General features: G+C 61.5%; 46 protein-coding genes and 8 pseudogenes (2 of these 54 running past the window's edge). 27 read left to right on the forward strand and 27 right to left on the reverse strand.

Annotation, left to right across the window (positions count from 1 at the left end; translation table 11 throughout):
* The 5 genes from VUN82_09850 to VUN82_09870 form a co-directional block, all read left to right on the forward strand.
* A protein-coding gene (locus tag VUN82_09850) for a thiolase family protein (GenBank protein XAS74104.1) crosses the window boundary here: on the forward strand, positions 1-1,056 show its 3' portion. Its footprint begins 159 nt before the window's first position; only the last 1,056 of its 1,215 coding nucleotides appear in the window; its start codon lies beyond the left edge, outside the window; it ends in the stop codon at positions 1,054-1,056.
* A gap of 4 nt (positions 1,057-1,060) precedes the next feature.
* Positions 1,061-1,759: a 3-oxoacid CoA-transferase subunit A gene (locus VUN82_09855; protein ID XAS74105.1), complete on the forward strand. Its 699-nt coding sequence runs from the start codon at positions 1,061-1,063 to the stop codon at positions 1,757-1,759.
* A gap of 1 nt (position 1,760) precedes the next feature.
* A complete protein-coding gene (locus tag VUN82_09860) occupies positions 1,761-2,441 on the forward strand; it encodes a 3-oxoacid CoA-transferase subunit B (GenBank protein XAS74106.1) in 681 nt (226 codons plus the stop codon).
* Positions 2,442-2,955: 514 nt separating this feature from the next.
* The gene (locus tag VUN82_09865; protein ID XAS74107.1) at positions 2,956-4,347 is read left to right on the forward strand and encodes an AMP-binding protein; all 1,392 of its coding nucleotides are present in this window, start codon (positions 2,956-2,958) and stop codon (positions 4,345-4,347) included.
* A 192-nt stretch (positions 4,348-4,539) separates the two neighbouring features.
* The gene (locus VUN82_09870; GenBank protein XAS74108.1) at positions 4,540-4,710 is read left to right on the forward strand and encodes a hypothetical protein; all 171 of its coding nucleotides are present in this window, start codon (positions 4,540-4,542) and stop codon (positions 4,708-4,710) included.
* Between the two features lie 199 nt (positions 4,711-4,909).
* On the opposite strand, the pseudogene VUN82_09875 reads toward VUN82_09870, so the two are convergent.
* The 12 genes and pseudogenes from VUN82_09875 to VUN82_09930 form a co-directional block, all read right to left on the reverse strand.
* Positions 4,910-6,960: pseudogene (locus tag VUN82_09875) on the reverse strand (glycogen debranching N-terminal domain-containing protein).
* Between the two features lie 1,281 nt (positions 6,961-8,241).
* Positions 8,242-8,349: pseudogene (locus VUN82_09880) on the reverse strand (transposase).
* 272 nt (positions 8,350-8,621) lie between these two features.
* Complete coding sequence (locus VUN82_09885) at positions 8,622-9,197, reverse strand: adenylate kinase (GenBank protein ID XAS74661.1); 576 nt, start codon at positions 9,195-9,197, stop codon at positions 8,622-8,624.
* Positions 9,198-9,415: 218 nt separating this feature from the next.
* Complete coding sequence (panD, locus tag VUN82_09890) at positions 9,416-9,841, reverse strand: aspartate 1-decarboxylase (GenBank protein XAS74109.1); 426 nt, start codon at positions 9,839-9,841, stop codon at positions 9,416-9,418.
* 132 nt (positions 9,842-9,973) lie between these two features.
* Entirely contained in the window at positions 9,974-10,183 is a 210-nt protein-coding gene (locus VUN82_09895) for a hypothetical protein (GenBank protein XAS74110.1), read from the reverse strand.
* Positions 10,184-10,329: 146 nt separating this feature from the next.
* Positions 10,330-11,466, reverse strand: a complete 1,137-nt coding sequence (locus VUN82_09900) for a bifunctional 2-methylcitrate synthase/citrate synthase (GenBank protein XAS74111.1) — start codon at positions 11,464-11,466, stop codon at positions 10,330-10,332.
* A gap of 27 nt (positions 11,467-11,493) precedes the next feature.
* Positions 11,494-12,399, reverse strand: coding sequence for a methylisocitrate lyase (prpB, locus tag VUN82_09905; GenBank protein ID XAS74112.1), 906 nt, complete (start codon positions 12,397-12,399; stop codon positions 11,494-11,496).
* Entirely contained in the window at positions 12,400-13,920 is a 1,521-nt protein-coding gene (locus VUN82_09910) for an MmgE/PrpD family protein (protein XAS74113.1), read from the reverse strand.
* A gap of 8 nt (positions 13,921-13,928) precedes the next feature.
* A complete protein-coding gene (locus tag VUN82_09915; GenBank protein ID XAS74114.1) occupies positions 13,929-14,570 on the reverse strand; it encodes a GntR family transcriptional regulator in 642 nt (213 codons plus the stop codon).
* Positions 14,571-15,485: 915 nt separating this feature from the next.
* Positions 15,486-16,232, reverse strand: a complete 747-nt coding sequence (locus VUN82_09920; protein XAS74115.1) for a transposase family protein — start codon at positions 16,230-16,232, stop codon at positions 15,486-15,488.
* Between the two features lie 95 nt (positions 16,233-16,327).
* Positions 16,328-17,545: a transposase family protein gene (locus VUN82_09925; GenBank protein ID XAS74116.1), complete on the reverse strand. Its 1,218-nt coding sequence runs from the start codon at positions 17,543-17,545 to the stop codon at positions 16,328-16,330.
* A 339-nt stretch (positions 17,546-17,884) separates the two neighbouring features.
* Positions 17,885-18,211: a hypothetical protein gene (locus VUN82_09930; GenBank protein ID XAS74117.1), complete on the reverse strand. Its 327-nt coding sequence runs from the start codon at positions 18,209-18,211 to the stop codon at positions 17,885-17,887.
* A gap of 363 nt (positions 18,212-18,574) precedes the next feature.
* On the opposite strand from VUN82_09930, the gene cofE reads away from it, so the two are divergent.
* From cofE to VUN82_09965, 7 genes are all read left to right on the forward strand, one after another.
* Positions 18,575-19,327 (forward strand): coenzyme F420-0:L-glutamate ligase, encoded by a 753-nt coding sequence (gene cofE / locus VUN82_09935; GenBank protein ID XAS74118.1) that lies wholly within the window; start codon positions 18,575-18,577, stop codon positions 19,325-19,327.
* 31 nt (positions 19,328-19,358) lie between these two features.
* A complete protein-coding gene (gene cofC / locus VUN82_09940; GenBank protein ID XAS74662.1) occupies positions 19,359-20,000 on the forward strand; it encodes a 2-phospho-L-lactate guanylyltransferase in 642 nt (213 codons plus the stop codon).
* A gap of 66 nt (positions 20,001-20,066) precedes the next feature.
* Positions 20,067-22,508 carry a 7,8-didemethyl-8-hydroxy-5-deazariboflavin synthase CofG gene (cofG, locus tag VUN82_09945; GenBank protein XAS74119.1) on the forward strand — a complete coding sequence of 814 codons (2,442 nt, stop codon included), beginning with the start codon at positions 20,067-20,069 and terminating at the stop codon, positions 22,506-22,508.
* Positions 22,505-23,377, forward strand: a complete 873-nt coding sequence (locus VUN82_09950) for an alpha/beta hydrolase (protein XAS74120.1) — start codon at positions 22,505-22,507, stop codon at positions 23,375-23,377. Before cofG ends, VUN82_09950 begins: the two co-directional genes overlap by 4 nt.
* A complete protein-coding gene (locus tag VUN82_09955) occupies positions 23,374-24,897 on the forward strand; it encodes an NAD(P)/FAD-dependent oxidoreductase (GenBank protein ID XAS74121.1) in 1,524 nt (507 codons plus the stop codon). Before VUN82_09950 ends, VUN82_09955 begins: the two co-directional genes overlap by 4 nt.
* 197 nt (positions 24,898-25,094) lie before the next feature.
* Positions 25,095-26,132 (forward strand): 2-phospho-L-lactate transferase, encoded by a 1,038-nt coding sequence (gene cofD, locus VUN82_09960; protein ID XAS74122.1) that lies wholly within the window; start codon positions 25,095-25,097, stop codon positions 26,130-26,132.
* Between the two features lie 536 nt (positions 26,133-26,668).
* Complete coding sequence (locus tag VUN82_09965) at positions 26,669-26,821, forward strand: hypothetical protein (protein ID XAS74663.1); 153 nt, start codon at positions 26,669-26,671, stop codon at positions 26,819-26,821.
* A gap of 759 nt (positions 26,822-27,580) precedes the next feature.
* Here VUN82_09965 and VUN82_09970 read toward each other — a convergent pair.
* Positions 27,581-28,258, reverse strand: a complete 678-nt coding sequence (locus VUN82_09970; protein XAS74123.1) for a nitroreductase family protein — start codon at positions 28,256-28,258, stop codon at positions 27,581-27,583.
* 1,486 nt (positions 28,259-29,744) lie between these two features.
* Between VUN82_09970 and VUN82_09975 the strand changes: the two are divergent.
* Positions 29,745-29,930: pseudogene (locus tag VUN82_09975) on the forward strand (transposase).
* Positions 29,931-30,167: 237 nt separating this feature from the next.
* Here VUN82_09975 and fgd read toward each other — a convergent pair.
* Positions 30,168-31,172 (reverse strand): glucose-6-phosphate dehydrogenase (coenzyme-F420), encoded by a 1,005-nt coding sequence (gene fgd / locus VUN82_09980; GenBank protein ID XAS74124.1) that lies wholly within the window; start codon positions 31,170-31,172, stop codon positions 30,168-30,170.
* Positions 31,173-31,492: 320 nt separating this feature from the next.
* Complete coding sequence (locus VUN82_09985; GenBank protein ID XAS74664.1) at positions 31,493-32,233, reverse strand: enoyl-CoA hydratase/isomerase family protein; 741 nt, start codon at positions 32,231-32,233, stop codon at positions 31,493-31,495.
* 238 nt (positions 32,234-32,471) lie between these two features.
* Here VUN82_09985 and VUN82_09990 point away from each other — a divergent pair.
* A pseudogene (locus VUN82_09990) lies at positions 32,472-32,618 on the forward strand (IS110 family transposase).
* 369 nt (positions 32,619-32,987) lie between these two features.
* Here the strand turns inward: VUN82_09990 and VUN82_09995 are convergent.
* Positions 32,988-33,553: pseudogene (locus VUN82_09995) on the reverse strand (IS630 family transposase).
* 129 nt (positions 33,554-33,682) lie between these two features.
* On the opposite strand from VUN82_09995, the gene VUN82_10000 reads away from it, so the two are divergent.
* Genes VUN82_10000 through VUN82_10010 form a run of 3 tightly spaced genes read left to right on the forward strand, consistent with a single transcriptional unit; the run spans position 33,683 to position 36,846 of the window.
* Positions 33,683-34,879 (forward strand): tyrosine-type recombinase/integrase, encoded by a 1,197-nt coding sequence (locus tag VUN82_10000; protein ID XAS74125.1) that lies wholly within the window; start codon positions 33,683-33,685, stop codon positions 34,877-34,879.
* Positions 34,869-35,846 carry a tyrosine-type recombinase/integrase gene (locus VUN82_10005; protein XAS74126.1) on the forward strand — a complete coding sequence of 326 codons (978 nt, stop codon included), beginning with the start codon at positions 34,869-34,871 and terminating at the stop codon, positions 35,844-35,846. Before VUN82_10000 ends, VUN82_10005 begins: the two co-directional genes overlap by 11 nt.
* A gap of 1 nt (position 35,847) precedes the next feature.
* Positions 35,848-36,846 carry a tyrosine-type recombinase/integrase gene (locus VUN82_10010; protein XAS74127.1) on the forward strand — a complete coding sequence of 333 codons (999 nt, stop codon included), beginning with the start codon at positions 35,848-35,850 and terminating at the stop codon, positions 36,844-36,846.
* Positions 36,847-36,962: 116 nt separating this feature from the next.
* Here VUN82_10010 and VUN82_10015 read toward each other — a convergent pair.
* The 6 genes and pseudogenes from VUN82_10015 to VUN82_10040 form a co-directional block, all read right to left on the reverse strand.
* A pseudogene (locus VUN82_10015) lies at positions 36,963-37,329 on the reverse strand (helix-turn-helix domain-containing protein).
* Between the two features lie 531 nt (positions 37,330-37,860).
* A complete protein-coding gene (locus VUN82_10020) occupies positions 37,861-38,643 on the reverse strand; it encodes an enoyl-CoA hydratase/isomerase family protein (GenBank protein ID XAS74665.1) in 783 nt (260 codons plus the stop codon).
* Between the two features lie 5 nt (positions 38,644-38,648).
* Positions 38,649-39,770 carry a nitronate monooxygenase gene (locus VUN82_10025; protein ID XAS74128.1) on the reverse strand — a complete coding sequence of 374 codons (1,122 nt, stop codon included), beginning with the start codon at positions 39,768-39,770 and terminating at the stop codon, positions 38,649-38,651.
* A gap of 114 nt (positions 39,771-39,884) precedes the next feature.
* A complete protein-coding gene (locus VUN82_10030; protein ID XAS74129.1) occupies positions 39,885-40,382 on the reverse strand; it encodes a thioesterase family protein in 498 nt (165 codons plus the stop codon).
* 49 nt (positions 40,383-40,431) lie between these two features.
* Positions 40,432-41,136 carry a nitroreductase gene (locus tag VUN82_10035; protein ID XAS74130.1) on the reverse strand — a complete coding sequence of 235 codons (705 nt, stop codon included), beginning with the start codon at positions 41,134-41,136 and terminating at the stop codon, positions 40,432-40,434.
* Between the two features lies 1 nt (position 41,137).
* Entirely contained in the window at positions 41,138-42,655 is a 1,518-nt protein-coding gene (locus VUN82_10040; protein ID XAS74131.1) for a hypothetical protein, read from the reverse strand.
* A 220-nt stretch (positions 42,656-42,875) separates the two neighbouring features.
* Here VUN82_10040 and VUN82_10045 point away from each other — a divergent pair, with 220 nt between their 5' ends.
* The 6 genes and pseudogenes from VUN82_10045 (at position 42,876) to VUN82_10070 (ending at position 48,522) form a co-directional block, all read left to right on the forward strand.
* Complete coding sequence (locus VUN82_10045) at positions 42,876-44,489, forward strand: AMP-binding protein (protein ID XAS74132.1); 1,614 nt, start codon at positions 42,876-42,878, stop codon at positions 44,487-44,489.
* A 24-nt stretch (positions 44,490-44,513) separates the two neighbouring features.
* Entirely contained in the window at positions 44,514-46,112 is a 1,599-nt protein-coding gene (locus tag VUN82_10050; GenBank protein ID XAS74133.1) for an AMP-binding protein, read from the forward strand.
* Positions 46,109-47,311, forward strand: coding sequence for a lipid-transfer protein (locus tag VUN82_10055; GenBank protein ID XAS74134.1), 1,203 nt, complete (start codon positions 46,109-46,111; stop codon positions 47,309-47,311). The genes VUN82_10050 and VUN82_10055 overlap by 4 nt, the downstream gene beginning before the upstream one ends.
* Positions 47,308-47,745, forward strand: a complete 438-nt coding sequence (locus VUN82_10060) for an OB-fold domain-containing protein (GenBank protein ID XAS74135.1) — start codon at positions 47,308-47,310, stop codon at positions 47,743-47,745. The genes VUN82_10055 and VUN82_10060 overlap by 4 nt, the downstream gene beginning before the upstream one ends.
* Positions 47,746-47,883: 138 nt before the next feature.
* Positions 47,884-48,157 (forward strand): annotated as a pseudogene (locus VUN82_10065) (helix-turn-helix domain-containing protein).
* Between the two features lie 161 nt (positions 48,158-48,318).
* Positions 48,319-48,522 (forward strand): annotated as a pseudogene (locus tag VUN82_10070) (integrase core domain-containing protein).
* On the opposite strand, the gene VUN82_10075 reads toward VUN82_10070, so the two are convergent.
* Complete coding sequence (locus VUN82_10075; GenBank protein XAS74136.1) at positions 48,503-49,618, reverse strand: CaiB/BaiF CoA-transferase family protein; 1,116 nt, start codon at positions 49,616-49,618, stop codon at positions 48,503-48,505. The pseudogene VUN82_10070 and the gene VUN82_10075 overlap by 20 nt on opposite strands.
* Before the next feature lie 134 nt (positions 49,619-49,752).
* On the opposite strand from VUN82_10075, the gene VUN82_10080 reads away from it, so the two are divergent.
* Entirely contained in the window at positions 49,753-50,502 is a 750-nt protein-coding gene (locus VUN82_10080) for an enoyl-CoA hydratase-related protein (GenBank protein ID XAS74137.1), read from the forward strand.
* Between the two features lie 52 nt (positions 50,503-50,554).
* On the opposite strand, the gene VUN82_10085 is transcribed toward VUN82_10080, so the two are convergent.
* A complete protein-coding gene (locus tag VUN82_10085) occupies positions 50,555-51,304 on the reverse strand; it encodes an enoyl-CoA hydratase-related protein (GenBank protein ID XAS74138.1) in 750 nt (249 codons plus the stop codon).
* 151 nt (positions 51,305-51,455) lie between these two features.
* Between VUN82_10085 and VUN82_10090 the strand changes: the two genes are divergently transcribed.
* Together VUN82_10090 and VUN82_10095 are read left to right on the forward strand one after the other, a co-directional pair.
* On the forward strand, positions 51,456-52,601 hold the full coding sequence (locus VUN82_10090; protein ID XAS74139.1) for an acyl-CoA dehydrogenase family protein: 1,146 nt from the start codon (positions 51,456-51,458) through the stop codon (positions 52,599-52,601).
* A complete protein-coding gene (locus VUN82_10095; protein XAS74140.1) occupies positions 52,601-53,641 on the forward strand; it encodes a hypothetical protein in 1,041 nt (346 codons plus the stop codon). The genes VUN82_10090 and VUN82_10095 overlap by 1 nt, the downstream gene beginning before the upstream one ends.
* 522 nt (positions 53,642-54,163) lie before the next feature.
* Here the strand turns inward: VUN82_10095 and VUN82_10100 are convergent.
* The 3 genes from VUN82_10100 to VUN82_10110 all read right to left on the reverse strand — a co-directional run bounded on the left by VUN82_10100 (position 54,164) and on the right by VUN82_10110 (position 56,895).
* Positions 54,164-54,769: a reverse transcriptase domain-containing protein gene (locus VUN82_10100; protein XAS74141.1), complete on the reverse strand. Its 606-nt coding sequence runs from the start codon at positions 54,767-54,769 to the stop codon at positions 54,164-54,166.
* A 20-nt stretch (positions 54,770-54,789) separates the two neighbouring features.
* Positions 54,790-55,014: a hypothetical protein gene (locus VUN82_10105; protein XAS74142.1), complete on the reverse strand. Its 225-nt coding sequence runs from the start codon at positions 55,012-55,014 to the stop codon at positions 54,790-54,792.
* A 537-nt stretch (positions 55,015-55,551) separates the two neighbouring features.
* On the reverse strand, positions 55,552-56,895 hold the full coding sequence (locus VUN82_10110; protein XAS74143.1) for an IS30 family transposase: 1,344 nt from the start codon (positions 56,893-56,895) through the stop codon (positions 55,552-55,554).
* 447 nt (positions 56,896-57,342) lie between these two features.
* Here VUN82_10110 and VUN82_10115 point away from each other — a divergent pair, with 447 nt between their 5' ends.
* Positions 57,343-57,671 carry the start of an FAD-dependent oxidoreductase gene (locus tag VUN82_10115; protein XAS74144.1) on the forward strand. Its footprint extends 1,549 nt past the window's final position, so only the first 329 of its 1,878 coding nucleotides appear in the window; the start codon lies at positions 57,343-57,345; the stop codon falls past the right edge of the window.

Consider the following 57,671-nt stretch of genomic DNA (forward strand, 5'->3'; position numbering starts at 1 on the left):
TTCGGCAACGCGAACGGCGCGGGCGAGGAGAACCGCAACATCGCCCGCATGGGCACGTTGCTGGCGGGACTGCCTGTATCCATCCCCGGCACCACGGTGAACCGGCTGTGCGGCTCGTCGCTGGATGCTGCAATCATCGCTTCACGCCAGATCAATGCTGGCGACGCGGACCTGGTGCTGGTGGGCGGGGCCGAGTCGATGTCCCGTGCGCCGTGGGTGTTGCCGAAGACCGAGAAGCCGTACCCGGCCGGGGACATGACGCTGGCGTCCACCACCCTTGGGTGGCGCCTGGTGAACAAGGCGATGCCCAAGGAGTGGACCATCTCCCTGGGCGAGGCCACCGAACGGCTGCGGGAGAAGTACAAGGTGACCCGGCAGGCGCAGGATGAGTTCGCCGCGAACTCCCACAACCTGTCCGCCGCCGCGTGGGACGAAGGGTTCTACGACAACCTCGTTGCACCTGTCCCGGGCACGGACCTGGTGCGGGACGAGGGCATCCGCCCCGGTTCCACCGCGGAGAAGCTTGCCGGGCTGAAGACGGTGTTCCGTTCAGAGCCTGAGGGCGCCGAGGTGGGCGGCACCGTCACGGCCGGGAACGCGTCGCCGCTGTCCGACGGCGCCTCCGCGGCTTGGGTGGGGTCCGAGGCTGCCGCCGGGCTGCTGGGGCTCGAGCCGCTGGCGCGTATTGCCGGGCGCGGGGCGCACGGCAATGACCCGCAGTACTTCGGCTACGCCCCGGTGGAGGCGGCGAACAAGGCCCTCGCGAAGGCGGGCATCGGCTGGGACCAGGTGGGCGCCGTCGAACTTAACGAAGCCTTCGCCGCGCAGTCCCTGGCATGCACCAACGCCTGGGGCATCGACCCCGCGATGGTGAACCGGCACGGCGGAGCCATCGCCATGGGCCACCCGCTCGGCGCCTCCGGCACCCGGATCCTGGGCACCCTGGCCCGGTCCCTCCAGGCCTCCGGGGAGCGCTGGGGCGTCGCGGCGATCTGCATCGGCGTGGGCCAGGGCCTGGCCGTGGTCCTCGAAAACGTAACTGCTGGAAAGGCGTAGGGGAATGCTGACTTTTGTAGATTCGGTCCAGGAGGCCGTGGCCGGCATCAAGGACGGTTCCACCGTGATGATCTGCGGGTTCGGCAACGCCGGGCAGCCGTTCGAACTGATCGACGCGCTGCTCGAGTGCGGGGCCAGGGACCTGACGGTGGTGAACAACAACGCCGGGCAGGGTGACCAGGGCCTTGCGCTGCTGATCAAGGAAGGCCGGGTGCGGAAGATGATCTGTTCCTTCCCGCGGCAGTCCGATTCCTGGCACTTTGATGCCAAGTACAAGGCGGGCGAGATTGAACTGGAACTGGTGCCGCAGGGCAACCTGGCCGAGCGGATCCGCGCTGCCGGTGCCGGGATCGGCGGGTTCTTCAGTCCCACGGGGTACGGCACCATGCTGGCCGAGGGCAAGGAAACCCGGATCATTGACGGCCGCGGCCAGGTGTTCGAAACGCCCATCCACGCCGACGTCGCGCTGATCAAGGCCCTGAAGGCGGACGGGAAGGGCAACTTGGTCTACCGCAAGACCGCCCGGAACTTCGGTCCCATCATGGCCGCAGCCGCCAAACAGACCATCGTCCAGGTCTCCGAGATCGTTCCCACGGGTTCTCTTGACCCGGAGAACGTGGTCACGCCCGGTATCTACGTCAATACGGTGGTCCGCGTGGCGGCCTCCTGCAGCACCGCCGGCACGAGCGAGAAGGCGGCCTGAGATGAGCATCCAGTCCAACGAAACATCCCTCCAGACCTCCGCCACGCCCCTGGGCCGGGATGACCTGGCCCGCCTCGTGGCCAAGGACATTGCCCCGGGATCGTTTGTGAACCTGGGCATTGGCCAGCCCACCTTGGTGTCCAACTACCTCACCGAGGACCAGGACATCACGCTCCACACGGAGAACGGGATGCTCGGCATGGGACCCGCCGCCGATGGCGATGAGATTGACGGCGACCTCATCAACGCCGGCAAGATCCCGGTCACCGAACTGCCTGGGGCGTCCTACTTCCACCATGCTGATTCGTTCGCGATGATGCGCGGCGGGCACCTGGACATCTGCGTCCTGGGGGCTTTCCAGGTCTCGGCCACGGGGGACCTGGCAAACTGGCACACCGGGGCACCCGGGGCGATTCCCGCCGTCGGTGGTGCCATGGACCTGGCCACCGGCGCGAAGGACGTTTTCGTGATGATGACGCTCCTGACCCGCGAGGGTGCGTCCAAGATTGTGGAAACCTGCACGTACCCGCTCACCGGCGTCGGCTGCGTCACCCGCGTTTACACCGACAAAGCCGTCTTCCTCACCGGCCCGGACGGCGTCACTGTCCGCGAAACCTTCGGCTGCACCCTGGAAGAACTCCAGGAAGTCGTACCCTTCCCGCTCAAGATCGTCGTGAAGTAACTAGGCGTTCCTCTAGAGCCCTACGAGGAATGTATTCCGAGGCAAGCAAGGAGACAAGACTCATGTACGTAAGCACGCTAACCGGGAGTATTCCATTCCATTCAATCGCTCCGGGGGAATCGGTAGAGGTATTCGATTGGAAGAACGTCTTCCAATGCCGGGGTGTGATCCAAGAGACGGCGCTGGAGTTGGGCGTCGCGTGGATTCGCACAGACATCGGTGAAAGAAGGCTGGTGGACATTCATGAGCATCTAGTGCGACGCTGTCCACCTCCACCCGGCTGGGATCGCTGACGTGGTGCCAATTGACCCCGGCGGCTCACGCTGATGCCTTTGCGCAGTGTGGAGAAAGGGGCAGCTGCTGCTCAAACAGGGGCAACCTGCTTATCGCGGTTGACCGACGCCGCCAAAAAAGGCTCATCGATAGCCTGGGCCTCGACGGAACATCACCGGGTTGGTGCTTGCCGTCCTGCAACTGGGCCGGAAAGCCATACCCATCAATAGGACGTGAACGGGTGCCATTCCTGAACAGAATTCAGATGTGGGCGGACCTCCGCCCAGACGACACGGCCATCGCCGTCGGCGGCCGCGGTTTCAGCTGGTCTGAGCTTCGTGGAGCAGCCGCGGAACTCCTCCCTTCCACTCCGGACCTGTACATTTTGTCCGAACCCAACACGGCCGAATTTGCCGCGCTTTACTGTGCGGGAATCGCCGGGGAACGGCAAATTGCGGTCCTGGATCCCGCGTGGACGCCACAGGCCAGGGAAGAGATTCTTCGCAGGCTGCCCTCCCCGTCGTGGGGCGCGGGTACTGTGTTGGAAGACGGGGACCCTGACTCTGCGTTCCTCATTGGGTTCACGGCAGGGACGACGTCGACGCCGAAGGCCTTTACGCGCTCCCGCCGGTCCTGGCAGGCCTCTCTTGACGCGTCCATCGACTTTTTCGGCCTTCGCCCGGACGACAAGACGTTTGCACCCGGTCCGCTCTCGGCAAGTTTAAGTCTTTACGCGCTCTCCGAGTGCCTCTACGCAGGTACCGCGTTCCATACCCTGCACGGTTTCGAAGTCGGAGATGCCCACGCTGTGATCACGCATGATGGGATTACAAGACTGGTTCTCGTCCCCACGATGCTCCGGCTCTTGAGCGAACGCGGTCTCATGGCATCGGTTGACGCCTCCGGGATCAGGACAATCATCTGCGCTGGATCCAAATTGGATGCCCGGACACTGGAAGCCGCCCGGCGCTGGGCGCCGAACGCCACGATCTTCGAGTACTACGGTGCCGCGGAACTCAGCTTCGTCTCAGGCCGTGGCCTCCCCGCACGGGCACCGCTGGATGCCGCGGGCACCGCCATAGGCCGGCCATTTCCCGGCGTAGAAGTACAGATCCTCGACGATTTGGGGCGGCGCTTGCCAGAGAGCACGCCCGGGAACATCAGCGTCAAAAGCCCCGGAGTGTGTCAGGGATACCTCTGGGGTGATGACGGTAAAGCTCTCCACTACCTTGACGGCCACGTCACAGTGGGCGATCAGGGCTACCTTCAGGACGGCGAATTGCACATTCTCGGGCGGAGCTCGGACATGATCAACACGGCAGGTAAAAACATTTACCCGCACGAGGTCGAACTCGCCCTTTCCTCCATCCCCGGCGTAGAGACCGCCGTGGCAATTGGTATGCCAGATGACCTCCGAGGCCAGCGTGTGGTGGCCGGGGTCGTGGCCTCCTGCGGAGGGCTCACCCCAACCACACTCAACTCGGGCCTGGAAGCACTCCTGAGCAAAGACAAGAGGCCGCTGCACTACTACTTGCTCAGCGAGATTCCCCTTACAGACAGAGGAAAAATAGACCGCAAGATGTTTCTGGAGTGGATTAAGAACAACGACACGCGACTCAATCAACTGCGGTAGACCCAGGTATCTGGCGCACAAGGAGGGCATTTGGCATGTAGAACACACGCCTGCGATGAGTACGGTTGTGTCTGCGCGCTAAAACTTCACCAATCAAGGGCAAGCCTATGACGCCGCTATCGCGGTACAGTCCCGCAAGCGGTACCTCACGGCTGGAAAATCACCCTCGGTGAACTGGACGAGAGATTCGCCGTGAAAATCACGGAAGAGTCCCGATGCGCGGACCTGGCGAAGGCCAATGACGCATGGCAACGTGAAATGGCCGTCTGCGGCGAGCCTGAGATCGGTATCGAGGCCTTCCTCTCCAAGCAGACTCCCACATTTAGATGGACAGGCCGCTTTTCCCGACTCTTCGAACTCTAGGCGGATCCAGATCTTCTGCCGCGGCTCCCCGCCGGGAGCTCAGTCGTCATCCCGGCGGGGCTTTTTGCCAGGGTATCCCGTCTGGCGCCGGAACCGACCAAGGGTTTCGACCAGGCCGTCCACGTCCTCTTGTAAGTCCGGTCCGGACTAATACCGCCGCATTGAGGTCTTGGGCAGCCGTGAGGACCGTCTCCGGCCCTCAGGGGAAATTTGCGCCAGGGTGGCCAAGCCGTCCGTTCTGGGGCTGACCCTCTGCCCGCCGCTGAACGGCCTGCTCGACTAATTCAGACATCCATGGACGGTGCCCCCGGTGGAACGTCACCCCTCTGGCAGTCCTTGGACGGAGGGAACCGAATCAGCAATGTCAATGGTGATGCGGCCACCTCCCAAGGGAGCATTGGTGATGTGCAGGTGCCCATACGACTCCGAGCACGAGATCCATCCATATGCCGCCGACGGAAACGATAGGATCGTAGCGCATCAGACTCGTCACCAACAGGATGGGAGAGGTCGCTGCCCAGGCTTGCGGTGAGCATGCTGTCGGATACGGGACAGGTACAGTGAGTTGCTCCCGGCTGAATCCGCAAAACAGCTCTGGGAGGCGGCCGTCAGAGTAGTCCGCGGCTTCAAGCATAGCAGTGGGCACCCGCTGGGCTTCCTCCACGAAGCCATATCGGAGGAGGCCTGCTGCGACGATTGCGTTGTCGTGGGGCCAGACCGAGCCGTTGTGTTAGCTGGCGGGGTTGTAGGCACCCATGTTCCTTGCCAAGGTGCGCACGCCCCCGGCGCTGAACATCTCCGGGCACATCAAATGCTCCACCACCTGCGGGGCCTTGTCCTCATCGATGAGGCCAAATAACATGCATTGCCCAATGTTCGAAGCGCACGCGTCCACCTGGCGCTTTGAGCCATCGAGGGCGATGGCATAGTAGCCCCGTTCGGGGATCCAGAATTCCTCGTTGAACTGCCTTTTCAGCTGTGACGCCCGATCGGCGAGCTCGTCACCCAAAGCGGCTCACCGGCGTCGTAGGCCAGCCACGCGCGGGACAGGTATGCATTGTGCCGTCGGCGAAGTTGATGCCATCCCAGGAGTCCTTCCAGCCTTGGCTGATAAGCCCGTGAGGATTGAGGCGCTCGTACTCGACAAACCCGTCACCGTCTTTGTCGCCGTAATGCTGGATCCAGTCCAGCGGCTTAGCATCGATCTGCCGTAGTAGTTTATCTGGCCGCCCAGAGACAGCCCGCTGGAAACGTCGAGCCTAAGCTCATGGAGGATTTTGCCTGGTTCCTCCTCGCTCACCGGATCCACCACGGTACCTTGGCGGTCCGCCAGTGTCTGCAGCGTGCCTAGCGCCAGGGACGGATCCACCGTCAGAGCCATTGATGAGGCCACAGCGAGTCCCTGCCGAACAGCGTCATGAACCATGGCGCGCCAGCGCCCACTACAACCCGGTCAGGATGGTCCGGGTCCTCGATGCGAAGGGAACCCAGGTCGTCGTAGCTGCGGCGCAGCGTCCGTTCGATCGACCTATTGCCAATCTGCAGCACGGGAATTCTTGCCACCCACTCACGTCGGCGCCGGTCCCGGGGGGACAAGCCGTCTCCGTCAGGATGAACGAAGGCCGTAGCGGAAGAGACTCTCCCCATGCTGGGCAGCACGGTCACGACTGTGCTCCAGTGTCCATGCGCCGGCACAGATACCCGGTACATCACGCCATCCGAGGCGATGTCGGCGCCGGGTGCCTGGATAGCCGTGGCCTTCCGGACGTCTTGCCAGACGCCCTGGATGGTAAGCGTGGTGCCCTGAGCCTGGCGGGTTTCGTCCCAGCGCCGCTGGATCCTTGCCTCTTTCACTTCGAAGAGATCCGCGAAGTCCGCCTCGATCCTCAGCGCGATGACGCATTCGGCCGACTCAAGGGAGTAGTTGCGAATCGTGATCTGCTCCTGGAAACCGGCGCAGCCGCTCCACGATCAGCTGGCTGTCGGCGTAGCCATCGGAGCGCGCCACGCGTCCGATAAACAGTGCCCTGTACGGCTCCTTCGTCTCGGCTGCCAGCGGCTCCAGTGGCTGCCCATCAACTGTCAGCTCCAGCCTGAAAGGATGCGGGCATCCTGCACGAAAAGACCGTGCGGGTGTCCGCTGTTGATGTGCCCACTGGGCGAAGAAATGCAGAAGGACGACCCCTCGACCAGAGTGACCGCCCCGGCACCCATTGGGCCCGCAGCAGTATCAGCATTCCATCCTGCCATCGAAGACCTCTCACAGAAACTAACACGCGCCGTTATCTGTCAGCGTTGCCCCCACACACCCCCGCTTCTCCAAACAAGACTACTCGGGCTTGAAGTCCGAGCCAGAGCTGACCCTGGACAAGATCCGGATTGCCAAGGTTAGGGAATGCACGGGGGCGATGCATGAACTCCCGCCTCTGGGGGACACTGGGAGGACTTTCAAAATCACGCCTTGGTTCCGGGCGGTTATGGCGGCCAAGGTCCCATAGCAGCCCGGCAATTGGTTAAAGAGCTTCAGACCCTGCAGAGCTTCCGGCATTAGTTTACGGGTTCCGTTTGCGTTGTATTGGAACGGCGATAGCCCGCCTTTCGTCAAGCTACAGGCCGCACCGGAGGAGAGGCCACCCTGGCTTAGTGCTGGGTACGTCATGCCTGCAAAATGGGTTGCATGGGAAAATTTAAAGTCCGGACGGGGCTGGACAGGACTCGGTCTTGGAGGTTCGCGTGGAGCTGCTCCCGCCGTACCGGGTGCTGGCTGAGCAGCTCTGACTTCCAAGGCATGGGGAGGAAACGCCATAAATAATGGCAGGAAAGAGCCCCTTTTGCGGGCACTCACCCGCTGTTTCCGACCGCCGATAACGGTATTCGGTCAAGTAGCTATCTCGTTATACGGGAGGGAGCAGAAACCGTTGGATGGTCCGCTATGTGCCGCACCCGTCGAGGTTCCTCCGAGGTGGCCTCGCCGTCGAGTGGCGTTGGACGGGGTGCGGGCAGCCCGTGGCCAACTTGCGGGCACCGGTCTCTGTCCTCATCTGGCGGGCGAAATTCGGCGCGACGATCTTCGTTGGTGGCAGAATAGCGCTGGATCTCCGTTTTATTGACAGTGGATCCTGGTGTTCTCAGATGCCATCGTGACAGTCGAGGGGAAGAAAACTCCGGTGCGGTAGCCCGATAATCAACGAAATAGTCCAAAGAATTAGGACTTGATGGAAATCGCTTGGGGCAGGGGCTGGCGATGTCACCTATTGCCGGTCGGCAAGTGTCCGAGAACAACACCGGAGCCGCCGACAGGCGAATCCTCCCAGCCACACGGCCCGACGTCGGGTTGGGGTGTAGCCCAACGGACACGAAAAATGATGCCGATTCTTAAAGCCAGCCTGCAGCGCACTGCTGGAAGTAGGGGAGCATATGAGAGGCTGCCAAGGAGTGGCATGTCTCAATTTTCGTGGGCTGTGACAGTCGTCTCATCCATCAGCCGCCCGGCCAGGATCCTGTCACAGGTCTGTCTCCCCTGTAGCGGCGGTGGCGTTTCCAGATCATCTGCCATGGACCAAACTCCGCCGGGACGTCACGCCAAGCGATCCCACGCCGATACCGGTAAATGATGCGCTCCACCACCCGGCGATGGTTTGCTTTAACCTGACGGATCCTTTGCCGGCTGATCCCGGTAAGAATCGGAAAATATGACATTCTGGTCGATCAGACCATGTAATTTAAGAAGGCCAAAGAGAGCCCTGCAGCCAAACTATTTGGAACCTGAGGTCGTGCACCGGGTTCTTCAACTGGTCGCTGGCCCGGGCCCAGCATAGGCGCTGTGGGAAAGATCGGGTGGAGCCCTTCACCCCCGCCCCGTGAACCTTCCCTGCTCTTGCCTGGCCAATAGTACTCAGTCAGGAATTTGGCTACGGGTGGGCTGAATGGACCGACGTCATGGTCCGCATGATCCGATCTGTGACCGTAGAGATCGCTCCGCTGCCGTCCACCTGGGCTACTATGTTGCGCTCGGCGTACTTTGCCACAACTGCTTCGGTTTGCTTGTGATAGAGGTCCAGGCGATGGCGGATGACGGCTTCGTTGTCGTCAGTACGTCTGGTGTCCTTCGCGCGGGCAAGCAGTCGGACCACGAGTTCCTCGTCATCAGTGGTAAGCCGCAGTACGACATCCAGTTTTTGCATGCCCTTGGCGAGTATACGGTCCAGGTATTCCACCTGGGCCAGGGTGCGCGGGTAACCGTCCAAGAGGAAGCCGTGTTCGACGTCTGGCTCGCCGAGGCGCTCACGCACCATCTTGTTCGTGATGCCGTCCGGAACGAAATCGCCAGCGTCTAGGTACTTTTTGGCTTCTAAGCCGAGAGAGGTCAGCCCTTTCACATTGTCGCGGAAGATGTCTCCGGTGGAGATCGCGACGACCTGGAGTCGCTCCGAGATGCGTTCGGCCTGCGTACCCTTACCGGAACCTGGTGGTCCCACAATCAACATTCTGGTCATCTGCAATAGCCTTCTTCGTAGTGGTGCGCTTCGTTATTGGTCTGCATTGCTGGTCGGAGTACTCCGCGCCCGCCCTATAGACGGTGGCGGGTCGACGCTTTGTTTAGATTTAGGCCGAGCATAAGACTGTTGTGAGCATCATCGGGCTGAATGGATCGACTGACCCTCAGGTGTAATTCCGACACGAGATGTCCTGGGCTTTTGAGCGTCTAGAGTGGAGCGTTGGTAAGCGCGAACGGTGGGCGCAACAGTCCCGGCGTAAGTCCCTGGGCGGGATCGCTGCCGAGATGGACCACCTTGTTGTTTTCGTCAACGTGGACCACTTTGGGATCGTAGTTCTTGGCTTCCTCGGTAGTCATTTCGGAGTAGGTAATTAGAATGACTATGTCGTTTTCCTGCACCAGGTGCGCTGCGGGGCCGTTGATGCCGATTACGCCTGAGCCACGTCGACCGGCGATGGTGTATGTTTCCAGGCGCGCGCCATTGGTTACGTCGACAATGGCTACGAGCTCACCGGGGAGGATGTCGGCGGCGTCGAGTAGATCCAGATCTACCGTCACTGAGCCTACATAATGGAGGTCAGCGTGTGTGACGGTGGCGCGGTGGATTTTTGACTTGAACATTGTTCGGTTCATGGGATGCTCCTGTTTAACTCCCGGTTTGTGGCCCAGACGATGTAGTCGATTTGGCATCGCGGGCAAAGCGCGACGGCGGCAGGCCGCTCAGCCAACCGCGTCTCTGTGACTTTTTGTCCTCTTTGCGAGGACCTAGGTGGGTAGGAAGTGCGTAAAGACCTGGTATCCGTCATGACGGGCAATGATCTGCCTTGAAGCGGTGCCGTCCAGTGAGATCCAGAGCAGCGAGTCGTCAGGCATGACGGCATCCACTATTCCTTCGCGGATGAATTTTCCGTCTTTCCAGATTTCTACGAGCTGCCCGAGGGCGCGTTGCCAATCTGGTTGTAGGTGGAGGTCCAATCCTTGCTCCTCAATACACGACTATTGGCTCTACCCGCGTTTGTCAGGGGAGCCGGCGGTGTGGCGCCGTGAGCCGTTGCGATTAGTTGATGATCCGGGTGATCATCCGGCGCCCCACCGCAGGAATTTGGGCAGTGGACTGCCGGTTAGAGGGAGCGCTGGTCTGGGCCTTTGTATGCGCTGAGCGGGCGGATGAGGGAGTTGGACGCCGCCTGTTCCATGATGTGGGCGGTCCAGCCGGTGATGCGGCTGGCGACGAAGATCGGTGTGAACGTGGGAGTGTCGAAGCCGATGAGGTGGTAAGTGGGTCCGGCAGGGTAGTCGAGGTTAGGCTTGATGGCCTTGGCCTCATCCATCGCTTTCTCAAGCCCTTGGTAAAGGCCTAGGAGTTCGGGCCTGCCGTAGTGGGCGATCATTTTGTCCAGGGCTGCTTTCATGGTGGGAACGCGGGAATCGCCGTTCTTGTAGACGCGGTGGCCGAAGCCCATGATCTTCTTCTTCTGGGCCAGGGCGTCTTCCATCCAGGCCCGGGCCCTGGCCGCGGCTTTCTCGAGGGATTCTTCGCTGCGGATGCCGATTTCCTCGAAGGTGTGCATGACGGCTTCGTTGGCTCCGCCATGCAGGGGGCCCTTGAGAGCACCGATAGCCGCGGTGACGGCGGAGTGGAGGTCCGAGAGGGTGGATGTGACAACCCTGGCGGTGAAGGTTGAAGCGTTGAAGGAGTGCTCCGCGTAGAGGATCATCGAGACGTCGAAGGCCTCGATGACGTCGTCTGCTGGCTCTTCGCCGAAGGTCATCCAGAGGAAGTTGGCGGAGTAGCCGAGATCGTCGCGGGGCTCCACGACATCCAGGCCGTGCCGGCGGCGCTGGTCGTAAGCCACGACGGCGGGCATCGCCGAGAAAAGGTCGATGGCCTTGTTCATATTGGCCTCGGGCGACGAATCTTCTGCCAGCTCGTGCCGTGCTCCCAGCACCGAGGCTGCCGTGCGGCAGATATCCATGGGGTGTGCCTCGCTGGGCAAGGCGTCGATGATGGCCTTGAGCGCAGGGTCGAGTGCCCGGCCAGCCCGTTCCCGGGCTGTGAATTCCGTGAGCTGTTCCGGGGTTGGCAGTTCGCCGTTCCAGAGCAGGTAGGCGACCTCTTCGAAGCTGCATTTTGCGGCCAGTTCCTGTACTGGGTATCCCCGGTAGAGCAATGAGTTGGTGTCGGGGTTGACCTTGGAGACGGCGGTGTAATCCACCACGACGCCGGCGAGGCCCTTTTTGATCTCTGTGTCAGTCATGCTGAACTCCTTCGTTGCAGCCCTGTACTAGCGGACGTGGGGGATTTGGAAATTGAAGATGCCGGAATCGAATTTGTTGTAGGCCTCGTAATCCACGAGGTCGTAGAGCCGGACTCTGGTGAGCATTTCAGGAACACGTACTTCTTGAGTTCCCAGTCTCTTGAGTGTGTCCAGAACGCGTTCAGCTGCCCCCATGGCACTGCGGAGGAGGGTAACGGGGTAGATGACCATATTGACGCCCACGGCCTGCAGCTCTCTCGTCGAGAAGAGGTCGCTTTTGCCAAATTCGGTCATATTGGCGAGGATCGGGACGTCCACGGCGTCACGGATGGCACGGAACTCGTGCAGGTCCTTCATGGCTTCGGGGAAGATGGCGTCGGCGCCGGCGTCCACGAGGGCTTTGGCGCGGTCCTTGGCTGCTTGGATTCCATCGACGGCGCGGATGTCGGTGCGGGCCATGATGAGGAAGTTCGGATCGCGGCGGGCGTCTGCTGCGGCGCGGATGCGTTTGGTGGCGGTGTCGATGTCCACGACGTTTTTGCCGTCCAGGTGGCCGCAGCGTTTGGGGTTGAACTGGTCTTCGATGTGGCAGCCGGCGAGGCCTGCGTTTTCGAGTTCCTGGATGGTGCGGGCCACGTTCATGGGTTCACCGAAGCCGGTGTCCGCGTCCACGAGGGAGGGCAGGTCGGTCATGCGGGCGATCTGCCCGGCGCGGGTGGCCACCTCGGTGAGGGTGGTCAGGCCGATGTCGGGCAGGCCGAGGTCGTTGGCCAGGACCGCGCCGGAGATGTAGACCCCGGCGAAGCCCTTTTCCTCGATCAGCCGGGCCGAGAGCGGGTTGAACGCGCCCGGGAACTGGTGCACGGTCCCGGAGGCCAGCAGTTCCCGCAGCTTCAGTCTTTTCTGTTCGGGTGTGGTTTTGGAGTACAGCATTTAGAACAGTCCCTTCGGAGCTGCCGCGAGGTCGATCACGCCGGGGGCTGCGGTGATGTTCAGTTGGTCCAGTTCGCCTGCGCCGAGTTCGGTGACGCGTTCGACGGCGGTGAGGAACCGTTCGATTTCGGCTTCCTCCACCAGACCGCCAGCGAGGGTGCGGAACTTGTTGATGTATTGCTCGCGGGCGAACGGCCGGGCACCGAGCGGGTGCGCGTCGGCCACGGCGATTTCATCGGTGATAACGGTGCCGTCGGTGAGCGTGATTTCCACGGAACCGCCGAAGGCTTTCTCTGCGATGTCCAGGGAGTGGTAGCGGCGGGTCCACTCGGGGTCTTCCACGGTGTTGACCTTCTGCCAGAGTTCCACGGTGTCCGGGCGGGCGGCCCGTTCGGGGGCGTAGGAGTGAACGTGGTGCCAGGCGCCGTCCTGCAGGGCGACGGTGAAGATGTACGGGATGGAGTGGTCCAGGGTTTCCCGGGACGCTGTGGGGGAGTACTTCTGGGGATCGTTCGCGCCCGAGCCGATCACGTAGTGCGTGTGATGGCTGGTCTTGATCAGCACCGACTTCACATTTGCAGGATCGGTGGTTTCGGGGTGTTCGCGGTTGAGTTTGCGGGCGAGGTCGATCCACGCCTGGGCCTGGTACTCGGCGGAGTGTTCCTTGGTGTACGTGTCCAGGATGGCGCGCTTCGCTTCACCGGGCAGCGGCAGCGGGACCTCGTAGGCGGCGTCCGGACCGTCCAGCATCCAGGCGATCACGCCGTCTTCGCCTTCGTAGATCGGCACGGGCGAGGTCTGTCCGCGCATGGAACGGTCCACCGCTTCGACGGCCATCTTGCCCGCGAAGGCCGGGGCGTGGGCCTTCCACGTGGAGATTTCGCCCTTGCGGGACTGCCGGGTGGCGGTGGTGGTGTGCAGGGCCTGACCCACGGACTGGAAGATCGTCTCAACATCCAGGCCCAACAACGTGCCGATCCCGGCTGCGGCGGACGGGCCGAGGTGGGCGACGTGGTCGATCTTGTGCTTGTGCAGGCAGATGGCCTTGACCAGGTTCACCTGGATCTCATACCCGGTGGCGATGCCGCGGACCAGGTCGGCACCGTTGGCACCGACGTGCTGGGCGACGGAGAGGATTGGCGGGATGTTATCTCCCGGGTGGGAGTAGTCCGCAGCGAGGAATGTGTCGTGGTAGTCCAGTTCCCGCACAGCGACCCCGTTGGCCCAGGCCGCCCACTCCGGGGAGACCCGTTCAGTGATCCCGAAAACGTGCCCGCCCTTGCCGTTCGTGGACGGCCCATGCGTCAATGCCTGGGCACGTGCCGCGACAATGGGTGCGCGGTTCAGCGAGGCGATGGCCACCGACGCGTTGTCGATGATCCGGTTGATCACCATTTCCGTGACCTCGGGAGTGACGTCGACGGGGTCGGCGGCGACCAGGGCGATCTTATGCGCCAACTGCTCGGCACGGGGAAGGTTCTCTTCGCTCCTGTAGACGCGGAGGTGGTTGTTCTTGACCATGATGCTCCTTATTGAGGCGTGTGGGTGGCCTTGAGATGAGAAAGACTGCGGTGCAGATGAAGTGTGGTGGCGGCTTCGGCAAGCCGGGGGCTCCCCGCGGCGATGGCTTCGGCAATGGCAGCGTGCTCCGCGGCTGCGGTTGTGAGCCGGATGGCGTCGTCGGCGGCCAACCGCCGGACCCGCACAAGATGCACCCGCAAGCTCCGCATCGCCTGTTTATGGTAGGAGTTGGCGATGGCGTTGTCGATGGCCTCATCGAGGCGGCTAACGAGCGCGTAATAAGCGTGGCGCGCAGGATCGGCACCGCTGATGAGCCCAGGAGCTGCCATCAGGTCTTCGTGCAGCTCCCGAAAAACTGCTGAGTCGCCCCGCTCGGCAGCCAGCGCCGCCGCCTTGCCTTCGAGTGTCTCGCGGAGCTCGAACAGTTCGTCGATGTCCTCAAGCGAGATATCGGTAACGACGACGCCGCGACCCCGGGCAGTCTGCGTTAGACCTTCGGCGCCCAATCGTCCAAGGGCCTCCCGGAGCGGAGTTCGAGACACGCCGAGCCGCTCGGATTGTTCGACTTCGGCCAAAACCGTTCCCGGCAGGAGACGCCACTCCAAGATCTCTTCACGGAGGGCTTGGTAAGCCCGTTGACTAGCGCGCATCTAGCCAATGTATACACACATGTAGCCTTAAGCAAAGTAAAGGAAGAATAAGCCTTAGTTTGTATACAAACGGCGGGGCGCGCGAGGTGGGGTGCGGGGGTGAAGAAGCAAAAGATACGCACTCCCACCAGTTGGCCCAACGAAGAGTGGGCAAGGCCGCATCGACGAAAGACCGACGCCCTTGCGGAAGGGTGCACGGCTCGCATCTCCGTCGAGGCTCTTTGCGCTCAACCTTCAGCTTGTCCAATCTGCATGCTGAACCCATGGCACTTTGTAGATGAGTGACGGGGTAGATGATCATATTGACGCTTACGCTCTCAAGATGGCTTGAAGGTGAAGGGGTCACTCTCTTCGAACCCGTCATACACACCGCGCTGGTGGCTGTCCCGGGAGCTCCCCGCCACCACCATCTCTACCAGCGCATCTCAGCATGTCATCAAGGTCAGCCCAGCGGCCCACCGGCGACATAGAGGACCTGTGCTTCTTCCGCGAGGCCAGGGCGGCGACGGCGGGGCCATTCCTGGCTAGGCGGAGGACAACTGCGGCGCGAAGCCGCGTGCCGCTCCTGCCATGATCGCTAGGCGAGGGGTCTCTTTGTGTGCGAGTTCACGTCGTGAGCAAGTCGCCGGCGGAATTTTGACGGTCCCGTGCATTAGTCAACAGATGCCCCCCGGATAGTCGTCGTCGCCCGTCGTTGGGCTGACTCGGATCGTGCCGTAAAGGCCTGGTCCTAAGGACTTCGTGACGAGTTGCATCTTGAAGTTCCGGCGGAGGCCCCATGCGTGTCCCGTTCCTTCGGGCTGCTCGATGGTGAATTTTCCCGGACCAGGCCGAGTCATTCCCTCGGCAAGGGGCAAGATAGCCCCCGTGGTGCCTCATGTCAATGTGCTCGCGTGATGGCGGCGGGTGCCTCAGCTAAATTGCTCGCGAAATCCTGGTGGTGCCGGTCGCTGCGCGGAGTTTGACCCGGGTGATGAGCTTGGTTTGGATCTGATTGATCTCTCGGGTGATTTCGGCGGGGTTGAGTGAGTCGTGGATGTCCTTGAGCTCTTTGGCTGCTGCGGGGTCCAGGATTCCTGTGTCTAGAAGTCTCAGGTAGGCGGTGCGCGGCTGGTCATAAACCCGCCGGGTCCGGCCGGAGGGGCGTTTGTTCCAGCCCGCGGCCTTCTTCATGGGCAACAGGTAGTTCTTCCGCTGGTTCACCAGGGTCCAGAGCTCGTTGAGCAACACCATTTCCTCGGGACCTTCGTACCGGTAACGGAACGCATGCCGGCGCACCCAGTCGTTGTTGCGCTGCTCGACGTGGGCGTTGTCGTTGTGCTGGTACGGGCGGGCGCGGGTGAGCGGAATGTTCTCCTCGGCCGCCCAGGCCACGAATTGATGGTTGACGAATTCCCCGCCGTTGTCGAAGTCGATGCCCGTGACCGGGTAGGGCAGTTCCTCGATGATGGCTTTGATGGCATCGAGCACCAACCGGTGTCCGCGGCTTCTGATGCACACTGTCCTTGTCCACCCCAGAAACACGTCTGTTGCCGTAAGGGTCCACAGATAGTCTCCGACCAGATTGTCGCCGCAATGGGCGACCGTGTCGATTTCCAGGAACCCCGGCCGCTGTTCCATCGGAGTGCCCGTCCACCGCACCGGGATGTCCTGCCGGAGCATTGTCCCGGCCTTCGTCGGCGAAGGAGGCTTCGGATACCGGGCAGCCCGTGGTGCCTCATGTCAATGTGCTCGCGTGATGGCGGCGGGTGCCTCAGCTAAATTGCTCGCGAAATCCTGGTGGTGCCGGTCGCTGCGCGGAGTTTGACCCGGGTGATGAGCTTGGTTTGGATCTGATTGATCTCTCGGGTGATTTCGGCGGGGTTGAGTGAGTCGTGGATGTCCTTGAGCTCTTTGGCTGCTGCGGGGTCCAGGATTCCTGTGTCTAGAAGTCTCAGGTAGGCGGTGCGCGGCTGGTCATAAACCCGCCGGGTCCGGCCTGAGGGGCGTTTGTTCCAGCCCGCGGCCTTCTTCATGGGCAACAGGTAGTTCTTCCGCTGGTTCACCAGGGTCCAGAGCTCGTTGAGCAACACCATTTCCTCGGGACCTTCGTACCGGTAACGGAACGCATGCCGGCGCACCCAGTCGTTGTTGCGCTGCTCGACGTGGGCGTTGTCGTTGTGCTGGTACGGGCGGGCGCGGGTGAGCGGAATGTTCTCCTCGGCCGCCCAGGCCACGAATTGATGGTTGACGAATTCCCCGCCGTTGTCGAAGTCGATGCCCGTGACCGGGTAGGGCAGTTCCTCGATGATGGCTTTGATGGCATCGAGCACCAACCGGTGTCCGCGGCTTCTGATGCACACTGTCCTTGTCCACCCCAGAAACACGTCTGTTGCCGTAAGGGTCCACAGATAGTCTCCGACCAGATTGTCGCCGCAATGGGCGACCGTGTCGATTTCCAGGAACCCCGGCCGCTGTTCCATCGGAGTGCCCGTCCACCGCACCGGGATGTCCTGCCGGAGCATTGTCCCGGCCTTCGTCGGCGAAGGAGGCTTCGGATACCGGGCAGCCTTGACCGTGCGCAGATAGCGGTCGATCGTCGCCCCCGACATTGACAGCAGCTCTCTGCGGACCTCGGCTGTGAGCAAAGCAGCCACGGGACCAAGTTCATCAAAACGCCCCAAAGCCTCCAGCGAATCCTCCATCACCACGGCCAGATACTTCCCGCACGGCTCACCGACAAGGCTCCACACCCGGGCCAGGACCGTGATGGAAGTAGCCGAATACTTACGCTCCCGCCGCCTGGGAACCTTCCGCGGCACCCCGCGCCGCTTCGCCGCCGCCGTCAACTGCCGCCGAGCGTTGGCCCGGGACCATCCCGTCACGGCCACTACCAGATCCAGAACCTCGCCCTTGCGCTTCTTGCCCGCCCGCGCATACTCAAGGCCCTGCTTCTTCGTGATCTCCCGACGCGCTTCCATCGACAACTCGCCCATCCCTCAAGGACACCGCGCCCGCCCCGGACCCGGCCAGCACTTTCGCGAGCATCCCTAACTGAGGCACCACCAGGATTTCGCGAGCACACTGGCTGAGTCTCGTCGGCCCCTTGACAATCGATACTCCCCCCGTCAGTATTTATGTGAGGCCTGACACAGGTTGGGGCGTGCCGAGGTTCCATGGGGGAGTAGGTCACACCAAACTGCTGCAAGATCCATGGATGGAAATGAGAAGTTGATGACTGACAAAGAAGCGCTTGAACGACTATTTTCTTATATGGATACAACATTGGTGAGCAGCAGTGGGATCGACTTGATGAACTGTTTGCAGACACCGGGTCATTTGAGATCGAGAACTCTGGCATTTCGGCGGATAAACTTGCGCAGATCATCGAGTTCATCAGCAGTATCAAACAGCCGTTGGCTCACTGCATCACCAATGTGTTGATTGACGTCGAACAAGGCGCAGATGTCGCAGCAGCAAAAACCAAGTTGTCCGCGCCGCCGGTCGATGGCACTGTTGCCCTTGGAACGTATAACAACGACATAGTTCGAACCGAGAATGGATGGCGCTTCCAGCGAGGCTTCGTCCAGATCGCTGCCCGATTCTGGCGGTCGGATATGCCCGACGCCGCGTGACTTCTGACCCGTCCCTCCTAGGGACATTCGATCCAAGGGGCCCGTCGCACCGGACCAGTGTGTCCTGACGGGCACGGTCTGAATCGACTGGAGTTCGAGGCAAAATATGTCCGCCGGGCGGAGGCTCCAAAATCGGAAGCGGCTAGGCATTATGACGTGGTCCCGGCCTGGTATTGATAATTTTTTATACTTTGTCCCTGGCACCAATATTCCATATCTTTAAGGGCGGATGGCCATGATTTGTTCGGCTAGCGACAGCGATGCAATTGTCGGCAAGGAAAATCCAGCGGCAGCGGAGAAGTTTCCATCTGCGGACGCCGTTGTCCCTGCGTCACCACTTCACGTGTCGTTATGTCCGACTTGCGAAAAAGACCGGATAAGGAGCCGTCCATGATCTCAGTTTTTGCCCTCGAAGGGATTCCGGAGATCGTTCCAGGTGACGATCTAGCAGCCCTCATTGGGGATGCAGCAGGACTTCTGCTGGATGGCGATATTTTGGCTGTGACGAGCAAGATAGTTTCCAAGGCCGAAGGCCGATTCGTTCGAGCGGTGAATCGCGAGGAAGCTATAACAGCTGAAACAGTGCGGCTAGTTGCGACGAAGGTTTATCCTGGTGGGATCACCAGGATTGTAGAGAATCATATCGGTGTCGTCGGCGCGGCGGCGGGCGTCGACGAGTCGAATACTCCTGAAGGAACAGTGTTGTTGCTACCGTTGGATCCGGATTCATCGGCCGACCGCTTGCGCCAAGCGCTTGAACAGCGTTTTGCGGTGTCCTTGGGTGTGGTCATCACCGATTCCCTTGGCAGACCGTGGCGGGAAGGCCAAACGGATGTGGCCATTGGGGGTAGCGGGGTTGTTCTCCTTGAGGACCTTCGCGGAAGTCATGACGCCCATGGACGGCGTCTGGACATAACTGCCCCGGCTGTCGGCGACGAAATTGCCTCCGCCGCTGACCTCGTAAAGCGCAAGCGAGAAGGATTGCCCGTGGCCGTAGTGCGAGGACTGAGTCATCTCCTTGACCCGCAGGCCCAAGGGGCTCGAATTCTGATCCGACGATCTGAAGACGACATGTTCCGGTTGGGTACTAAGGAGTCGTGGACCCAAGGCTTCGAAGCGGGACGCGCTAGTGTCGGGCACTAGAATGGGCCCCTACGGCTTGGACGAGGCCGCGATGTGGCGAGTAGTTGTCCCCGTCAAGGGGACTGCCCGGTCCAAATCCCGCATGAACGCGTCCAACGAGCTGGCCGCGGCGATCGCGATGGACACAGTGAGCGCCGCGTTGGATGCCGCTTCTGTTCTGGTCGTGACGAGCGCGGAGGCTGCCCCTGCATTCTCAGCACTGGGAGTCGAAGTGATCCGGGACCGGGGAGAAGGCTTGAACAGCGCCATTGCCCTTGGCATCACTTCTGCAGGATCTGGCCCCGTTGCCGTTTTGTTGGGGGATCTTCCCGCACTGGTCCCAGAGGAGCTGACTTCTGTACTCGATCAGGCCCTCTCCTATCCGCGCGCGATGGTTGCCGATGCCGATGGCCGAGGGACTACGCTCATCACGGCAATGCCGGGGTCGTCTCTCCGACCCGCTTTCGGCCCGGACTCCCGGGCAGCGCACCTTGCCGCCGGCTACGAGGAAATCACCAGGTCTCCGACTTCCGGTCTCCGCCGCGACGTCGACACGACCGATCAGCTCAACGTCCTTGCTAGAGCCGGACGCCTCGGGCCAAACACTAGCTCGGTATGGGGGGGCCACCCACATTGCTTCCGACTCCGCGGTGTGTCTCCCGGGGCTAATCCCGGTCGTTTTTTAATCTCCTAGCTCCAGCAAAAGGTCCTGATGTTCAACAATTTAGAGAATCCGTCCCGTCATCTTGTCCGTGACGCCGTGGCCCGCGCCGAGGCTACAGGTGCTTTAGGGCTTGCCGACGCAGCAGTTCTTCACTCTGCCCGCGAAGACGAGCTTGAACGCCTACTGGCCGTCGCATCCGATCTCAGGGACACCGGCCTGGAAAAGGCCGGCCGCTCCGGAATCATCACCTACTCCAAAAAGGTTTTCATCCCAGTCACGCAGTTGTGCCAGGACCGCTGCCACTACTGCGTTTTTGTAGAAACACCGAACGGGCTCGTCGCCAAAGGCCTCCCGACCTATATGTCGCCCGCCGAAATTCTGCAGGTTGCCAGAGAAGGCGCGGCACTAGGATGCAAGGAGGCACTCTTCACCCTGGGTGATCGGCCAGAGAGCCGTTGGCAAAGCGCTCGAGATTGGCTCGATGACCACGGTTATAAGTCCACGCTTGACTACATCCAGGCCATGGCGGTACTCGTCCTTGAGGAAACTGGGCTCCTGCCGCACGTCAACCCTGGTGTAATGACCTGGGCTGAGATGCAGCGACTCCGTCCTGTCGCCCCGTCCATGGGCATGATGCTCGAGACGGCAGCGACCCGGCTGTGGTCAGAGAAGGGCGGCGTACACTACGGCTCGCCGGACAAAGACCCGTCCGTACGGATGAGGGTACTCGAAGATGCTGGACGCTCGCGGGTTCCATTTACTACGGGGGTACTGCTCGGCATTGGCGAGACTGACACGGAACGTGCGGAAGCTCTTTTCGCCATCCGCGCATCCCATGAACGACACGGTCACATTCAGGAAACGATTGTCCAAAATTTTCGGGCGAAACCGCGAACGGCGATGCAGAACGACGACGATTTGGGTTTGCAGGAATACGTCGCGGCCGTCGCCGTGGCAAGAATTGTTATGGGGCCCGACGCCATTGTGCAGGCGCCACCAAACCTCACGGACGCCGAGGAACTCGGCCTCTTAATACGCGCAGGCATAAACGACTGGGGCGGCGTCAGCCCACTGACCGTCGATCACGTCAATCCAGAACGGCCATGGCCTCACCTCGAGGATCTGGCACATCTCACACGCAACTCGGGATTCGAGCTTCGCGAGCGTCTTACCGCCCACCCGCAATTCATCCAACGTTCTGCTACCTGGATTGACGAACGCTTGCATCAGCACGTGTCGGCACTCGCCGAGCCGGAGACTGGTCTTGCCTCCGAGCCGGCGGCCGTAAGAGGGAGGCCGTGGGCTCGGGCCGATAAGAGCAGGCCTGGCAGTAAGATTAGCGGTTCAGTTGTCTCAATGCTCCGCCAAGCTGCCCAACATCCGTCCGGTTTGACGGATAGCCAGTACGAGGCTCTGCTTTCAGTCGACGGACAGGATCTGGAAGCCCTCTGCCGGGTGGCCGATGAAGTCCGAAATTGTGCTGTTGGCGACCGCATCAGCTTCGTGGCCAACCGCAACATCGATTCATCGCTCTACGCACCTGAGGTTGCGATAACCAACGCGGCGGGACGAAACACGGGTGGTGCAGGAAATGGCTCTCAAAACCTGTCTCCTCGCGTGCTTGCAGAGCTTGTCGATGAAGCTCAGTCGCTTGGTGCAACCGAGATTTGCGTGCAGGGGCTCATCCGTCCCGATCTCAGGGGCGAGTCCTATTTCGACCTCGTGAGCACAATTCGCGCGCGGCAGCCCGCTATCCATGTGCACGCCTTCCGACCAACGGAGATTATGGATGGGGCTTCACGGCTCGGTATCTCGATCAAGGAATTCCTGCAGGAACTAAAAGGGGCAGGTGTCAACAGCGTTCCCGGAACCGGGGCGCGAATACTGAATGACAGGATCCGGGCCGTCTTGAGTGATCAGTCCGACCCGCCTGTTGCGGACTGGATTGACGTCATAACAACTGCTCATGGGGTAGGTCTGCCCTCTACCGCTACGATGATTTACGGTCATCTGGAGTCTCCGGCGGACCAGGTTGCACACCTTCGAAAGCTGTGTTCGATCCAGGACATCACCGGGGGATTTACAGAATTCATCGCCATGCCCTTTCTCCCTTACGATGCGCCGGTGTTGTCGGTCGTGTCGCGGCCTGGCCCTGGCCTGAGAGAGACACGAGCGTTGCACGCCGTGGCCCGCTTGATGCTGCACGGCCGCATCGATCATATTCAGGCCGCATGGACCAAACTGGGACATCAAACGAGTCTGCTCGTACTCCAAGGTGGCGCGGATGATTTTGGCGGCCTTCTTATCGACGGTTTACGTTGGCCTGAGGTCGGGGCGGAGGCCCACAGGGAACTCTTCATCACCGACATCAACAGGCTCGCCTCCGAAATCGGCCGACCAGTGCGACAACGTATGACCGATTATTCGACCGCCCCGGCCGATCTGCTGGCACCAAGCCGTACTGGGCGCGTGATGCCAAGCAAGCGCGTCCTCCCATCGATCAGAGAAAGCTCCTCTCGAGTTAAGAGGAACACATGAGTCAGCCCGAAAGCAGCGCTGACTCGCTGATGTCGAAGCGACAGACACATACGCTCAATATCGGCGGAGCTGAGGTCAAGTGCCATCTGTACGGCACAGCGCACGAAGGCCAGAACGCCATCGTGCTGCTGCCCGGCATAGGAGGCAACGCCAGTATGCACTTCTCTTTTCTGCTCCCTATGCTGGCCAGAAAGCGCCAGGTCATGGCCATAGACTTCAGCAACCCACGCACTTTAGAAAACGAGCCGCTACAGCTCGACTACCTCATCGACCAGGCGAGCAAGGCCATCGACGCGCTGTTGCCAGACCGAAGCATCTGCCTCATCGGGTTCTCCCTAGGCGCCGAAGTCGCCGTCGGTCTCGCAACAGTCCATCCGGCACCCAAGCAACTGGTCCTGATTGCCGGGTGGCTGAAGAGTTCCACTTCTCAGCAACTCTTCGCCACAATCTGGAAGCAGCTTGCGGCCGCTGGATCCCAAAGCAGGGCACGCTTCGCACGACTGGCATCCTTCTCGACCACACACATCAACGGCTATACAATTTCTGAAATTGACCAATCAACACCTATCAAACCGGGTCGCTTCACCGACGTGCAGGTCGAGCTGGCCAGCAGAATAGACCTGACCATCAGCGCACCAAGAATACGCGCGCAGACACTTGTCATCGGCTGCTCTAGTGATGGGATGGTAGATACGGAACAAGTCAAGGCGCTCTTCGGTGCAATTCCGCATGCCAGGTATACCGAGATTGACAGCGGCAATGCGGTCGTCCTTGAACGACCTGCAGAGCTCCTTAGCCTCATAACCGCATTCATGTCAGATCCGGAACAGTACGCATCCGGATCGATACTGCCAACGGCCACGCCATGACTGTAGTCAGCAGCCTGGGAAGCCACCACCTTCAAAGCGAACCGTCCCAAACTGAACTCGATACGATCATCGTCGGCGCCGGTTTCGCCGGTCTGGGCATGGGTATCCAACTGGCACGCAGGCAGAGCACATCGTTTGTGATACTTGAACGAGCCAGCAACATTGGCGGAAGCTGGCGTGACAATACATACCCGGGAGTCGCATGCGACATACCTTCACACCTATACTCGTTCTCCTTCCGACCCAACGCCAAATGGTCCAAGTTTTTCGCCGACGGCTCGGAAATTCAGCAATACCTTCACGACTCCGTCTTGGCAGAAGGGCTGACGCCCCACCTCCGGCTCGAAACCGAAGTTATCGCTATGCACTGGGATGAAAGGTCTGAGCGCTGGTCCATCATCACCGACAGAGGTGAATACCGGTCCAAAGTCCTCATAATCGCCGCTGGCCGCCTTTCGGCACCCAAGATCCCCGACATCCAAGGATTGGAAACCTTCACAGGACCAATCTTTCACACTGCTCGTTGGGACCACCTGGCCGAACTACAGGACAAGCGGATCGGCGTTGTGGGCACGGGCGCTTCAGCAGTACAGCTGATCCCAGAGATCTCCAGGCTCGCCAAGAGGCTCGTGATATTTCAGCGGAGCGCACCCTATGTGGTCCCACGTAACAATCGCCACTACCCCGACTTCGAACAACGCGTATTCGAACGGGACCCCGTTTCAATACAGAGGCTGCGCTCACGTCTGTTTTGGAAAGCAGAAATCGGATTTGCAGAGCGAGTCGGGGAACCCGGGTTTGTCGACAAGCTGCGCAACCGCGCTCTCCAACACCTAGCGAAGCAGGTCCAGGATCCGCAACTTCGCGAATCGCTGACTCCGGACTACGAAATTGGATGCAAACGCGTCCTTCTCTCAGACGATTTCTACCCCGCTCTTGCCTCGCCTGGCGTAACCGTGGAACCTACGGCACTCCAACGTGTTGACGGTGAGGTCGCCATCGGGGCGAGAGGAAAACAATATGAACTCGATGCCCTTGTCCTAGCCACGGGGTTCCAGGCCGCCGAACCTCCTTTTGCCCATTCTGTATTCGGACGCGATGGGCTTCGCCTCGCCGACCACTGGAGCCGCGGGATGACGTCCTATGCCTCGACTATGGTCCATGGGTTTCCGAACATGTTTGTCATAAACGGACCAAACGCCAGCCTGGGTCATAATTCGGCAATCTACATGATTGAAACCCAGATCGAATTCATCCTTCGCGCCTTGGGAAACGGTCTAATCCCCGACGAGTTTGTCCTTGAAGTCACTCGTGATGCGGAGGACGCCTATACAGAGGACATTGACAGCGCGAGTGCGTCGACGGTGTGGATCAACGGGGGGTGCGAAAGCTGGTATGTCGACGCCCGAAGCCATCGGTTGACGCTGCTTTGGCCCGACTTTGCCCACTCTTTCCGTGAGCGGATCGCTAGGTCCCAAGTATCGCAAAATCAATCGTCCCTAGATGCGGTCATTCATTAAGCTGGCATTGGCGATCTCGAAGTGATGCCAACTCTTATTGCAAAAGTTAATACTCAAGTAGACAGATCTACTCCTGCATGTTCATGGAAATGACCGTGCGGCGAAGGGACGAAAACTGTGATTCATTCTAGACTAAGCGCGGCGCCGGCTCAGATACCTGTATGCGACTTCAATCTCTCCGACCATGGCTCACTTCGATGAAAATAACCGTTCTCACAGGCGGCGTCGGGGGCGCCAAATTTCTTTTAGGAGTCAAGTCAGCCCTCGGAATGGATCCCTATGGAGATGCCCAACCGGAGGGGGCGAAACACCAGATCACTGCCATAGTCAATACAGCTGACGATATAACGTTGCACGGGCTGCGAATTTGTCCGGATCTTGATTCTTGTCTGTATACATTGGCCGGCGTTTCTGACCAGTCACGGGGGTGGGGCAGAGCCGATGAAACCTGGACGGTGTCAAAAGAACTTGCCGCGTACGGCGCAGAAGCCCCTTGGTTCTCGTTGGGTGACAAAGACATTGCCACGCATCTGTTTCGCACGAGCATGCTGAACGAGGGCCGCCCGCTGTCGGAGATCGTTTCTACCCTCGTCCGGAAGTGGCGGCCCGGTGTGCGCCTGCTACCCATGACCGACGAACAGGTGGAAACGTACGTGGAAGTCGACGATCCTACCCCCGCCAGACAGACGAGCACGCCTGACGATGCTGGCTCGGCCTCTCCTGCGCTGCGGCTTTCGATGCATTTTCAAGAGTGGTGGACCCGGTATAGGGCGACCCTTGCTCCATATTCCATTACGCCCGATGGGGCGCCGACTGCCAAACCAGCGCCAGGGGTCCTAGACGCCATCGGAGCAGCCGATGTTGTCCTCATCGCGCCGTCGAACCCCGTTGTCTCCATAGGAACAATCCTGTCCGTTCCTGGAATCAGGTCCGCGGTCCGGACCACGACCGCACCAGTAATAGGAGTATCGCCGATCATTAATGGAAAGCCGGTTCGCGGGCATGCTGACGCCTGTTTGGCTACTATCAACGTTGCTTGCTCTGCGGAGGGCGTTGGGAAGCATTACGGAGCCCGTGCCCACGACGGCTTGCTGGACGGCTTCCTGGTGGCCCTAGGTGACGAGTTTGAGTTAGCGGGCGCGCAAGTAGCCAGTGCCCCGCTGCTTATGTCCGATCCTGAAACCACGGCCCGGATGGTGCAGCGATGCCTTGAGTTGGCCGACGTCGCAAGATAACTTCCAAGGCACATCGGGGCAGGCTTAAGCAGCTGCTGCATGAGCGGTCCCGTTCGGTGATCTTCGTCGAGCAATGAGATCCTGCGCAAACACATCAGCGCATGGACCAACGGGGCGTACGCGTCGGTTGCCACGCCTGAGGTCCAGCATCACTCCCCGCCGCTTTCAGGACGGCCTCGTAGCATACTGCAGGGCTGCTTGTCGAATCGTTGCCGGTGCAGCCAGGTGCAGTGGGAGCTTCGAGATCCCGGTGCGTGGCTCTTGCCAGATCCCCCCGGACCTCCTCTCGAGCACACGTTCCAGATCCGGGGTCAGGGGATCCGGACGGGCGTTATCTGTCCGAGCAGGGCCAGCCGGGTCAGATAGTTCGAACCGAGAACGGATGGCGCTTCCAGCGGCAGCCTTTCGGTGACGGTCGAAAAGTGAGCCATTGTGACGGTTGAAAACTGGGCCACGCATGCCAAACGATTGGGTGGGTGATCACAGTGGAGGATTGGGCGCTTATTCGGCGGTTGCATCTCGCCGAGGGTGAGTCGATGAGGCCGATAGCTGCGCGGTTGGGGATCTCCAGGAACACGGTTGCGAAAGCAGTCAGTGCTGACAGTCCGCCAACTTACGTCCGGTCGCCGCAGGACTCCGGGATCAAGGCAGTGGAATCGAAAAGTGAACACTCAACGATTGGAGAGTGAGCACTCTGGAGGATTTTGCTACGAAGGTGCTCCAGATGCGGCTATACGATCCGGAGTCGAAGGGTATCATCAAGCGCTGCAGTGGCCGGATCAAGACGTCGTTCATGCCCGCCGGTCGTTCGCCTCATCGGCGGACTTCAACACGCAACTGGCCGACTGGCTGCTCAAGGCCAACGCTCGCGGTCAGGACCATAAAGGCTCGCCCGGTCGATCTGATCGACCACGACCGTTCAAGCCAGGCATAGGTAGCGGATTCTGCTCGCACAGCGACCGGCTGGGCCACCCGCCTCACGACGCGCGCACCGGCGCTGCCGGCTGCCGAACGAGCTCGCTCGGCTGCGTCGTTGCTGGCTTTGTGGTCGGGATCAGGGTTCACATCCGCGAGCCGGCGTCGCCGCCGCCACGAACTGGGCATGACATCGACGTGGTCCCAGCCGCCGGGTGTGCGCGGCGCCGGACGCTCAGTCTATGCTTTCCGCCACGAGCGCGGCTCAGAGCACGGTCAGAAGCGTCGGCGAGCGCGGGGACGAGGATCTCGTCCGTCCGCACACCGGTTCGTCTATGGCACGCTCGTGGAACGGCAGACTCGATTCAGGCTGGTCGCCCGTTGACTGAGGCGGAGGCGTCTGCCGTGAAAGCGCGAGCGGCCCGCTGCCGTCCTGTCAAACCGGGGGAGGCTAAACTCCAGACCTGACTTGGTGTGCGCGGGTCTGGAGTCGGGGGAAGCCCATCAGCAGTCGCGGTGCAAATGAGTCCCCGCTACGATTCGCGTGAGGCGTCCGAGTCTGGCATTGACGAAGGCCCCGAACCGTACCTGTCCAAGTGCGCCACCTCGTGAAGGGGCTTGCGCCGGACCTTTCCGAAGCTCCTCTCGGGCCATCCCAGGGGGATGGTTGTCACGATCTGCACTTCCGGTGGAAGCTCTAGAATCTCACGAATTGCGCGATCATCACGATCGGGATTCGCAGCGTGAAGGGTCGTGAACGTGGCACCCACGCCCAGCGATCGGGCGGCAACTATGAGGTTCTGTGACGCTGCATAGCACGCAGACAATGTCATCGACCATTCGGGTGCATGCTCCGGATACGCGGGCCGACCGCAGATGAAGACGAGGGCCGGAACATCTTTGACACTGCGCGCGAGTTGAGCCGTCGCCTTTAGCATCCGGTTGTGCTCCTCCCAGCTGGTGAGAGTATCGATCCAGTCAGCATTCGCCGCGAGTGCCGACGCGATCCGCGCGCGTTGCTCTGGATCGCGGACAACCACAAAGTCCCACGGTTGCGTGTTGGCCGGGCTGGACGCGCGAGTTGCTGCGAAGAGGATGCTGCGCAACAACTCGTCGGAGAGGGGATCGGACTTCAAGTACCGGGAAGCGCGGGCAGTCGCCATGGCTTCGATGACTTCATTTTCGGCGATCGGACCGTTAAACAGTTCCATGTTATTCGTACAAACCTCTCTGTTAGTGCGGAAAAAGACTTAAGGATGAGTCTGGCTCCATTGCAGGACCCTCATTCGGACGTCGGTAAGGCTATTGGTGGGGTCCACGCAAAGAATGTCTAGGGCGTTCCGGCCCGCGTAATTCGAAATCGGCAATGCACCGTATTTTTCGAACTCTGCACGAATCGCTTTCGACCTCATGAAGTATTCGTAGAGCTGACTCGCCAGGAGCCTAGAGCAGTTGGACACCGGCAGTTCCTCTGGCGTGTACACGACCGCGGCCGTAACGACGTCTACCTGGCTCACTCTGAACGCCGGATAGCATTTCCGTCCCAGGCATCAGCGTAGAGCCGAAGAACGGTTCGATTGTCAGATTTCCGTCGGAGGATTCCTCGATCCCGTCGATCCACCCCCGGCGATATGCCACGAGGTGGGTTACATCATCCTTGATGCCATGAGCAGAGCATATCACGACGGAAGCCGGACAGTAAATAGATTCGGGCGGCCGCGTTGGTCATTGGTCCGCGTTTCTGCGGCCACGCCGCTCGGGTCCAGAGGGTCCGACCTCGACTCATGCCGCCTTCGTTGCTGCAATGCCGCCCGCGGCGGCACGTCCCAGACCTCGAATCCGCGGTCGACGGGGAACTCGGCGAGCGAGCGTCCCAGGCCGCTCGCTCGATCGATCCAGACTTGGTCGATCGAGCGCGGCCGCTCTTATCTGGCACCGAGCTGCGTGGCGAGTGATCTACGGCGCCTCGGGATCGTCAGCGAGTATGCCCTGTGATTTGGCCCACTGGGTTAAGAGTGCGCACGAAGGGTCGTTTCGATCCCGTGAGCCGCTAAACCAGGTATCGATACCTTCTTTTGGAGGAAGGCTCACCATATTGATGAGCGTATGCCAGTCGACCACCAAATGCCGCTTTGCGATCTTCCAAGCGCCGGCACGGCGCTCCAAACGATCCAAGTACCGACCTCCGATGACACGATCCACACTCTGCTCGCCCTCCGAACGAATCCAAACCTGGACGTATGTCTCACCGTGGGGCGATATCGCCATCGATCTCGACCACTGAATTGGCTACATAGTGCGTGGTGCAACTGAGCTAAGAGCTTCCACGGACGGCCGTCGCGGTTGATCATTTCCACCTGATCTCGCTGGCCAACCAGGCCATGACCGAGACGAGGCAGAACCTCTCCCAGCAGGCAAGGGCCGCCGTGGCCGGGCCGTCGACAAGGCCTGGGCGCACCGGATGCTCCCGCTGTCCGGCGGCGACAGCAGTTGTAGGGCAGTCCGCCGGCTGGAGGAGGTGTTCGCCGCGGACGATTCGACCGGCACCGACAGGCCCTCTGGCAGGTCAAGGAACAACTCCGGGTACTGGTGCACCGGGTCCCTGGACGACGCCGCAGCAGCTAAACAAGGCTCGAGGAGCTTGTCAAGGCAACGGCGCGACCGCAAACCAGCAGGCTCTACCGCACCGTTTGCCGGTGGTGGAAAGAGATCGCGGTGCTCATCATCAGCGGCGCCACCACCGGCAAGGTCCAAGCCAACAACACCGCCATCAGGAACATCAAACGCGCGGCACGCGGCTACAGCAACCCAGCCAACTACAAATCGGTTATTCTCTTTGCGCAGGCGTTCACGCTGCGGGCATGGGCATTTAAACAGGCGTAGGTTCGTTTATTCAGGGCTGGAACTCCAGGCCTTCAAACGTGGCTTTGCCAGTCCCCCCACCTTCGTGCGGAACGATCCTGGCCGGCATCCCGCGAAGTCTTTGAACCCAGTTCCAGACACTTCGTCAGGATCTGGCCTTGCGCCAGTCATATCGTCCAGCACCCTCCGCTCGAACGAATTCGGGGTATTGAACAGTCGTCCCTATTTCGTTCCTCAAGGAGAGTCGTCGGGAATTACTCAACGCAGGCGTCGGAGTCTGGGCGCCAGATCACGCTCGAAGTGGCCTAGAAAACGCTTCTGGTCGTGCCCTGGCGCATGGAAAACCAGGTGATTGAGCCCGGCGTCGATGTACGGCTTAATCAGCGCTACCGCCTCGTCGGGGTCCGAAGAGACGATCCAGCGTTTTGCCACCTGCTCCAGGGGGAGTGCATCGGCCGCCGCTTCCATTTCAATCGGATCTTGGATTGAATGCTTCTGCTCGGCAGTGAGGGAGAGCGGAGCCCAGAACCGCGTGTTTTCCAGGGCGGTTTTGGCATCGGGGTCATAAGAAATCTTGATCTCGATCATGCGATCGATGTCGGCAACTGAGCGTCCGGCCTTTTCGGCACCGTCGGCGACGGCTGGCAAGAGCTTCTCGGTGTACAGGTCCATGCCCTTACCCGACGTGCAGATGAACCCATCACCGGCTCGTCCCGCATACCGCGCAACGACCGGGCCGCCGGCGGCGACGTAGACGGGAATCCCATCACTGGGCACGTCATAAATAGACGCGCCCTTGGTCTTGTAATACTCGCCGTTGAAGTCCACTCGGTTGCCGCCCCAGAGCTCACGCATGAGGTCAACGGCTTCGCGCAGGCGAGCGAAGCGCTCCTTGAACTCGGGCCACTCGCTGTCAAAGCCGGTGGCGATCTCATTGAGCGCCTCGCCCGTGCCCACGCCGAGAAAGATTCGCCCAGGGTACAGGCAGCCCATTGTGGCGAAGGCTTGGGCGATGACAGCAGGGTTGTAGCGGAACGTCGGCGTCATGACCGATGTTCCGATCTGAATACGCGTCGTTCGTTCGCCGACAGCCGTCATCCAGGCGATCGAGAATGGGGCATGGCCGCCCGTGTGCCTCCAAGGTTGGAAGTGATCACTCACGGTGACACTGTCGAGCCCATGTTCTTCCGCCATGACTCCCAGCTCGACCAGTTCACGGGGCGCAAACTGCTCTGCGGATGCCTTCAATCCCAATTTCAACAAGGTGCCTCCAGTTTGATGTATGTTGCGGGCCTAACGTCGGCATGGCGATGGGCGACCAACCGTCGGCCGGCCGCGATCTCAGGTTTGTTCGCCTTCGCCGCGGTGCTGGACCCGGAGATGGCGGCATAAACCCAAGACTCAACCAAAGCCTCAGCCACGAACCGAGGTGTTTCATCTGGTCTCCCAGCTCCGACGGATACTTCAATGTTGCTGGTATCAGTTCTCAACCTTTCGCGTGAGCAACAGCCTGCACGTCATGTCAGGTGTCAAGCAGCCAGTCGTGTGGCGAGCCAGCGCGACTCGTCGCAGAGGCGGAGAGTTCAGAGTCCAGTGAAGTCCGGTTCACGTCCATTCGCGAAGGCATTGATCGCTTCCGCGTGGGACGAGCTTCTCATGGTAACGATCTCGTAGGCGATCGATGCGTCCAACGCTGCGTTGGCGATTTGCTTGAGCCCGATGTTCGTCGCAACCTTCGTCCACCGGATGGCGTCCTGCGGGCCGGCGACGAGCCGGTCGGCCATCGCGTCGACCGCAGCGTCCAGTGCATCCCTAGCGACGGCGTGATTGACCAAACCAATCGAGGCGGCCTGGGCGGCCGGGATCATCTCGCCGGTCATCAGGTATTCCTTTGCGCGGTTGTATCCGATCAGCTGCGGCCAGATGATGGCCCCGCCATCACCGGCCACGACGCCTGCCGCAACATGGGGGTCGCCGATTCGAGTGTCGTCGGCGATGAACGAGATGTCGCAGAAGAGGGCGAGCGTCGCCCCCAATCCGATCGCTACTCCGTTGATCTTCGCAATTACCGGCTTTTCCAGATCGAGCAGACCGTTGATGATGCGCTTGCCTGTCGTCGCGTTCAGATAGTGGCCCGACGATCCATACGAAATCGAGTGCGCCGCCATTGCCTTAAGGTCCCCACCCGCGCAGAACGCCTTGCCGGCTCCCGTAAGCACGACAACGGACGTCTGTTCATCCTTCGCAATATCATAAAAGACATCACCGAGCTCCTCGTGCAAATCATTATCGATGGCGTTGTAGTGCGCTGGTCGATTGAGCATGACCGTCAAGACGGCACCTCGACGTGCGATTGACAAATTCTCGTAACGTCCATAGTCCACGCGTCGACAATATCAGACGAATGTCGTTCAGTAAACAGCGAGCATGAAACAGGAGCAGGAACAGGTCCGGAGTGAGGTTGGCCAACGCTCCTTGAGTTCTAGCGGTCGACTCTTCTATGTGGTTCTGGACCGGACGGGCACTCTCGCCGCGGCGGCCGATGATCTGGGATTGAACATCAGCAGGGTCAGGATGACTCATGGCGGCGAAACCCGCCAGTACGTGGAGAAGCGACGTGCCGAAGGTCGCACGGACAAGGGAATTCGTGCTTGTATCAAACGCTATCTGGCCCGTCGCCTCTACCGCACGCTCAGGGAGGAACGGTAGATGCGACGAAGGCGGCTTGACAGACATAGAAGAGTCAACCCCTGGAATTCAGCTATCGTTACAAAATCTCGCACGCCTATACTCTATTGCCGGACCAGGGCGACAGCACTCCCAGCCGCGTCGTGCTAGGTAGCGCGGCGAACAGATGTGCGCCGCAGGCTGCGTGAGATCGAGCACGCAAGCGAGCGCGCATGCGGAGTATTGAGAAAGGTCGCTTCTCGCGATCCTCAAGCCGACAATCGCATCATCAGTGCGGCCATCGACGTGTTCGCTTCGCGCGGATGGTCAGGCGTCACGCTCGACCGGGTGGCGAACGCTGGCAAGGGTTCAGGCCATCTGTGTTGGGAGAGCAAGACCTAGTGGTGTGTCTCAGTTCTGTTTGATGGTTTCGAGGGCGAGGCGGCCGCGGGCGACTTTTTTGAGGATCGAGTCTGCGGTCGCGGTCCAGACCAGGGGTTTGGGCTCGGTGTTATGCGCGGCGAGGTAGTCCTCGATTTTGGTGATCAGGTCGGGTACGGAATGGAACGCCCCGCGGCGCAGGGCCTTCTCGTTCAGTTCGCGGAACCAGCGCTCGACCAGGTTCAGCCATGAGGACGACGTGGGCGTGAAATGCAGCTGGAACCGGGGGATTTTTCGCCAGCCACGCCTTCGCGTCCGGGTGCTTGTGGGTGGCATAGTTGTCCGGGATCAGGTGGACATCCGGCCCGTGCGGGACTTCCTTGTTGATGGTCTTTGAGGAACACCAGGAATTCCTCGTGCCGGTGCTTGGGCAGGCAGGAACCGATGACTTTTCCTGTTGCCACGTCCAGGGCCGCGAACAGAGTCGTCGTGCCGTTGCGTTTGTAGTCATGCGTCATCGTTGCCGCCCGGCCCTTCGTCATCGGCAGGGACGGCTGGGTGCGGTCCAGCGCTTGGATGGAGGACTTTTCATCTGATGTGAAGTCATCGGTTATGTGAAGTTTCTGGCGTCTGGGGTGGTGAGCGGCTCGAGAGGGGCTGCCTTCTTCGCATAACCGAGGTGTCCTTGATTGGTCATGGTATTCAATCAAGGAGGTTGATCGTTGATGTCTGACGTTAGTGAGTTAAAGGCCCAAGCGGCCGCGTTCATGGTGCAGGCCGGCTACTCGCCCGGCTCCCGCGCCAGCTACGAGCGCGTGTGGGATCAGTTCGGGGAGTACTGCGCCGAAAGCGGGATTCGACATCCGGGTCGGCAGACCGCTGCTCGGTTCTGCGTGGCTGCCGGCGCGGATGGGGTTGAGCAGTGGCAGGTGTTCAGCCGCCGGGCTGTGGGCTGCTTGTTCGATGTGGCAGAGACGGGCCGGTTCGCGTTGCGCGTAGGGTCCGGGAGGATTCGGGTACCCGTGGTTTTCACGTCGGAATACGAGGTGTATGCGGCGTCACTGGCGGGGCGCGGGCTGGCCGAGGCGACCGTGCGAGGCAAGACCGGGATGCTGCGCCAGTTCTTGGCGTTCCTGGCCGGTTCGGGGGTGCAAGAGATGGAATTGCTCAGAGCCATGGACGTGTCCGATTATGTTCGCTCGTTGGCGTCAATGGCCGCTTCCAGCCGTGCGGGCCAATTGTATTTCCTGCGTGAGTATCTGCGGTTCGCAGTGCGCCAGCACGGCGCTGATCCTGCCCTGGGCGTCATGTTCCCGGTGATCGTCACCGACAAGGACGCGGTCCTGCCTTCGGTCTACCGGCGGGGCGAGGTCGCCGGGGCCTTGGCGGAGGCCGGGAACGCGTCCGAGTCACCGCTGCGGGACAGGGTGGTGATGCTGCTCGCCTCGCTGCTGGGGATGCGATCGGGCGACATCAAGGGACTGCGGTTCGACCAGATCGACTGGGCGAACCGGCGGCTGTCCTTGATCCAGCATAAGAGCGGCCGGCGGCTCGACCTGCCACTTCCGGAGGAATGCGCGCTGGCGATCATCGACTATTGGAAGAACGAGCGCCGGCCGGTCGAGGATCCGCACCTGCTGGTGCGCCAAAGAGCCCCGCACCAACCGCCCACGGCGGGCAACCACTTTCACCAGGTGGTTGCCGGGTGCTTCGACCGTGCTGGGGTCGACACAGCTGGCAGGCACCGTGGCCTGCACTCATTGCGGCATTCTGTCGCGGTCGGGATGCTCGAGGCGGGGACACCTTATCCGGTGATCGGCGCTGTGCTGGGCCATGCCGATGCGAACACCACTCGCAGATATCTCAGGGTTAACGTCGCCGACCTTCGCCCGTTGGCGTTGGAGGTGCCCAATGGCCGTTGAAATCATTCCCGACGGTGCGTTCCCAGAGTTGTTCAGCGGGTTCGTCGAGTACAAGAGGAACCTGGGCTACGTCTATCCGAAAAGCCGCCTCCACCTCGTCAGGCGCCTGTCGAGATTCCTCGCCGGGCGCGATGGAGACGAGCGGGTGCTGACCAGGGACGCGGTCGAGGCCTTCGTCCGGCCGGGCGATGGAGAGTCCACTGGGTCGGTCGCGGGCCGGCGCGGTATCGTCCGTCAGTTCGCCTTGTTCCTGCGGTGGAAGGGAATCGAGGCATGGGTGCTGCCGGACCGATTGCGGCCGCGCCAATCCAGCGCGTTCATTCCCAGGATCATCACGGCTGACGAGATGGCCCGGATCATCGCCTGCGCCGACGCTCGTCCCGCGTCGCGGTGCGGACTGCAAACCCAACCGGTCTACGCGATGGTTGTCCGCTTGCTGTGGTGCTGCGGGTTGCGGATCGGCGAGGCGCTGTCTCTGCGGATCGGCGACGTGGACCTGGCCGATGCCGTCATCACCGTCCACAAAGCGAAGCACAACCGAACCAGGTTGGTGCCGATGTCCGAGTCTTTGGCGGCATACGCCCGCCGCTACGTGGTTGCTGTCGGCCTTATCCCCGAAGATCGGGGGGCGTGGTTCTTCCCCTCCCCACGAGGCGGGCGCTACAACCCGGGCTCGGTCACCGCGCACATTCAGGGGTTGATGCTCCAAGCGGACGTCACTACCGCCTCGGGTCGTGCTCCGCGTGCCCATGACCTGAGGCATTCGTATGCGGTGGCCTGCCTGGGGAAGATGCAGGCCTCCGGGGTGGACGTTTACGCAGCACTGCCTTTGCTGGCGACCTATATGGGACACGCCGACATCGTCTCAGCCGAGTATTACCTGCGCCTCGACCCGTCAGCCTGGGGCAGCATCGATCAGGTCATGGAAGGCGCCTACGCGGGCGTATTCCCCAACGAGGAGGTGTGAGATGGCTGCCGCCCGCCCTTTCGCCGACATGCTGGCCCGGTTCCTCACCGTCCACCTCCCCGTCACCCGGGACTGTTCCAGGAACACCATCTCCGCCTATCGGGACGCGTTCACGCTGTTCCTGCGGTTCATGGAAGACCGGTTGGCGACCTCACCGGACAGGGTCTCCTTCACAGACTTCACCACGCCGAACGTGGCGGCCTTCCTCGATTGGCTGCGCACCGACAGGGGCTGCTCCGCCGCCACCGCCAACCAGCGCCTGGCGGCGTTGAAATCGTTCTTCCGATACGTTCAAACCGAAGCCCCCGAGCAAATCGCACAGGCCCAACAAGTCTTCAGCCTCAAAGCCGCCCAAGCTCCCGAGCCCGCCATCGACTACCTGCCCCTGGAAGCGATCGGGCTGCTGCTGGAGCACGCCAAACGTCGCGGACCGCGCGACCTGGCGCTGCTGACGACCCTTTACGACACCGCGGCCAGAGTCCAAGAAGCCTGCGACCTGTCACTTGCCGACCTTCATCTCGACAAACCCGCCAGCGCGACTCTCACCGGAAAGGGCCGCAAAACCAGGGTCGTTCCACTGACACCGCAGGCCGCCGTGATCCTTGCCCAGCACGTCGGCACACTGCCTCAAGACTCCTCCGGTCCGGTGTTTGCCAACAGAGCCAATCAACGGCTGGGACGCGCCGGCGCCGCTTACATACTCTCCAAAAGCGCCCAAGCCGCACACGCCGACCGTCCCGAACTCGTCCCCACGACTGTTTCGCCCCACGTGCTGCGCCATTCGAAGGCCATGCATCTACTGGAAAACGGCGTCAATCTGATCTACATCCGCGACATACTCGGCCACGCCTCCGTCATCACCACCGAGATCTACGCCAAAGCCAGCCCGGAAATGAAACGCCAAGCCATCGAAGCAGCCGCCGCCAACGTACTCGGAACAAGCAACTACGACCAGACCGCCCGGCAGGATCTGCTGGCCTGGCTCCGCCAAGCGATCTGAACCCACCCGTTATGCGAAGAAGTCAGCGCCCGTCAAGCCGCTCACCACCCCAGACGCCAGAAACTTCACATAACCGATGACTTCACATCAGACGAGTTATGCGAACCTTCGCATAACTCGTCCATGCACAGCACCACCGCCTTCTCTGGCGGGTTCAAATACAGTCCGACGACGTCAATGAGTTTTTCCTCAAACCGCGGATCATTGGAGAGCTTGAAGGTATCCACCAGATGCGGCTTCAAACCCCTGGCCGCCCACCTCCGCGGCCATCGTCCGCACCGACCAGTGCGTCTGCCCTTCAGGCCTGGAATTGCGCGTTAAATCAACAGTCTCATCGATCTTGGACTGTGGAATGACCGGCTTACGGCCCCGCCCCGGACGAACCTCTCCCAGATAAGCGAGGCCATCTTCCGCGAAGCGGGCACGCCAGGGCCTGACTGTCGCCGGGCTCACACCAACCACCAAAGCAGGAGCACGATTCGACATACATCAATATTAACAGCCGACATCTAGCTAGTTTGGAGACACGCCACTAGTTGCTAACCGCGGCACTGGAGCATGAGGTTCCCTTCGTCGCTGACAGTCCCGACAGCGGATCCTACGCGGGCGACGTCGAAGTGCTGGCGCGGGCAACTGCCGTCACGTACGCCGGCACGCGTGGTCGCGCATTTCTTCGCGTGTTGGCGGAGCTGACTCGAGACCCGGGGTTCGCGTCCTCCACCGCCTTCCGCATGGAGCAGTTGGCAGTGGTCCGTCGTGCCAAAGCATGTGGGGGAGCTTCCGGAAGGAATCCCGGTCACCCTTCCGCTCGACGCCTCTCGGGGGTGATCCTGATGCACGTGCTTCCGGCGCCGAAGCACGCTATTTACCCCCGCGCTCGACGTGTTCATCAGGAACGCCGTGACACTCGTGCTCGTGTCGACGGCAGATCCCTCGATCGAATGGATTACAGAAGAAGCGACGGTGGCTGTCTGACCGGAGCTTTCGGGTCAGCGCTGCGGACTTACCGTGGCCCTATCCCGAAGCGGCCGCTCTGGAGCCACTATCGAACTCCGCGAGCTTCGCCTGGAACTCGGGAGTGTGGTAACCGAGTCGCTCCGACGCCAGCGCGTAGGCCATCGCTGCGCCTGCATTGTGCTCGATGAGCATGTTAAGCGCCCGTTTGGTCGTCTGGGCGGCCTGCGGCGGAAGTGCGGCGAACCGGTGTGCGGTTTCGAGAGCGCGCTGCCGAAGGTCATCACCCGACACGAGGGTGTTCGCGACACCGAGACGATGCGCTTCAGTCGCTGTGAACTTATCTCCCAGGAGGAGATACTGCTTGGCGATGTGCATGCCCGTAGAGAACGGCCAGATGAGCCCACCATCACCAGCGGTTAGGCCGATCGACGTATGTGGGTCCCGGAGGAACGCGGTGTCGGCCATGAAAACGTAATCAGAGAGCATCACCATGCTCGCCCCGAGACCAACGGCTGCGCCCTGTACGGCGACGACGACCGGCAAGGGGAATTTCAGCATTGCGTCGAGCAGTCGTTGACCATCGACGAAAGACTGTTCCCGAAGTCCATCGTCGGCGTTCAGCTCCAGGAACCAGGCAAAGTCTCCACCGGCGGAGAAGTGCTTGCCGTCGGCGCGCAGAAGCACGGCTCGAGCCTGTGGGTCAGATTCGATTCGCTTCCATACCTCGACGAGCGCTTCGTGCAACTCCTGATCGATGGCGTTGCGCTCGCCCCGGCAGATCGTGACGATACGCACCGCCCCATCGACCTCGATCGTGACTCCGTCTTCGGAGAACGCCATCTGGGTCACTCGTCGATTGATTCTGTCAGCACTGCCACGGCTTCGATGTATCCCTCTGCGAAGTCTTCCATGATCTGCGCCACGCTCTTGGGCTGATTCATGAGCCCAACGCCCTGTCCAATCCAGTAGGTACTCAACTCCGCCGCGCCGACGTGTCCACTGTCGGCGAGTTGGCTCGCTTTCTTGAGGGCGGGCTCACTGAGATATCCCATGAGTGGCATCGCGAGTGCTGCCGGGGCTTCGGGCGCTTCCCATCCGACGTGCCACGCGGAGCGCAACTGGCGAGAGGGCTTGCCGGTGCGATACTTCGATCGCACAGTGTCGCTCGAAGTCGCCTCGAGCATCTTTCTCTTAAGGTGCTCCTCAGTCTCTGCCTCTCGGCTGGCCAACCATACCGAGCCGCACCACGCACCGGCAGCACCGAGCGCGACCGAGGCGGCCAGTTGACGGCCGTTCATGATTCCGCCCGCAGCGAGTACCGGCACGTCTGGGTTGATCGCCTTGACGGTCTGCACTATCTCGGCCGTGAGGACCATCGTCCCGATCTCGCCTGTATGTCCGCCAGCCTCGTACCCCTGTGCGACGATTACGTCCACCCCGCGGTCGAGCTGGGTCAGCGCGTGCTTTTTGTTGCCGACGAGCGCTGCCACGTACACGCCCGCGGCATGTGCCTTCTCGACCATCGCGATCGGAGGCGGGCCGAGTGCGCTGGCGATCAACGTCACTCCGTGGGCCAGAGCCACATCGATGAGCTCGTTGGCCCGATGTTCCGAGAAAGACTGCGCCGTTGCCATCGTGACCGGCGTGAGCGTCTCGGGGTCGATGCCGTGCTCGCGAAGCATCCTATCCCGGTAGGCGACGGCATCGGCTGGTAGTTCTACGGAGTCGGGTTCGTCGCCACTGTCGGCGAGCCCGATGGGCAGCATGAGGTCGATGCCATATGGGGCTCCACCTATATGATCATCGATCCACGTGAGTTCGGCTTCCAACTCCTCCGGAGTCATGAGCACCGCGCCGAGTACGCCATAGCCGCCAGATTTGCTCACTGCCGCGACGACATCGCGGCAGTGAGAAAAGGCGAGCACCGGAATGTCGATCTTGAGCATCTGACAGATCTTTGTCTGCATCGTTTTACCTCCGTTGGCTCTGGGTCGAGCATAGGGCCCAGAATAGCATTTACTGACGCTTAGTGCACAATATTGTTTCGTCTTTGCGGCAGTATGTCGGCAAAGTCTCTAGAGCTAGGCGGGCGCCGCGCGCCAGAGCCCCTCGCAAAGAGTCGGATCGTCGATCAAACCGCGATCTTCGCGTATGACCGCGTCGAGTTCCCTGGCCAAAGCCGGGGGAAAATCGATGCTTCGTCGGGTCTGCGTCGACACGAAGATGCTCACACTTTCGATTCGGCAGGCCAGCCGCTCGTGGGTCCGGTCGACGATGTACGTGGCGGCGTGCAGTGCCCGGCGTGAGCGATTGAGAAAGGCGGGATGCGCGGTGTAGCGATCATCGAGGAGCATCTCACTTAGATATCGTCCGTGCTGTTCCGATACGAATAACGACATGTCTTGCTGTCGCGCATCTGAAAGCCCCAGCGGGTTCGCGCGGGCCCACAGAGCCCGAACTCCGGCCGTCAGGTAGTGAGGCAGGCTCATATGGCCGTTAGCGTCGACGAGGTCCTCGGAAACTCGAGTGTCGATAACGGCGGTGAGCCCTAGCAGTTTTCCGAGATTCAGGGGAGTCATGCATCTTTCCTTGCTTTGTCGTGCGTGGCCATCGCGATACCGGCAGGCGTCAGCCGCGCCAGCGGACGACGTCGGCCGAATCCGCGCGGGTCGTCCTGTAGCTGTTCGCAGGGTGAGCGTGATCCGGCCAGCCGAGGGAGACGGCGACCAGCACTGCTTCCGTGTCGGGAATGTCGAAGAACTGGCGCACTAGGGGCGACCGCGTCGCGACCGCGGCTTGTGGGACGGTCGCAACCCCCATCGATTCTGCGGCAAGCAGCAAGTGTCCGACGAAGATGCCGACATCGAGGATGGCGTACGGACCGAGCGCGACGTCGACCGTGATGATGGCGACGTGCGGGGCGCTGAACAGCTCGAAGTTCTTCAGGGATTGCCGGGCCGATGCCTCCCGGTCGCCGCGGGTGACGCCGACGGCCTCGTAGAGCTGCCACCCGCTCTCGCGTCGCCGCTCGAGGTGTGCGCCGCGATAATCCGTGGGCATGGGCACGTCCGACGCAACCTCGCCGGGGTGCGCGACCGCGTTGCTGAGCAAGGCAGTACGAAACCGCTCGGTCTCGCTGGCTTCGGTGACGTACGCGTGCCAGGGTTGGCTGTTGCACCACGACGGAGATCTTCGCGCGAGGTCGAAGATTTCCTGGAGGGTCGCGTGCGGCACGGGGTCAGCAAGGAAGGCGCGCGTGCTTTGGCGTCCGTGCACCAGCGCGCCGAAACTCTGTGCCTCTGAGTACGAATCGGCGAATCGGCTGGACGACATGTTAATCACCTGTCCCTCTGCGGGAGGCGCCTGAGGCGCGCGTAATGGGGGAGTGAGAGCGCTCTGCGAGATCAATGAGTTGGGTTCCTTCCACTATTGCGGTCTTGCCGACGAGATCAGCTGACTCGAGCGCGGCTAGTAGTTCGTTTTGTTCTGTTCTGGCCACGATGCGATCGCCTGCCGCGGTCTCTCCGATGACGAATCCGTGATGAGGGATGTCATCGCGGGCGTACCGGATCGTGCTTGCCAGGACGGTGACGGGCCCGTCTGTCCTCTCGATGACGGGACGTTGCTCGTCGTGGAGTCGCACACGCGGCTCTACGGGCGGTGCCACTGGGGGCTGCGCCCCGTAGATGCCGATTGCGTGCTTCGTCAGCAGGCCGCCGTTGGCCGTGCACATTCCGAGCGCGTCAGGCTGTTCGCGCAGAATGGTCACCATAGTCGCGATGGAGTGCGTCACATAGTTGTTCCACGGGCCTCCCGCATAGGTAAGCCCCCCTGTGACCGTCAGGTCGCCCGTCAGGGGAAGTCCAAGGGCGCGGGCGCCGATCTGCACGGCGGACGGGAAGCATGAGTAGACGTCGACGAGGTCGATATCGCGCATGGAGACCTTCGCCATTGCCAGCGCGTCCATCGCGGCGGCCTCGATGGCTTTCGAGCTCGTGTAAGACGAGCGTGCCGTAAACGAGTCACAGTCCACTGCCTCGCCAAATCCATGAATGAAGATCAGGTCGTCCGGCGAGTACCCGAGTGACTTCGCCCGACCGTAGGAAGTCACCACGAGGGCAGCCGCCTGATCCACATCGTTGTTGGAGACGGCGAGCTTGCGGTAGGGATGGCTGATCAGGCGGTTGCCGCCGCCAGGCGAGAGGATGTCCTTCGCGGTGACGGTTCGACGGATCGCAGCGTAGGGATTCTTAACGGCGACGGCATTGAAGGCGGACCACAGCGAGGCGATGACATCGTTCTGCTCCTCGACGGAACGGCCAGCTTCTGCCCGGATCGCAGACTCGAGCATCGGGTAGGCATCGAGTGGATCCCCGAAGCCGATACGTGTCTCGATGTCTGTCGACATCGAGAGCTCCCGGCCGATGAGTTCGTCCGGCTGATCACCCGAGTCTTGCACCGTCCATCCCGACGATCTGCCCTCTTTCCTTAGGAGGCGCCGCGTTCGCCAGCTCTCGGCACCCGCGATCGCGACCACGTCGCGCTTGCCGGTGTAAACGTTCCACGCCGCGCGATTCACGAGCATCTGCGGGAAGTGACCGCCGTGCGTCGTATAGCCGATGTTGTTGACAGTAATCCCCAGCGCGGTGGCGGCAATTGCCCCCGGGTTGCTATAGGGGCGGGTGCCGATCGCGACGACGTCGAGTTCGTCCAGCGCGCTGAGCGCACGCGACGGAGCGGCGATGCTGAGCGCCTCTGCTAGAAGCTCGGCGGGTTCGGCGGCCGGATAGTGGGCATTCACCTGACCTACCCCGGCGATGACGGGGCTGCGGGGGTCTACCATGGAATTCATCTCGATGCCTTTCGCGAAGAATGATCGATTTTAGGTATGTGCACGTCGATCCTCTCTCTGCACCATATACTAGACGAAACCAGTCGGATATCGGCATACTAGACGAAACCAGTTTGATATCGGCGGTGACCACACATTCTGTGGCATGTCGCTCTGACGACACGTCCAGCCCCAGAACCGATGATGGGAACGACGTCGGGTCGCTGACCAAGGAGGGTCCGTGCGAGAAGACAAGACAGTTGTGCAGCTGATCGACTATTGGGCAGATGAAAGGCCCAATCATCGCTTTCTGACAGTGGCCGACAACAGCATGACCTACGGAGAGGTGCGAGACGCGGCGTGGCGTTTGGCGGGCGGCCTCGCCGCCCGCGGGGTTGCCCCTGGGGATCGCGTAGCCATCATGGCGGTGACATCCGTGCAGATGGTGACCAGCCTCTTCGCGACCGCCGCGTTGGGGGCGATCTCCGTGCCACTGAACATCTACCTGAAAGGCGAGCCCCTTCGCCACCAGCTCACCAGCAGCGGATGCAGGGCACTTGTGACAGATGCGGCCGGCATCCAGATGGTCCGCCATCTGGCGTCGTCGCTTCCCGATCTCGGGCTAGTTGTACTGGTCGACGGTGACAAGGCTGGGCACGAGATCGAGGGGCTGGAGCTCGTCGGGTTCGACGAGCTGATGTCCGAGGCGGAGCCCATCACGGCGGTAGCGGCGGACGATAGCGACGTCTATACGATCCTGTACACATCCGGGACCACAGGATTGCCGAAGGGCTGTGTGATCAGTCACGGTCAAACCAAGCACTGGGCGCGATACACCGAAGCGCTGTCGGCGTTGACAGACAGCGACGTCGTATATACCGCTGCCCCCCTGTTTCACGTCGGCGGACAGACTCCCCTTCTTGGGGCGCTCGCGGTGGGCATCCCCGTTGTGTTCGAGACCGGATTTTCCGCCTCTCGGTATCTGGCCCGCGCGAAAGAGGTGGGGGCCACCGTCGCGGTCGGTGTCGGCTGGATCGCGCAGGCCCTCCTCAAGCAGCCGCCGGGGCCGTCCGACAAGACCCACACATTGCGCGCGATGTCCACTGTGCAACTCTCCGTGGCCGAGCAGGAACAGTTCGAGGCGCGGTTCGGCATCCGGACACTGACGCAGCAATACGGTCAGACCGAATGTTATCCGATCGCCTATAACTCGTACGCCGAACAGAGCCTCAGCCCATACACCGGCCGCCCGGCCCCTGCCCTAAGCGTCGAGATCCACGACGATGACGGACGACGCGTACCCGTTGGGGCCGTCGGCGAAATCGTAGTGAGGCCCAAAGAGCCGCACGCACTGTTCCAGCGCTACTGGGGCGATGACGCCGCGACCGTGAAAGCGTTTGAGGGTCTGTGGTTTCATACCGGAGACATGGGACGCGAAGTCGACGGCGAGCTCCAGTACGTGGATCGGAAGAAGGACTCGATGCGTCGGCGCGGAGAGAACATCTCGGCCTTCGAACTTGAACGCTCGCTGGCTCTATTCAAGGGCGTGCTCGAAGTAGCCGTGCACGGGGTGGAAATCGAGGGCGAACTCGACCAGGCGATTAAGGCGTGCCTGGTTGTGGAGGATCCCGATTCTTTCAACTTCGCGAAGCTGGCGACCTACATGGGGCAGGAGTTGCCATATTTCGCCGTTCCCCAGTATGTCGAGCTCGTCAGCGAGCTACCGCGAAATGCCTCTGGTCGAGTCATGAAGGATCAGCTCCGAGCCGTAGGCATAAACAACGCCACGCACGATCTCATATCGATGGGACTCGGCGTGACCCGCGAACAACGCCGTGCTAAAGCACACCTCTGATCGGCTTCGGTAAAGGGCTTCGAAATGACTCAAGACACGACGACAACAACGACGACCGAGCGGTACCCGGGACGGTACTCAGCGGATTCACCTGACCGCATCGCCCTGATCCACGGCGCCAGCGGATGGACGCAGACCTACCGTGAACTTGATGATCGGGCAAACCGCATCTCGCGAGCATTCGCTGCGCGGGGGCTTGCACCCGGCGACCACGTCATGGTCCTGTTGGAGAACCACGAGCGATACCTCGAGGTGATCTGGGGTGCGCATTATGCAGGACTGGTCTACACGACCTGCTCGACGCGACTCACAGCCGAAGAGCTTAGTTACATCGCATCGGATAGCGGCGCTCGCGCGATTGTCTGCGGCGCCGCGTTCGCAACGGTCGCGGCTAAGGTAACCCGCGAGCGTCCGGAAATCGGCGTTCGCCTGGTGATCGGAGGCGAAGTCGACGGCTTCGAATCGTATGAGGCGACGGTGGAGGCCGCCGATCCCACCCCACTCCCTTCGCCGCGAGTGGCGGGCGCGGACATGCTGTATTCGTCCGGAACGACGGGTCGTCAGAAGGCGATCGTGCGCAAATCGAAGGCGGCGCCGCTCGAAACGGCTGCAGTGGGCGTGTCATACGTGGCGCGCAAGCTATTTCACTTCGACGAGAGCACGGTCTACCTCTGCCCGGCGCCCCTGTATCACGGCGCGGGGATTCGTTTCGTCATGGCCACGACCGCGCTCGGGGGCACCGCGGTGATCATGGATAAATTCGATCCTGCAAAGTTCCTGGAACTGCTCGAAACGTACGGAGCAACGCACAGTCAAGTGGTTCCGACCATGATGTCCCGGATGATGCGCCTGGATGACGAGGCGCGGCTCGGGTTTGACGTCTCTAGCCTGGAGTACTTCATCCACTCCGCCGCGCCGTGCCCGCCCGCGCTCAAGGCCCAGGTGATCGATTGGCTGGGACCCGTGGTGTACGAGTACTACGCCGGAACCGAGAGCAACGGAGTTGTCTTCTGCAACTCCGAGGAGTGGCTGTCGCACCCGGGCACCGTCGGCCGCCCGATCGGATGCGAGATCTACATCTGCGACGAGGATGGACAGGTCTTGCCCACGGGCGAAACCGGGACCGTCTTTTTTGGCAACGGTGCCTCTTTCGAGTATCACGGGGATACAGCCAAGACCGCGGCGTCGCGGCATCCACGAGGATGGAGCACGCTCGGCGACATCGGCCACGTCGACAAGGACGGGTTCCTCTACTTGACCGACCGTAAAGCATTCATGATCATTTCGGGCGGCGTCAACATCTATCCGCAGGAGGCGGAGAATGTTCTCTCCGCTCATCCTGCGGTGTTGGACGTCGCCGTCTTCGGCGTTCCCAACCCGGACTTCGGGGAAGAGGTCAAGGCGATCGTGCAGCCGGTCGAAATGCCAGAACCTGGTCCCGGCGCGGACGCGCTGGCCCGGGAACTAATCGAGTACTGTCGGTCGCGTCTCGCCGATGTCAAGTGTCCGCGCAGCGTCGAGTTTCGCGATGATCTGCCGCGTGATCCCTCAGGAAAGATGTTGAAGCGGAGACTCCGCGACGAGTTCATAGCAGCGACGAACGGAGTGGTCAGCACCTCATGAACGATTTCAGGACCCTTCGCGGGCGCGCGGCGATCGTTGGGATCGGTGAGAGCGCCTTTTACAAGCGGGGTGGCTCGCCCGATTCGGAGTTCGAGCTGTGCCTCAAGTCGGTGATCGCGGCAGCGGACGATGCGGGAATCGACGTGCGTGATGTGGACGGCTTGGTGTCGTTCGGCGGTGACAAAAATGAACCGCCCAAAATCGCGGCAGCACTGGGGTTGAAGGACCTGAAGGTGTCGGCGATGCAGGCGACAATCAGCGGTGGCGGCTCCAGCGGTCATATCGGCCTGGCTGCCGCAGCCGTGGCGACCGGCATGGCAGACAACGTGATCGCGTACCGTGCCATCACACAGCCATCATCCGCTCGATTCGGGCTGGGGGCATACGGCGGCGGAGCGTCCGCGTCGAACGAGGTTTCGGGGCATGGGTTTGGCGGTTTCACGGCAGCCCATGGACTGCTGACGCCCGCTCAGAAGTACGCCCTGCGCGCGCAGCGGTTGCTCGAGGTTGTCGGTGTCGACCCGAGCACCTTCGAAGCGGTGGCACGTACCGCCTACCACCACGCTCAGACCAACGTGCACGCCGTCATGCACGGCCGCCCGTTGTCATCGGACGCGTACCAGGAATCGCGTTGGATCTCCGAGCCTTTTCATCTTTACGACTGCTGCGCCGAGAGCGATGGGGCCGCGGCCGTCCTGATCACCCACCGAGCGCGTGCTGAGGATCTACGCGATGACCCCGTGTACATTCTTTCTGCGGCTGGGGGAGGACCGCTACGCAGTGCGGCACAGGAGAACGTCCCCGATTACGTCACTGGGGGGTTCAAGACCCTCGCCCCACGCCTGTTCGAGCAGGCCGGGTTGACACCTGCCGACATCGACGTCCTGCAGGTGTACGACAACTTCACCGCCGGAGTTGTCATGGCGATCATCGAGCATGGGTTCTGCACCCCGGATGAAGCCGCCGCCCTGTTGACCTTCGAGAACTTGACCGTTGGTGGGTCTCTGCCGCTCAACACCTCGGGTGGTAACTTTGCCGAAGCGTACGTCCAATCCATGCAGATGCATACAGAGGCGGTGCGCCAGCTTCGGGGCACCGCGATCAATCAGGTGGCGAATGCCCGAACCTGCCTGTGCGCGGGTGGCCCAATGACGTCTGTGAGTACCTCTGTCATCTATGGAACAAAGGAACTGCTGTGAGTGTGGATCTGTACTTTCCGGAGCCGTTCGTTACCCCCCGGCCAATGCCGGACGGGTTCGACCTCCCGCATTTCGACGGGCTGCGTGAGCATCGGCTCGTGCTGCCACACTGCGGCCAATGCGGAACATGGACATGGCCTCCCGATGTCGTCTGCTGGAAATGCCACACGTTTGGGTTGAACTGGGATGAAACCGAGCCGGAGGGCACGGTCTATAGCTGGACGCGCGTCTGGCACGCTGCGCGGCCACAGCTCGCGGGCGCTGTCCCCTATATCGTGGCGCTGGTGGAACTGCCGAACGCGAGCAATGTGCGTCTGATCGGCAACCTGCTTGGTCCCGGCGACCAGGACGTCTCGATCGGGACTCCCGTTAAAGGTATCTTCGAGGATGCGGAGGACGGTACGTACACGCTTTTGCAGTGGGCGAGAGCGTAGGTCGGCTCACCGTTCGGACGTTGCACTAGTTGTACTTCCTCGGGTGGTTGTGAAACGCGTGACATAGCGAAGACCGCCGACCAGGATGTTGGTTACCACACCCGCATCTGTAAACCGGAGGTCTCCAGGACACACGCTATTGCTGCGTTGATACCTGAGGGACGACGTCTTGCCCTGTTGATAACTCGGGATGGCTGGTCCCTTCGCCGTGCGGCCGAACGGTGTCATTGTTCACCTGCAACGGCGAAACGATGGGTCGATCGGTACCGGGCAGGATTGCCGTTGAGGTACCGCAGCTCTCGGCCGCCGTCCTGCCCGAAATCAGTGACCGCGGCGTACGGAACGCCGCATCATCGCGTTGCGTTTCACCGCCCGGTGGGGCCCGCACCGCCTCGCCTATCACCTGGGATTGCAGCGCGAGATAAAGAGGCAGGGCCGCATCCCGGACCGTGCGGGTGACGGGTCCGTCACCTCGGATCCGCCCAAGACCGAAAAGCCGGGGACGCCCGCAATCGCACTGCACATACGGGAGCACCAGGATGCCGCGGCTGCGGCCCTCGGCGACATACGACACCGCAAAGCAATGGAAATGTCGAAGGTTTCACCCGCACTCTTGCCACCGAGTGGGCCTACGCGACCGCCTACGAGAGAGAAGACGCCCGCACCGCCGCCTACTTCACCTGGCTCCACCACTACAACCACCACCGACCCCACGCCGCAATCGGAGGACCAACACCATCAGAACGCGTTCGCAACCTCACGGGGAACTACACCTAGTGCTCCAGTCGGTGAGGATCTCGTCTACAACGGAGGCCTGACGCGGTGGGGCGCTCGGCGCGCCCGCCGGTGTCCGTCCAAATCGGGGAGCCGGTGCGGCCTGGCTTAAGCCCTCGACTTCTATCCGGACTGCGCGTGACACGATATGGCGATGCTGGGCGGCCTCATCGAAGTCGAGGACCGGTGACACGCATGCGTCTGTACTCTCGAAGATCTCAGTCCAATCTTCGCGCGTTCTCTGACGGAACAGCTTCGTGAACACCGCTCGCAGTGCAGGCCACTGAGCGCTGTCATCGCGGTCGGGGACGTCGGCAGGGTCGAGCTGAAGGCCGCGTAGCAGTTCGAGATAAAACTGTCCCTCGAGGGCTCCGACGGCCACGTACTTTCCGTCGGAACATGCGTACGTGTCGTAGAAGGGTGCGCCGCCATCGAGGGTGTTGGTTCCTCGGTCGCTCCATCTGCCGAGTTCGTGTAGGGAGAGGATCTGCTGCGACAGGATGCTCGCTCCGTCGACCATCGCGACGTCGAGAACCTGGCCTTCACCTGACATCGAGCGTTCCACGAGTGCCGCCAGAATCCCCTGCGCGAGGAGCATCGATCCGCCACCGTAGTCGCCGACGAAGTTCACTGGGACGGTCGGTCGCTGGCCGGCACGTCCGATCGCATGGAGAGCACCAGTGAGCGAGATGTAGTTGATGTCGTGGCCCGCGCGCGCAGCGAGGGGGCCAGTCTGCCCCCACCCAGTCATGCGGGCATAGATTAGTCGAGGATTGGAGTCGAGGCACACGTCGGGTCCGAAGCCCAGACGCTCGGCGACGCCGGGCCGATTGCCCTCGATCAGGACGTCCGCACCGACGACCAGGCGGAACAGGTCGGCGAGATCGGATTCTCGTTTGAGATCGAGGACCGTGATCCGGCGATTGCGCATCACAAAGTCGAAGTGATCCTGGTCGAAATCGTAGCCAGGGCGTTCGATGCGGACGACGTCCGCGCCGAGATCGCCGAGCATCATGGCTCCGTGTGGACCGGGGCCGATCCCGCCCACTTCGACAACACGGACACCGTCAAGCGGTCCCTTTCGCTCTTCGGCTGTCATAGTTCACTCCTTTGTCACGGGCCGGGCGGTGATGCCCTCCGGCGGTCGGTATGGTACCAACCAACCATCATGACTATTATTACTGACGAATAGCGTATATTTTTACCAGAACCGAAGAAGGAGTGCCAATGTCCGTGGCTCTTGAGCTCGAAGTCGTCGATCGATGCCTTGTGATGACCTTTAACCGGCCCGATCGTCGCAACGCCGTGAACGCCGAACTCGGACGACTCTTGCTCGACGCGGTCGAGCGGCTCGACTCGGACCCAGCGTTGCGCGTCGGCGTCATTGCGGCGAACGGATCGACGTTCTGCGCGGGCATGGACCTGAAAGAGTTCGGCACCGACGGCCCACCGCGAGGCCTGTTCCGTTTCGTACGGCGCGAGGCGAGAAAGCCCCTTATTGCCGCCGTCAACGGGCCGGCCTACGCCGGGGGGCTCGAGATCGCTCTCGCGTGCGACGTCGTCGTCGCGTCCCGCTCGGCATCATTCGGACTCCCTGAGGTTAGTCGCGGTCTTATCGCAGGTGCCGGCGGACTCTATCGCCTCCCGCGCAAGGTCGGCGAAGGGCTGGCGAACCTCATGATCCTGACAGGCGAGCCGATCGGTGCCGAGCAGGCCCGTGACGCGGGACTCGTGTCGGTGCTGGTCGAGGACGAGATCAAGGTGCGCGATCGCGCAATCGAAATCGCCCTTCGTGTAGCAGAGAACTCGCCTTTAGCCGTGCGCTCTTCCAAGCGCCTGCTCGAACATGCCCAGGGGATATCGTTCTCGGAGTATTGGGACGTCCAGCGCCAGTACATGCGCGACGTAGGTGCTGCGCCGGATGCCTATGAGGGGGCGGCGGCGTTCGTTGAAGGTCGCCACGCTCAATGGCAGACCGACTGACTGCCACGGGGCAAAAAGGGGACAGTCGTTCCTATTGATCATCATCAAACGTCTATTGCATCAGGGTGCCAGGCGGGAACTCGCCGCTCGAAGAACGCAGTGATCCCCTCTTGCATGTCTGCGCCACCGTCGATCTCGGTGATCGCGTCGGCGGTGGCACGCCAACCCTCTGAGGAACTTGCGGCGCGAACCTGTGCGATCGCACCCAGGAGAGCCGAAACGGATGCCGGCGACGGCAAACCGACTCGGCCAGTTCGAGTGCAAGACTAACTGCATGTCCGTTGGCCCCAACCCGGGTCGCCAGCCCCAGGCGGCCGGCCGTCGCGCCGTCGATCTCCTCGCCTGCGAGCAACACTCCCATCGCCACCGACTCGGGGAGGGCCTCGAGTATGCGGAAGATGCCGCCGCATGTGGGGACCAGGCCGCGCTGCGCCTCCGGAAGGGCGAGCCGTGCTCCACTCGCGACCACGATGAGTTCGCAGGCGAGGACGATCTCAAGGCCGCCGCCGAAGGCAACCCCTTCCACTGCCGCGATGAGCGGCTTGGCTCGAAGGCGGCGAACAATGCCATACTCCCCGCCGCGCTGCGTTGCTGGGCTGCGTGGGAGGCTGAGGTCGGTGCCCGCGCTGAAATGTCCGGCCGCGCCGGTGAGGATGCCGACGCGAAGCTCCGGGTCGTTTTCAAGCTGATCAAGCGCCTGCTCCAACTGCTCCGCCATCACGGCATCCATCGCGTTGCGACGTTCGGGGCGGTCGAGGGTGATGGTGAGGGCAGAGCCTTGGGATGTGGTCGTGATAGGCATAATCTTCCAAACAGTTGAGTGAGGTAATATGTGACGACCACCGCATAGTAATATGGATCATCGCATAGTAGCGTGGACGTGTAGCGGCTCGTGACGCTTATCTGTGTCTCATACGCGTAACGGAGCTCGCGCTTTCAAAGGAGAATGAGCAGTGAGTGAAATCCACGAAGACATCCGGCAGATCTGCAATGGCATCATCAAGCGCGTGGATCGAAAGCATGTCGCAGAAGCGGGGCGTGCTAACGAGGTTCCGCAGAAGCTCTGGGATGCGTGGGCCGACACCGGCCTGCTGGGGATCGGTCTTCCCGAGGAGTACGGCGGCATCGGGGGCGACCTAACCGACCTCCTGCATGCCATAGACTGGCAGGCATCGGAAGGTCTGAATCTTCAGGCGGCCACGCCGAACTTCATGTCGCGCATCCCCGTAGTGAAGTATGGGACGGACGAGCAGCGCAATGCCATCCTCCCCGCGACCGCCACCGGAGAATCACGATTCTCCTTCGCGATCACCGAGGCTGACGCCGGCTCGAACACCTTTAAGATCCGCACCATGGCGACGAAGCAGGACGACGGAAGTTACCGTCTGAATGGCACGAAGTACTTCATCACGGGGTTCATGGAGTCGGACTGGTGCCTTGTTGTGGCCCGCACCAGTCCATATGACCCGGAGCGCAGGACCGAGGGCATCAGCGTCTTCCTGATGCGCCCCGACTCACCCGGAGTGTCCGCGACCCTCATGGACATCGGGATCCACAAGGCTGAGAAGCAATACTCGATTGTCTTCGACGATGTCACGTTGCCTGCGGACAGCATGCTCGGCCCGGATGGACAAGGACTCTCCGTGTTGTTCGACTGCCTGAACCCTGAGCGCATGATCGTGGCGGCGACGAACCTCGGATCGGCGGACTACGTTTTGAAGAAGGCATCGGAGTACGCGTCGGTCCGAGCCCCGTTTGACGTTCCGATCGCGACCTACCAGGGCGTCCATCACCCGCTTGCGGCCGCCAAGGCGAACACCGAGGCCGCCCGCTCCTATCTGTTCCAAACCGCGGCCGCATTTGATCGTGGCGAGTCGGTGGGCATCCAGGCTAGCACGACGAAGTACCTCGCCAGCACGGCCGTCAGCCAGGCGACCAATGCGGCTGCGAACGTCTACGGGGGCAGCTTTGCAGACATGGATACTGACATCATCGCCTTCTTCCTGCAGGCGAAGCTCTCGGAGCTGGGTCCGGTCAACAACAGCATCGTTCTGAGCCAGATTGCTCAAAAGATGCTGGGCATGCCGAAGGGGTACTGATGACCGCTTTCGCCACCACTGCCGGTGTTGATTGGACGGACGTACACGAGGGTCAGACGATCCCCGAATTTCTGCTGCCCATCACCACGAAGACGCTGGCCCTAGCAGCTGCCGGGACCCGCGACTACATGCCGTACCACCACAATGGCGGGTTCTGCCAAAACCTCGGTATTCGCGATTCGTTCGTCAATACGACTTACCTGCAGGCGCTCTTAAGCCGATGCGCCACCGACTGGGCCGGCCCTCACGCCGTGATGGCAAGTATGTCGTTGACTATGTCGGATCAGCTCTGCCGGGGAGACGTCGCGCATGTGGCGGGAACGGTGACCCGGGTGTGGGCCGACGCGGATCGGCACAGCGCCGAGATCGAGGTGACGATCACTACCCAAGATGGACGGAAGGTCGCGAAGGCCCCCATTGTTCTTGATCTGGCAGTAGGTGGCGTGGCTCCCGCGCCGCGAGTGCTTTCGGTCTACCCGCCGAAGGTCGAGCTAGACGTCGAGATGCCACAGGAGCTGCGAGACCGGCTCGACGAGCGATTCATCCGTGAGGCGCCCTTCCCAGTAAGTGAGGCTCAGATCGGCTACTGGTGCGATATGGTCCGCGACGCGAATCCCCAATACCAGAGCTTTGACTCGAGACGCGTCGATGTGATCGCCCCGGCGGCCTCAATGTCGATTTGGAACCTGAGTCGTGCGCCGCAGCTCGGCGTCGATTCGTCGTTACCCGACGTGGACGCACCCGATCAGGGAGCCTGGCCAAGCGTGGTGGATTCGAACTGGCCCTTCGAATGGCGTGCCCCTCACGCCCGCGAGGTCATCGTCCAGCGTCGTCATGCCGACTTCGGCGCACCTGTGCGTCCGGGGGATCTCATCCACTCGACGGCGCAACTACTCAATTGCTCGGGTCGCAGGGAAACGAAACTCGGCGGAGGATACTTCCTCTCGCGGTACGAGGTCTATCAGAACCAGCACGGAGACGTGATCGGCACGACGACGATGTCGCTATTTCAGTACGGGATAGATCATGACATTAAGTGATTCGGCATCGCTTCCCGGCCTCATCACGTACTGAGCAGCGACGAATGGGCGACTTGATCCCCCCTCACGCCAGTGGAGAACGAGGTCGCCTACACATGGTCCGACCCGCACATGCGATCGATCGCGTGGGGCGCGATGCTGGCATGCCGAGGTGTCGGCAGGGGCTATCTCGTGGCGACGACGCTCGCACGCCGCGACCAGGCCTCCCTGTCGTAGATCGGCGCGGCCGGTATCGGAGCGATTGAGTCGCCGCTCAACCATGGGTTTAAGGGCGATTGGCTTCGGCGTTTACCGACGACCATCGCGCCGAGCGCCATCGTGATCGACGAGCGCTTCGTTCCGATTTGGAGCCGTTGTTGCGTGAACTGACTGTTCCAGTCATCCTGATCGGTGGCGAGTCTCGGCCGCGGTTTCTATCTCCGGTACGACCGGGAACTCGAAGGGCGTTATCGTTCCGGGGGCCGTTGTGCGGGCACGCTGCAGCTTGCGGAAGCAATGGACCCCGACGCGGACGGGACCACTTCAATCCTTTCCCGGCATTCGACTGGTCTGCGCGCGGACCTCTCTATCGGGCGGCAGTGCGGGGACCTCCCTGGTGACCCGCGAATCCTTCCGGACCTCCGCGTGGCTCGACGACGTTCGAGGGTTCGAGTGCACCGATACCATGCTGATCGGAGCGATGATGGGATTCCTGATGGAGTCTCCCGAACGACCCGACGACGCCGATAATCCGATCAGGGCGTGCGTCGGTGACAGGACGCGCCTGTCAATGACGCGCTTGCTCACCTCGGCAATAACTGCCGAGTGCTTCAACTCATCAAAACACGCCTGGATATGAGCCTCAAACACCCAGTGATACCTTCGGGTGCCCATGGCATGAATTTCGGCAATCGCATCCTGCGCCCGACGCTTGGGACGGAAACCGTAACTCACCGGTTTGAAATCCGCCTCGAAGATCGGTTCCAACACCAGCGCCAAGGAGGCCTGAACCACCCGATCCCTTGCTGTGGGGATACCGAGCCGCCGGAGCTTCGTGCTCCCGGGTTTGGGGATCATGCGTTCCCTCACCGGCAACGGGACAAACGCCCGGGACTTCAACAGCTCCCTGACCTCGTCCAGAAACTCCACGCTTTCGGCACCTCCACCGATCAGGCCGGAATCCGCCGGTCAACACCGGCCGTTCTGGCGCCCTTGTTACTTTTGACCCGGCCCCACGCAACGGTGAGGAAATCCCGGTCATGGACGAGGTTGAACACATCGTCGAAAAGACGGTCAGGGTCACTGACCGCCCAGTGGTGCAGTTTCGTCTGCATCGCACGTACCCGCACGGTTGCCTCATCGAGGTCAGCCCAACGCGGTTCACCGGTATTCACCAATGCCTCCGTTCCTTGCAGTAACTACTGCGTCATATCCGCTGGGGCCCTTCGCCATGTACGAGGCTTTCCCCCGCTCGGACTACTACGGCCCCTCCGCCCCATCGCGCGCCGGTCGGCGGACAACACGCCCACCCGATCCAGCACCCCTGGCTGGGGACCTGCTCCGGGAGACACACGATGGTTCCCACGTTCACTGATTACCGATCGGCAGGTTAGGTGCCCAGCTATGCCCCTGCGGTATCGCCACGGCTACGCCGCAGGCCTTCACCGTGGCCTCGAATGCCAACGATCTTAACCGGCATCCAAGTTCCCGCCCCGTAATGAGGGGGCGGTGCGCACGGCAGGCCAGCCCATATCCACCGAATTTGAGCTGGCGGGAGACTTGAGAGGCTTTTAGCACTGGTTCCTCTCGTACACATTCCTGCCTTGCTTGCCGGACCCGACCCATTCGGTAGTATTGGTCCGTCCCGGCGTTGTCGGGGCTGCTTTCCACCCTTCCCGGCGTTTCCTCGGGTCAGGCTGCCCCCAGCTTCCTCATGCTGCTGCGACAGCACAAAGGCGAAGGTCTTCCACCTCCGCTCGGTAAAACAGCGCCTTGTGGCGCACCAAATCCCCTTCCCAATGGCCCGGGACGGCGCGGTCCTGGACCTCGGCGGGGCGTTCGGAAATGTTGATCATCGGGTCCCGGAAACGACCGGTGCGTTCTTCGGGGCTTTTCTGCTTCTTGCGGCGGGTCCGTCCGGTGCGCAGGGCCTCTTTGACTTCGCGTTTGAGTCCGCCGCGGGCTTGGAAGTAGAGGGCTTGGTAGATCGTTTCGGGGCTCACGCGCATGACGGCGTCATCGGGGAATTCCTTGATGAGCGAGCGGGAAATCTGTTGCGGGGACCAGCGTAGAAGGAGCTTGGCTTTTACGTAGTCGTGCAGTTCCCCGGGTTCTGCCAGCTTACTGCCCTTGGGCCGTGCCCGGGCCGCGGTGGCGGCCCGGTGGGCGCCGTAGGGCCGGTAGCCAAGCACCGGGTGGCTGTTGCGTTTGATCTCCCTGCTGATCGAGCCAGGGTTCCTGCCCAGGTCCCGGGCGATGGCCCGGATTGAGTCGCCCTGGGCGAGCAGGTCCGCGATCCTCTCCCGCTCCGGCAGGGACAGGTAACGGCTGCTGATGGGCTGTTCCAGGGCTTCCAAAGCCACCAGAGCGGACGAGGGTTCCGGCGCAGTTGCCGTCAGCTCCGGTGCCGCCACGGGGGCTGAGTGTTCTGCAAAAGTCGTGATCACTTCCTGTTTATACGGCAGATCCTGAGCATCACCGCGAACCGGGACCGTGTCCTTGGCAGCCTGTTGCCGGTCCCATTGATACGAGCTTTGCTTGCTGGCGCCGGCCGTCAGTGCAGCGTCCCTTCGGCTGGCACCGTCGTGGCGCAGGCGTAGGTAGTGAAGCTGTTTCTTTGATTGGCGTCGCGGATGGATGGAGGCCAGGCCGGCATCAGTGGCCCAGTTGGAACAGGTGGAGGGATTCAGGCCGAGCTGCCTGGCAGCCACACTGACGGAGCCGACTTCTCTCAGCAGTCCCAGGAATTCCTCAACCACCGCGGAAGGGTGGCGTTGCGTCGGCCCGGTTCTCCCGGTTTCTTTTATCCGCGGCTTCCTGGCTGCGGGATTGATCCGGCCGGCCCAGTTGTTCGTGGTGCTGACGTTCAGTCCCAGTTCCCTGGCAGCCGCCATGATGTTGCCAGTCCGATCAAGGACGGCATAGAACTGGTCCTTGTCGGCTTGGGTGTACTGCCGTTGTGGTCGGATCCCGGCCGCATTCGCCCATTTCTGGCAGGTGCTCCTGTTGATGCCGAGCTCCTTGGCCGCGGCGGCAACTGTTCCCAAGTGCGTCACGGCGGCAAGGAATTCCTCCCGTTGGGCACGGGTGTGTGACTCTTGGCGGCGTTTGCCGGATGGCCGGGCAGCGAGCCCCGATTTTTCCCTTAAAGGCGATTTTTTCCTTATGGAAGGACTATTTCTTGATGGTGATTCCATGGGTGGTGCAACTCCCGATTATTCGGGGGTGTTGCAACTGTGAGACTAGAACTCGCCCCCTGGGGCATTTTCGTGGCCGCCTATGGGCAGTTTTTCATGGCCGCTAACACCCCGCCCGGATCGCATCTGCCGCACGAGGGTCACCCCCCCAATGCCTCGGTAGTCGAAACATCGCGCTGGAAGGGCGCGTGGCCAGCCTCGGGTTCGTACCTGCACGCTACGCCTGTTGCAATTTCGGACTCATTGCGTCAATATATCAAACAGGCTCGGTGTCACTCGAAGTGACCGCCTATCGGTGGGGAGCCGATGAGGGAGCGTAAGAAGTCGCCAATGGTGGAGATGATGATGAAGACGTCCTTGACAGAGACCGTGAGTGCCTTGCAGCCCGTAGACGATGTAGTGCGGGGATGGCTTGACGCGTTCGAGGAGGTGCTGGGAACGCGAGAATTCTCGAGGCTGTCAGATCTGTTCGTGACAGATTCGCATTGGCGGGATATGGGTGCCTTCACTTGGGACCTGGGTAACGTTAGTGGACTTGACAGCATTGAGAAGCTTATGCGGACAGCAGTCCCCGACACTGAGCCGTTTGGATTCGAGCTCGCTTCCCGGCGCCCGGCGCCGACTCGAGTTCTCCG

It is taken from the genome of Micrococcaceae bacterium Sec5.1 (genome assembly GCA_039636795.1).
Classification (GTDB): Bacteria; Actinomycetota; Actinomycetes; order Actinomycetales; family Micrococcaceae; genus Arthrobacter.

What these genes read in the sequence shown, in the direction of transcription:
- cofE (XAS74118.1), top strand. Translation starts at nt 18,575, where the DNA reads ATGATCTCAGTTTTTGCCCTCGAAGGGATTCCGGAGATCGTTCCAGGT.
- VUN82_09910 (XAS74113.1), bottom strand. Translation starts at nt 13,920, where the DNA reads ATGGTCAAGAACAACCACCTCCGCGTCTACAGGAGCGAAGAGAACCTT.
- VUN82_09885 (XAS74661.1), bottom strand. Translation starts at nt 9,197, where the DNA reads ATGTTGATTGTGGGACCACCAGGTTCCGGTAAGGGTACGCAGGCCGAA.
- VUN82_09970 (XAS74123.1), bottom strand. Translation starts at nt 28,258, where the DNA reads ATGGAACTGTTTAACGGTCCGATCGCCGAAAATGAAGTCATCGAAGCC.
- VUN82_09855 (XAS74105.1), top strand. Translation starts at nt 1,061, where the DNA reads ATGCTGACTTTTGTAGATTCGGTCCAGGAGGCCGTGGCCGGCATCAAG.
- VUN82_09920 (XAS74115.1), bottom strand. Translation starts at nt 16,232, where the DNA reads ATGCTCCGGCAGGACATCCCGGTGCGGTGGACGGGCACTCCGATGGAA.
- VUN82_09900 (XAS74111.1), bottom strand. Translation starts at nt 11,466, where the DNA reads ATGACTGACACAGAGATCAAAAAGGGCCTCGCCGGCGTCGTGGTGGAT.
- VUN82_10010 (XAS74127.1), top strand. Translation starts at nt 35,848, where the DNA reads ATGGCTGCCGCCCGCCCTTTCGCCGACATGCTGGCCCGGTTCCTCACC.
- VUN82_09985 (XAS74664.1), bottom strand. Translation starts at nt 32,233, where the DNA reads ATGCTCAATCGACCAGCGCACTACAACGCCATCGATAATGATTTGCAC.
- VUN82_10040 (XAS74131.1), bottom strand. Translation starts at nt 42,655, where the DNA reads ATGAATTCCATGGTAGACCCCCGCAGCCCCGTCATCGCCGGGGTAGGT.
- VUN82_09965 (XAS74663.1), top strand. Translation starts at nt 26,669, where the DNA reads ATGAGGCCGATAGCTGCGCGGTTGGGGATCTCCAGGAACACGGTTGCG.
- cofC (XAS74662.1), top strand. Translation starts at nt 19,359, where the DNA reads ATGTGGCGAGTAGTTGTCCCCGTCAAGGGGACTGCCCGGTCCAAATCC.
- VUN82_09930 (XAS74117.1), bottom strand. Translation starts at nt 18,211, where the DNA reads ATGTCCCTAGGAGGGACGGGTCAGAAGTCACGCGGCGTCGGGCATATC.
- VUN82_10095 (XAS74140.1), top strand. Translation starts at nt 52,601, where the DNA reads ATGACCGCTTTCGCCACCACTGCCGGTGTTGATTGGACGGACGTACAC.
- VUN82_10085 (XAS74138.1), bottom strand. Translation starts at nt 51,304, where the DNA reads ATGCCTATCACGACCACATCCCAAGGCTCTGCCCTCACCATCACCCTC.
- prpB (XAS74112.1), bottom strand. Translation starts at nt 12,399, where the DNA reads ATGCTGTACTCCAAAACCACACCCGAACAGAAAAGACTGAAGCTGCGG.
- VUN82_10025 (XAS74128.1), bottom strand. Translation starts at nt 39,770, where the DNA reads ATGCAGACAAAGATCTGTCAGATGCTCAAGATCGACATTCCGGTGCTC.
- cofD (XAS74122.1), top strand. Translation starts at nt 25,095, where the DNA reads ATGAAAATAACCGTTCTCACAGGCGGCGTCGGGGGCGCCAAATTTCTT.
- VUN82_10050 (XAS74133.1), top strand. Translation starts at nt 44,514, where the DNA reads ATGACTCAAGACACGACGACAACAACGACGACCGAGCGGTACCCGGGA.
- VUN82_09925 (XAS74116.1), bottom strand. Translation starts at nt 17,545, where the DNA reads ATGGGCGAGTTGTCGATGGAAGCGCGTCGGGAGATCACGAAGAAGCAG.
- VUN82_09860 (XAS74106.1), top strand. Translation starts at nt 1,761, where the DNA reads ATGAGCATCCAGTCCAACGAAACATCCCTCCAGACCTCCGCCACGCCC.
- VUN82_10005 (XAS74126.1), top strand. Translation starts at nt 34,869, where the DNA reads ATGGCCGTTGAAATCATTCCCGACGGTGCGTTCCCAGAGTTGTTCAGC.
- panD (XAS74109.1), bottom strand. Translation starts at nt 9,841, where the DNA reads ATGAACCGAACAATGTTCAAGTCAAAAATCCACCGCGCCACCGTCACA.
- VUN82_10035 (XAS74130.1), bottom strand. Translation starts at nt 41,136, where the DNA reads ATGTCGTCCAGCCGATTCGCCGATTCGTACTCAGAGGCACAGAGTTTC.
- VUN82_10030 (XAS74129.1), bottom strand. Translation starts at nt 40,382, where the DNA reads ATGACTCCCCTGAATCTCGGAAAACTGCTAGGGCTCACCGCCGTTATC.
- VUN82_10075 (XAS74136.1), bottom strand. Translation starts at nt 49,618, where the DNA reads ATGACAGCCGAAGAGCGAAAGGGACCGCTTGACGGTGTCCGTGTTGTC.
- VUN82_10055 (XAS74134.1), top strand. Translation starts at nt 46,109, where the DNA reads ATGAACGATTTCAGGACCCTTCGCGGGCGCGCGGCGATCGTTGGGATC.
- VUN82_09955 (XAS74121.1), top strand. Translation starts at nt 23,374, where the DNA reads ATGACTGTAGTCAGCAGCCTGGGAAGCCACCACCTTCAAAGCGAACCG.
- VUN82_09915 (XAS74114.1), bottom strand. Translation starts at nt 14,570, where the DNA reads ATGCGCGCTAGTCAACGGGCTTACCAAGCCCTCCGTGAAGAGATCTTG.
- VUN82_10020 (XAS74665.1), bottom strand. Translation starts at nt 38,643, where the DNA reads ATGGCGTTCTCCGAAGACGGAGTCACGATCGAGGTCGATGGGGCGGTG.
- VUN82_10000 (XAS74125.1), top strand. Translation starts at nt 33,683, where the DNA reads ATGTCTGACGTTAGTGAGTTAAAGGCCCAAGCGGCCGCGTTCATGGTG.
- VUN82_09950 (XAS74120.1), top strand. Translation starts at nt 22,505, where the DNA reads ATGAGTCAGCCCGAAAGCAGCGCTGACTCGCTGATGTCGAAGCGACAG.